The sequence below is a fragment of the Streptomyces sp. S063 genome (genome assembly GCF_002832675.1).
Lineage (GTDB): Bacteria > Actinomycetota > Actinomycetes > Streptomycetales > Streptomycetaceae > Streptomyces > Streptomyces sindenensis.
Genome location: NZ_CP021707.1, coordinates 4,540,856 through 4,597,246 on the forward strand (window position 1 = coordinate 4,540,856; position 56,391 = coordinate 4,597,246).

Below are 56,391 nucleotides of genomic sequence, written 5' to 3' on the forward strand. Positions count from 1 at the left end.
CGACGGCGCGGTCGGCCAGGTCGTCGACGCGGGCATCTTCTTCGTGCTCGCCGTCATGGGCATCGGCGTCCTCGGCTCGCTCATGGCGGGCTGGGCGTCCGCCAACAAGTTCTCGCTGCTCGGCGGCCTCCGTACCGCCGCGCAGCTCCTCTCCTACGAGCTGCCGATGCTGTTGGCCGCCGCCTCCGTGGCCATGGCGGCCGGCACGGTCTCGCTCACCGGCATCCTGGACGCCTTCGCGTGGTGGTGGCTGCCCTGGCAGATCGTCGGCGCCCTGGTCTTCTTCGTGGCCGGCCTCGCCGAACTCCAGCGGCCTCCGTTCGACATGCCGGTGGCCGATTCCGAGATCATCTTCGGCGCGTACACCGAGTACACCGGTCTGCGCTTCGCCCTGTTCCTCCTCGCCGAGTACGCGGGCATCGTCATCCTGTGCGCCCTGACCACCGTCCTCTTCCTCGGCGGCTGGCACGGCCCGTTCGGCGCCGACGGACTCGGCTGGCTCTGGACCCTCCTCAAGACCGCCCTTCTCGCGTTCGTCGTCATCTGGCTGCGCGTCAGCTACCCGCGCCTGCGTGAGGACCAGTTGCAGAAGCTCGCCTGGACCACTCTCGTCCCGCTCGCCCTCGCGCAGATCGCGCTCACCGGCATCGTGAAGGTGGCGATCAACTGATGCCCCCGATCCCCGGATCCGGCCTGGCCAAAGGTCTCGCCGTCACCCTGCGCACGATGACGAAGAAGACCGTCACCGCGCAGTACCCGGACACTCAGCCCGAACTCCCACCCCGCTCCCGCGGCGTCATCGGGCTGTTCGAGGAGAACTGCACGGTCTGCATGCTCTGCGCCCGTGAGTGCCCCGACTGGTGCATCTACATCGACTCCCACAAGGAGACGTCACCCCCCGCCACCCCCGGCGGCCGTGAGCGCAGCCGGAACGTCCTCGACCGCTTCGCCATCGACTTCTCCCTCTGCATGTACTGCGGTATCTGCATCGAGGTGTGCCCCTTCGACGCGCTGTTCTGGTCACCCGAGTTCGAGTACGCGGAGACGGACATCCACGAACTCACCCACGAGCGCGACAAGCTCCGCGAGTGGATGTGGACCGTGCCGGAGCCGCCCGCTCTCGACCCCGCCGCCGAGGAGCCGAAGGAGATCGCCGCAGCCCGCAAGGCCGCGGACAAGCTCGCCGCCCAGCGCGCCAAGGAGCAGCAGGAACAGCAGGACGAGAAGGGGGGAAACCCGTGATGCTGCACACCGCCCCGCCTCTGGTCGCCTCCGCCGCAGGCGACCACCCCGGCTTCCTCTCCCCGTCCGGCGTCGAGATCGCGTTTCTCCTCGTCGGCCTCGCCACCCTCGGCGCCGCCGTCATCACCGTCACCACCAGGCAACTGGTGCACGCCGCACTCTGGCTCGTCGTCGCGCTCGGCGGGCTGGCCGTCGAGTACCTCCTGCTCACCGCCGAGTTCATCGCCTGGGTCCAGGTACTGATCTACGTCGGTTCCATCGTCGTCCTCCTTCTCTTCGGCCTGATGCTCACGCGGGCCCCCATCGGCCGCTCCCCGGACGCCGACTCGGGCAACCGGTGGGTGGCCCTCGGTGTGGCCCTCGCCTCGGCCGCCGCCCTCGTCTGGGTCGTCGTGGACGCCTTCCGTACGACCTGGATCAACCTCGACGGGCCGGCCCAGGGGTCCACGCGAGTCACCGGCGCCTTCCTGTTCCGGAACTGGGTCCTCCCCTTCGAGGCGCTCTCCGTCCTCCTGCTCGCCGCGCTCGTCGGCGCGATCGTCCTCTCCCGCAAACGCGACACGGGAACGGGAACGGGCACGGAGTCGGGCACGGGGGCGGTTACGGACACCACGCCCCGCCCCGGCCCGTCCGGCACGCCGGGCACCACCGCCCGCCCCGGCAAGGGGGAGAAGCGCTGATGCACCTCGCCTATCCCGCCGTGCTCGCCGCCCTCCTCTTCTGCGTCGGCCTCTACGGCGTCCTCGCCCGGCGCAACGCGATCCTGGTCCTGATGTCCGTCGAGCTGATGCTCAACGCCGTCAACCTCAACCTCGTCGCCTTCGACGTCTGGCTCCGCGACACCCTCCACTCCGGACAGGCCCTCACGCTCTTCACCATCGCCATCGCCGCTGCCGAGATCGGCATCGGCCTCGCGATCGTCCTGGCCGTCCACCGCAACCGGGGCACCTCCGACATCGACCGGCTCCGCGACACCGCCGAGACCGACGAGGCCGAAACGCTCCCCGACACGGCGGAGACCGACACGGCGGAGATCAGCGACGCGGAGACGGCTCCCGGCCGGACGGGCGGCACAACAGGAAAGTCCAAGAAGGCAGAGGCCACCACGTGACCACCACGACCCTCGCCGCCCTCGTCCCCCTCCTCCCGTTCCTCGGCGCTCTCGGCGGGCTCGCCGTCGGCCGCACCGCCCCCGGCTTCGTCCGCCCGCTGGCGATCCTCCCGACCCTCACCGCGGCCGTCCTCGCCGTGCTCGTCGCCGTCCGCCAGGGCGGCGGCCGGGCCATCGACGCCGCGACCCAGCTGACGCCCACCGGCTCCGTCCCGATCGACCTGGCCCTGCACCTCGACGGCTTCGCCGTGCTGGTCGCCGTCCTCGTCACCGTCGTCGCCACGTGCGTACAGCTCTACTCCACGGCCTACCTCCGCGACGACGCCCGCTACCCCTCCTACGCGGCCCTCGTCTCCCTCTTCACCTCCGCGATGCTCCTCGTCGTCTACTCCGGCGACCTGATGGTGCTCCTGGTCGGCTGGGAGATCATGGGCATCTGCTCGTACTTCCTCGTCGGCCACTACTGGGAGACGCCCGAGGCCCGGGCCGCCTCCCTCAAGGCCTTCCTGGTCACCAAGCTCGGCGATGTCCCCTTCCTGATCGGCCTGTTCGCGCTCGCCGCCGACACCGGCAGCTTCCGGATCACCAAGATCCTCGCCGCCGTCGCCAACGGCGGGCTGGAGCACCCCACGCTCATCGCCGTGCTGCTCCTCGCGGGCGTCGCCGGCAAGTCGGCGCAGTTCCCCCTGCACACCTGGCTGCCCGACGCCATGGCCGGCCCCACCCCCGTCTCCGCGCTCATCCACGCCGCGACGATGGTCGCCGCCGGCATCTACTTCGTGGCCCGGCTGCTGCCCGTCTTCGCCGCCTCCGGCGCGGCGCTCGTCGTCCTCGCCGTGATGGCCGCCGTCACGATGATCGGGTCCGGGCTCGCCGCCCTCGCCCAGGACGACATCAAACGCGTCCTCGCCTACTCGACGATCGGTCAGCTCGGCTACATGTCGGGCGCCCTCGCCGTCGGCGACCGGGGCGCGGCCGTCTTCCACCTCATCTCGCACGGTGCGTTCAAAGCCGTCCTCTTCCTCGCCGCGGGCGTCGTCATCCACGCCGCGGGCACCAACTCGCTCGCCGCCATGTCCCGGATGAGCGGCCTCGCCCGCCGTATCCCGGACGCCTACTGGACGATGACCGTCGCACTCCTCGCACTGGCCGCCATCCCACCGTTCGCCGGCTTCTTCTCCAAGGAAGCCGTCCTCGTCGCCGCCGAGCACACCGCGCTGGGGGACCGGACCGTCGCCCCGGCCGCCGCGGGCTGGACGATCCTGATCGCCGGGCTCCTCGCCGCCGTCCTGACCGCCTCCTACGCCGTACGCCTCTGGCTCCTCGCCTTCCGCGGCCGCGGGGCCGAAGTCCCCGACCACGGCAAGCAGCCGCTCGCCATGACCTCCGTCCTGTGGATCCTGGCCGTCCCCACCATCGGCTTCGGTCTCACCGCAGGCATGCTCGGCGACTGGTTCGACGGGCACGCCCTCACGCCGTCCCTCACCACCGCCGTCCTCTCCACCGGCGTCACGCTCGTCGGCGGCCTCGTCACCTACGGAGCCTGGCGGCACACCACCGCCCTCGCCGCCCGCACTCCCATCGGGGCCGTGGCCGCCCATCCGGGTGCCGAACCCGCTCTCGTCGAAGCCGAGGCCATGACGTCCCACACCGCCGTCTACGGCACCATCGCGGACGCCCCCGACCCGGCCGACCCCGGCAGGCTCCTCCTGGGCCCGCTGCACCGCCACGCGGTCACCGGCTTCCACCTCGACGCCCTGTACACGGCGCTGTTCGTCCGGCCCGTCCGGGCGGCCGCCCGCCTCGTCCGCTTCCTGGACCGCGAGGTCGTCGACACCTACGTCAACGGAACGGGCGCCGTCACCCGTCTCCTCGGCACCGCCGTCCGCCGGGCCCAGACCGGCAACGTGCAGACCTACGTCAGCGCCCTGCTCGCCGGGTCTCTCGTCCTGGCGATCGCCGCCGTCGTCTTCGCCAACGTCAACGCGGGGTCGTGACCGTGATCGATATCAGCCCGTCCGTGATGCAGTTCCTTCTGGCGTTCATCGTCGTCGCCCCGCTCCTCGGCGCCCTCGCGGCCCTGCTTCCCGCCCCGCCCGGGCTCAGGGGGAAGAACCCCGACCAGGCAGTGCTCCGCCACGGCGTGACCGTCACCGGCGCCGTCCTCGTCGCCGCGATCGTCCTGGCCGTCGGCTTCGACCACGACCACCCCGCCACGATGCAGGCGACCACCGACATCAGCTGGATCCCGGCGCTCGACGTCCGCATCCACCTCGGCATCGACGGCATCTCGCTCCCCCTCCTGGTCCTGACCGCGCTGCTGACCTTCCTCTGCGCGCTGTACAGCTACTTCAAGCTGCCCGCGGGCCCCTCACCGAAGGCGTTCGTCGCCCTCGTCCTCGTCCTGGAGTCCGGCACCCTCGCCACCTTCGCCGTCCTCGACCTGCTGCTCTTCTTCCTCGCCTTCGAGATGGTCCTCATCCCGATGTACTTCCTCATCGCTCGCTGGGGCGGCGACCAACGGCAGGCGGCCGCCTGGAAGTTCATCCTCTACACGCTGCTCGGCTCGGTCGTCATGCTGCTCGGCCTCCTCCTCATCGGGCTGAAGAGCGGTACCTTCGACATGGTGGCACTCGCCACTGACAACGGCCGCGGCCTCACCACATCCGTGCAGGTCATCGCCGTACTCGCGATCGGTCTCGGGCTCGCCGTGAAGACCCCGATGTGGCCCCTGCACAGCTGGCTGCCCGACGCCCACACCGCCGCCCCGACCGTCGGATCCGTCCTCCTCGCGGGCGTCCTGCTGAAGATGGGAACGTACGGGTTCGTCCGGATCCTGCTCCCCGTCGCCCCGGACGGCATGCGTACCTTCGCGCCCTACCTCGCCGCGTTCGCCGTCGTCGGCATCGTCTACGGATCCCTCGCCTGCCTGGCCCTGGCCCGTACCGGCGCCAAGGGCGACCTCAAGCGGCTCATCGCGTACTCGTCCGTCGGCCACATGGGCTTCGTCCTGCTCGGCATCGCCACCATGACCCCCACCGGAGTCAACGGCGCGCTCTTCGCCAACATCGCCCACGGCCTCATCACCGGCCTGCTGTTCTTCCTGGTCGGCGCCGTCAAGGACCGCTACGGCACCGCCGACCTCGACACTCTCGCCGGAGCGACCGGAGCCGCCCTCTACGGCCGGGCCCCCCGCCTCGGCGCACTGCTCGCCTTCGCCGCCATCGCCTCGCTCGGCCTGCCCGGACTCGCCGGATTCTGGGGCGAGATGCTCACCCTGTTCGGCGCGTACAGCCCCGCCGAAGGCCTCAGCCGCCCCGCGTTCCGCACCTTCATGGCCATCGGGGCGTTCGGCACCCTGCTCACCGCCGCGTACATGCTCATCGTCGTCCGCCGCGTCTGCATGGGCGAGCACGCGCCCCACTCCCGGCTGTCGCCTGACGACCGGGCCCCGCAGCCGCCCGCCGGCCCGGAGCCGTCCGGAACCGCCGGCCCCCGAACGGCGACCACTACGCAGCTCGCCGACATCCACCCGTACGAAGCCGCCGCCTGGACCCCGCTCGCCGCGCTCACCGTCCTCGCCGGCCTCTGGCCCGCCGTCCTCCTCGGCCTCACCGACCCCGCCGTGCAGCAGCTTCTCGCAGGAGGCAAGTCGTGACCGCGGACCTCAGCACCACCGCCGCAAGCCTCGTCGCGCAGGCCCCGGAGACGGCGGCCCCCGGCGTCGGCACCCCCGCCGGAAGCCTCCTCGCGGCCGACGTCCCCAGCGTCGTCCAGTCCGTCGACTGGCTCGCCATCGCACCCCCCACCCTCACCGCGCTCGCCGCCCTGATCGTCCTCGTGGCCGACCTGTTCCTGCCGGCCCACCGCAAACGGCTCCTCGGATACGCCACCCTCACCGCGCTCGCCGCCGCCCTGGCGTTCCTGATCCCCCTGCGTTCCGGTGACCGGTCCACCTTCTGCGTCACCACCGGCGCCCAGGCGTGCAGTTACACCGCCGACCACTTCACCGTCGTCATCCAGGCCCTCGTCCTCGGCGGCGCGTTCCTCACCGTCCTGCTCTCGCTCGACGACACCCGCAAGCTGCCTGCCGGGGAGTACTGGTTCCTGCTCCTGTCCTCCGCCTCGGGAGCGGCCCTGCTGCCCGCCTCCCGAGATCTCGCCACCCTCGTCGTCGCCCTCGAAGTCGCCTCGCTGCCCGCTTTCGCGCTCGTCGGCATCAAGCGCGGAGACCGGCGCTCCTCCGAGGCCGCGCTGAAGTTCTTCCTCTCGTCCGTCGTCGCCACCGCCGTCATGCTGCTCGGCGTCAGCTTCGTGTACGCGACCACCGGCACCCTGCACCTCACCGAGATCGCCGCCCGTCTCGACGACGTGACCCCCGTCCTCGACACCCTCGCCAAGACCGGGGTGGCCCTCACGCTCGTCGGCTTCGCCTTCAAGACGGCCGCCGCGCCCTTCCACTTCTGGGTCCCCGACACCTACGTCGGCGCGCCCCTCCCGATCGCCGCCTATCTCTCCGTGGTGGGGAAGGCCGTAGGGTTTTCGGGCCTCATTCTGGTGACCGTCATCGCGTTCCCCTCCTACGCGGACGTCTGGGGGCCCGCTCTCGCCGTCCTGGCCGCGCTCACCATGACCGTCGGCAACATCGCGGCCCTCCGCCAGAACGCCACCCGCGCCCGCAGTGCCGTCCGCCTCCTCGCCTGGTCCTCCGTCGCCCAGGCCGGCTACCTCCTGGTCCCGATCGCCGCCGCCGCGTACTCCAGCGACGAACAGATCGGCTCCACCGTGGCGTACGCCCTCATGTACGCCGTGGTGAACCTCGGCGCGTTCGCGGTCGCCGCCCTCGTCGCCCGTACGCACCCCGGCAACCGGCTCTCCGACTACCGGGGCCTGTACGCCACCCGGCCCCTCGCGGCCCTGGCCCTCGGGTTCTTCCTGCTCTGCCTGGCCGGACTGCCGCCCGGCATCATCGGGCTCTTCGCGAAGGTCACCGTCTTCTCGGCGGCGGTCGACGCGGGTCTCGGCTGGCTCGCCGTCGTCATGGCCGTCAACGTCGTGATCGCCCTGTACTACTACCTTCAGTGGACCGCGATCCTCTTCCGCGGGCCGGACGGGGCCCCGGAAAAGACCGGGCCGGACACCGCGTCCCCCGCCCCCGCCGCAGCCCGCCGATTCCGCGCGCCCACCCCGCTCACCACGGCGATCGTCCTCACATCCACTGCCGGAATCCTGCTTTCCGGGGCCCCGCAGACCGTCCTGCGCTTCGCCGCCGTCAGCCTCTTCTGAAGGCTCCCGACCCCGCAGGACCGGTTTGCCCACGGTGTCCGCCGCAGGGCATGGTCTTGGCTGCATACGTCACGTATTCGGCGTGGACACGCCGGGGAAAACGAGGAGAGAGCAGTGCTGAACGGGTTCAAGGACTTCATCCTGCGCGGGAACGTCATCTCGATGGCGATCGGTCTGGCCGTCGGCGCCGCCTTCACCGCCGTCGTCACCGGGTTCAGCAATGCCTTCATCACTCCGCTGATCGGCCTCGCCACCCGCGGCACCGGTGACTTCAGCAAGGCCCACTACACGGTCGACGGAGTCGACTTCCCCTACGGCCTCTTCGTCAGCGCCGCCATCGCCTTCCTGATCACCGCCGCGGTCCTCTACTTCTGCGTCGTGGTCCCCATGGCCAAGGTGCAGGACCGCTTCGCGAAGCAGGAGGCCGTGGACATCAAGGCAGCCCTCCGCGACTGCCCGCGCTGCTTCAGCGCGATTCCCGCCGTCGCCTCCCGCTGCGGCCACTGCACCAGCGAGGTCGAGCCCGACCCCGAGGCCCTCTCCCTCGCCAAGCTCCCCGCACAGCAGCACTGACCCATCACGGCAGTACCGCCCCCCACCGGGGCCCCGCACCATCAGGACGGCCCGCCCCACCCGTACGGCCCAGCGTCACTCCGTACGGGGCCGGGGGCCCGACCGGCGCGAACACGCGGCACAGCCCCGCCCTCCGGCCGCACGCACAAGGGAACTAGCTCCTCTCGCCTGGCGTTGACCAGTACAGGAGGCTCCACTGGGGAGTGGAGCACCACCATGCAAAGGGTTCCCCTGCTGCACCACTTGGAGGGCGTACCGTGCACCGCCGGCACAACGGGCTCAAGACCGCCGTACTCCTCGGGGGACTGTCCGCACTCATCATCGTCATCGGCAGCTTCTTCGGACGTACGGGACTGATCGTCGCGCTCCTGGTAGCCGTCGGCACCAACGCGTACGCGTACTGGAACAGCGACAAGCTGGCCCTGCGGGCCATGCGCGCCCGCCCCGTCAGCGAATTCGAGGCGCCGCAGCTCTACCGCATCGTGCGGGAGCTCTCCACGGCCGCCCGTCAGCCCATGCCGCGTCTCTACATCTCCCCGACCCAGGCGCCCAACGCCTTCGCCACCGGGCGCAACCCGCGCAACGCCGCCGTCTGCTGCACCGAGGGCATCCTCCAGATCCTCGACGAACGCGAACTGCGCGGTGTCCTCGGCCATGAGCTCAGCCACGTCTACAACCGGGACATCCTCATCTCATCGGTCGCCGGAGCCCTCGCCTCCGTTGTGATGTTCCTGGTCAACTTCGCCTGGCTCATCCCGGTGGGCCGCTCCAACGACGACGAGGGGCCCGGCCTCCTCGGCATGCTCCTGATCATGATCCTGGGGCCGCTCGCCGCCTCCGTCATCCAGCTCGCCGTGAGCCGCTCCCGGGAGTACGAGGCCGATGCCTCCGGAGCCCAGCTCACCGGGGACCCGCTGGCGCTCGCCAGCGCCCTGCGCAAGCTCGACGCCGGAACGAAACAGCTCCCGCTGCCGCCCGAGCCCAGGATCGAGACGGCGAGTCACATGATGATCGCGAACCCCTTCCGGCCCGGTCAGGGGATGGCGAAAATGTTCTCGACGCACCCGCCGATGGCGGAGCGCATCGTCCGACTCGAACAGATGGCAGGTCATCGCCCGTGAAAACCATCCTGAACATCATCTGGCTGATCCTCTGCGGATTCTGGATGTTCCTCGGCTACCTGCTCGCGGGCGTCCTGCTCTGCATCACCATCATCGGCATCCCCTTCGGCGTGGCCGCCTTCCGGATCGGCGTCTACGCGCTCTGGCCGTTCGGCCACACCGTCGTCGACCGCCGGGACGCCGGCTCCCCCTCCTGCGTGGGCAACGTCCTCTGGCTGGTCCTCGCCGGCTGGTGGCTCGCCCTCGGCCACATCACCACCGGCATCGCGCTGTGCATCACCATCATCGGGATCCCCCTGGGCATCGCCAACTTCAAGCTGATCCCGGTCTCCCTCATGCCCTTCGGCAAGGAGATCGTCCCCACGGACCAGCCCTTCGCCACCCGCTAGGTGTATTGATCACGAGCGTTGTTAACGCTCGGGGGGCTTGATCACGGCGAAGGCCCCCGTGTGTGGTGGAGGTGTCGAATCTTCACCGCACGGAGGCCTTCCGGCGAAACCTCCGAGCAACCGAACACCTGCCCGGCGCGTCCTGGATTCCAAGACGACACAAGGGGTAGGTCAGCGACATGGGCATCATCAGTTGGATCATTCTCGGCCTGCTCGCCGGACTCATAGCCAAGATCCTTCTCCCGGGACGCGACCCGGGCGGCATCATCGGCACCACCCTCATCGGCATCGCCGGGGCCTTCGTCGGCGGCTGGCTCTCCAGCCAGTTCCTCGACCGCCCCATCAGCAACGACTTCTACGACACCGCGACCTGGATCGCCGCCATCGCCGGCTCCCTGGTCCTGCTGATCGCCTACCGGCTGCTGTTCGGCCACTCCCGCGACCGCCGCTGACCCCCGGCGCCCGGGCCGCTCTCCTACGCGTCCCCCGACGCCATCCCGGTCTCCCGCAACGTCAGGTTCAACCGGCCGGCCCGCAGCCCCGCTGCCGGGTCGGCCGTTCCCGCGTACACCTTCGGCACCCCGTGATACGCGAACCGCGACGGCCCGCCGAAGACGAACAGATCCCCGGACGTCAACTCCACATCCGTGTACGGACGTCCGCGTCCCTCCGTGTTCCCGAAGCGGAACACACACCTCGCGCCGATGCTCAACGACACCACAGGAGCGCCCGAGCGCTCCTCCTTGTCCTGATGCATCCCCATCCGCGCGGTGTCGTCGTAGAAATTGATCAGCGCGGTGTCCGGTGTGAACGCCCGGGCCGCGTCCTCGTCCCCGTACGCCTCCGCCACCGCCGACCGCCCCAGGTCGCCCAGCCAGTCCGGGAACGCGGCCACCCGGGCTCCGTTCACGTCGTCAGCCGTACGCGCGTACCGGTACGGCTGCCAGTGCCACCCCAGGCACACCGTCCGCACCGACATCACCCCGCCGCTCGGCAGCACCGTGTGCCGGAACGGGACCGGCCCCCGAGCCCATTGACGGCACGCCACCACCAATTCCGCCCGCTGCTCCACCGAAAGCCACTCCGGCACATGAACGGCCCCCGGCGCCACGACCGTACGCGGCCGCCGGAACAGACCGTCGGAGGAAGAACCGCCCGAGGAAGGGCCGTCCGGGGACGGCGGAGGAACGGGTGGCCGGGGAACAGGCGGCGGGGGCGTCACGGCTCCGACCGCCCCGCCCCGCCTTCGAGCCCCAGCAGCAGCTTCTTCCGCTCCAGCCCGCCCGCGTATCCCCGCAGGGCCCCGTCCGCCCCGATCACCCGGTGGCACGGCCGCACGACCAGCAGCGGATTGCGCCCGATCGCCGTGCCCACCGCCCGCACCCCCGCGCCCGAGGCGCCGACCTGGGCCGCGACCTCCCCGTACGACACCGTGCTCCCGTACGGGATCGACTCCAGCACCGCCCAGACCCGCCGCTGGAACTCCGTTCCCAGGCCCTCGGCCACCGGCACGTCGAACCGCGTCGAACGCCCCGCGAAGTACGCCTCCAGTTGCCGGGCGACCTCTGTGAACGCCGCGGGGGCGTTCCGCCAGCCGTCCTGGACGACCGCGCCACCCTTCTGGCCGGGCACGGACAACGAACGCAGCCGGACGCCCCCGCCGACTCGGGCTGCTCCGCCGGCCCCGCCGACTCCAACTGCTCCGCCGGCCCCGCCCGTATCCGGTCCGTCCGCCACCGCCGTCTCCTCGCCGACCAGCAGCAACTCGCCCAACGGGCTCTCCACCCGCGCGTACACCGTCGTCGTCATGCCTTCTCACTTCCCCGGTCCGTACGGCCAGTCTGCGCCCGTCCGCCCACCACCACCGGCGGTATTCGGACATCGCGTCCGCACGCCCGGCACGGGCCGAACGGGCCGCACGCCCCGCACGACCGCACGGGCCGGAAACGCGGAGAGGCACGCCGTCGAGGTCGGCCTCGGCGGTGTGCCCCGTCGCGTGCGGCAGTCGGCTGCCGTGACTACCGGTAGTTCACGAACTGGATCGCGAACTCGAAGTCCTTGCCCTTCAGCAGCGCCTGAACGGCCTGGAGGTCGTCCCGGCTCTTCGAGCTGACGCGCAGCTCGTCACCCTGGACCTGCGCCTTGACGCCCTTCGGGCCCTCGTCGCGGATCGTCTTCGCCACCTTCTTGGCGTTCTCCTGGGAGATGCCTTCCTCGATCGTGGCGAAGATCTTGTACTCCTTGCCGGAGAGCTGCGGCTCACCGGCGTCCAGCGACTTCAGCGAGATACCGCGCTTGATCAGCTTGGACTGGAAGATGTCGAGGATGGCCTTGACACGCTCCTCGCCGTTCGCCTCCATCAGGATCTTCTCGCCCGACCACGAGATCGAGGCGCCCGTGCCCTTGAAGTCGTAACGCTGGGAGATCTCCTTGGCGGCCTGGTTGAGGGCGTTGTCGACCTCCTGCCGCTCGACCTTCGAGACGATGTCGAAACTGGAGTCGGCCATGACGTGTGGCTCCTTGCGTCGAATGTGCGTGGGGATACAGGCCAAAGCCTAGCCACCGCCGCACCCTCCGGGCGCTGATCAATGAGGTGGCGGAGCACCCCTGGTCATCGGGTATTGTTTACGTCGTCGCCAAGGAGCTCACCACGAGATCCAACGCGTCGTTCGAGGCGGTGTGCCCGAGTGGCCAAAGGGAGCAGACTGTAAATCTGCCGGCTCAGCCTACCCAGGTTCGAACCCTGGCGCCGCCACGCGAACGAAGCCCCCTCCTGAACTGCGGAAACGCAGTCTGGGAGGGGGCTTTTTCGTGTTCGATCCTGCGGCGTCGAGCGAGGTCGAAATGTGCGAGTTGTCTCACCCTGTGCCGGGTGTAGACCAACCCTGATCAGCGCGTGTCCCCCAGGCGTCCCCCGGGGGACGGGGTCTCTCCGTCCCATGCGCGCAGGCCAGCCTCGATCTTCTGATTCGCTCGCTCCTGCGACCGCGCGAGGACCTTGGCATAGACGCGCAGAAGCACCGCGACTGAGTGGCCGGCCCGGCGCGCGACCTCCATCGGATCGACCCCGAGGAAAACCAGGAACGAGACCCCGGCAGCCCTCCAGTCGTACGCACGTCGAGCCAGAGGCGACTCGAACTCGTGCGGAGTCAGGGCTTCCGCGCGAGCGGCGGCCAGGACCTCGCCGTATCCCGTGTCTTGAATCACACCTCCTCGGCTGGTCCGGAACAGGCGGCCGTCGGGCGCGGTGCCGAAGCGCTCGATGTGCGACCTGAGCATGGCCACGAAGATGGGGGGAATCGGCACCACCCGGGAGTCCCGTTCGGCACGCGCTTTGAGGTGGCGGGCTTGGTGGGCCCGATCGTCATCGGTCCAGGCGTGGCCTGCGTGGACAATGCCGCCACGGAGGGTGATGTCGCCCCACCCCTCCTCGGGCAGGTAGCACTGCGCCTCGGTGAGCCCCGTCGCCTCTGCGGGGCGCATAAGTGCGTAGTAGAGGCACCCGAAGAAGGCTTCGAGGCGAGCGCCCCGCTCGCCCTGCTTCCGAACGGCAGCCAGGAGCTCCCGGATCTGCCGGGGATTGGCGACGCTCGCCGGATCGACTTCTTCAACGGACTTCGGAGCCGTCCACTTCACAGTGGACAGCGGGTTGACGGGGACACTGAAATGCCGCCGCTCGACTGCGAGCCCCAGAACGTCACTCAGGCAGGCTCGCTTCCGGCGTGCGGTGCTCCCGGCTGCGGGGGAGCCGTTCTGGAGCGTCGATAGTGCGTCGAGCGCTAGGCGGAGCGTGGCGGGGTCTTCGAGCGCGGCGATAGGCAGGGAGTTCTTCTCCACCCAGCGCAGCACGCTAGCAACCTCGGCAGGCGGCTCCTGGCCCCAGCGGCTCTTGTTGTACGCCCACCCGTACAGAGCGGCACGGACGGCACCGGGCGACGGGCGACCGGCGACGCTCTTCATGAGCGCTGGCGTGATCGTGGCGAGAGAATCGGCGTCATTGCGGCGAGACTTGGCGGGGAGACGATCCCACCTGCGGTCCACGTACGCTCGCGTGTGCTCGTACCAGGTCACGCGGCTGCCCTGAATGCGTAGCTCGGCGGTCGGGAGACCGGTCTCCACGTCGAACTGGTCACCCCTGCGGAGAGCGGACATCAGTTCCGACCGTCGACCGTCGGCTTGAGCTTTGACGGTGTAGCTCTTCGAATGCTTCTGGGGTCCGACGATCCAGCGGACTCGGTAGGGCTTCGGGCGGTCGCGTCGTGTCTCGATGCTGTAGATGCGGACGTCATAGGTGAGGGGCATGGCGCTCCGGGCTCGGAAGGGGAGGGCCGCCTCCGACGGAGGCGGCCCTCGAATCGGTAGTTGTGGTTAGGCGGCGCGCTCTTCGCAGGTCCCCCACCAGGCGTCCAGGTCCGCGCGGCTGACGCGGACGTGTCCGTTCGGCAGCTTCTGAAGACGGGGTGCCTGGCCTCGGGCGCGCATGCGGTAGAAGGCGGCGCGGCTGATGTCGATCTCTTCGAGGACTTCGCGGAGCTTGAGCATCTTGGGGCGGGCCACGGTGCGACTCCTTCGGGGGCTTGGTGGGTTGCGAGCGCGTGGTTGTCCGAGGTGTGGATTTCTGCGTCACCGCGTCACCTGCGTCATTTGAGGCTGTGAGCTGGGGTTTTGGGTGACGCAGCCGGTCCGGTGTGCGTCACCCGTGCGTCACCGGATGACGTAGGAGATGACGCGGGTGACGCAGGGGTGACGCAGGATTCGGCGTCTGCGTCACCCCTTCCGGTGCAGGTCAGGGGCCGTTTCCCGTCCCTGGTGACGCAGGTGACGCAGACCTTCCCTACTTAGGAAAGGAGAGGGGGTGTCTGTAGTAGTCGCGGTGGTCCTTCAGACGAAGTGAGGGGCCCTTCGGGCGCGCCTCTGGGGCGGCCTTCCGCCGAACAGCAAGAGGAGCACCCGCCGGCGTGGCGCGGGGTGCTCCTCTTGCTTGTCACCCGGGGTGGCCGGTGGGGTCAGAACGCTGCCGACTGTTCCGGGGGCTGCGGGGGCGGGGGTGCGGCCGGGCGGGTCATTTCGAGGTAGCGGCCTGCTTTGGTGCGACCGGTGTCGATGAGGACGCCCCGGGCGGCGAGGGTGGGTTGAAGGCGCTTGAGTCGGTCGGAGAGCACCTTGCCGGTGGTCGGCCACCCTTTCGGCAGAGGGCGTAGCTCCTCGCCGCTGTAGAGGTGGCTCAGGGCGTGCAGCCACTCCGTGGACGTCATGCGCTGCTCGCCCCCGGGGTCGAGGGTCTCGGCGTGCTGGAGGACGGTCTGCGCGAGCAGGTCGCCTTCGATGACGTCGTCGTTCAGGTCGTCCAGGCTCGCCCGGTACGCGGGGAGAGCTCCCAGCCCGGTGGCGACGTCGAGTTGGGCGCAGAGGTGGGCGAAGTCCGCCATCCGCAGATCGGTCGGTGTCTCCGCTTCGGCGGCCCGGACCTTGACCGTGAGGTCGAGGAGCGACCCGAGGACCACGGGCAGAACCTCTTCGTACTCCGCCCACAGCTCCGCCTCGGTCCGCCGGACCGTGGGCCGCTCCAACCGCAACGGCAGCAGCCGTTCCGCGAGGTCCGGCCGGATGACTCCCACGTCGATCCCGGTCAGGAGGAGCGGTCGGCGGTAGCGGGCCCGGTGCACGTCCCCGTCCGTGAACAGCGCCCGCTTCACGCTCTCGGCTCCTGTGACGATGCAGCACATGGCGTCGGACAGGTCCGGCGTCATGTGGGAGAGGTTGTCCAGGGCGGTGACCCATCCGGCGGCGACGGCCGCGATCAGGTTCTCCTCGTCCTTCGGGGCCCGGCGCAGGTCCCCGCTCATGCCCTCCACGATCCGCACCAGCATCCGGCCCCCGGTCGACTTCCCCGCACCCTGCGGACCGGTGAGGAACGGGGCCGGGACGGGCACACCCGGCCCCAGGCACCCGATCAGCCAGGCGATGGCCAGGCATTCGGTTTCGGCGTTGGCGAAGTTGCACAGCCGCATCAGCAGGTCGATGCCCTTGCCCTCGGTGTCCTTGGCCGGCAGGGGCAGTTCCCCGGTGAGCTGGGTGCGCCGCCAGCACACCTCGCGCGGGTCGGGAACGGTGATCTCCCACCCGGTGGGGTGGATACGGACCGACTGCCCGTCTGCCCGCCCGAGATCCAGCCAGGTGGCTCCGTTGAAGCCGGGGGCGACGCGGATGTGCACGGCCTGGGTGGTCTCGGTCATCGCCAACGCCTCGATCAAATCCAACGCCTCCTTCAAAGCCGTGCCGTTGAAGACGCCGACACCGTCCTTGAACATGCCGACCATGAGTTCCTGCCGGTGGCTGCCCGTCGTGCCCTGCGATCGGATCGGCCGGGCGACCGGGTGGCCGTTCTTCTGGGCGTAGACGGTGCCGTCGGCGGTTCGGAAGTACCGGAAGTGGGACTGCGCGTAGTCGCTGATGACCTCACGCGCCGGGTTCTTCTCGTCCTCGGACATGACTCACATCCCCAGTGCGGTACGGGCGTTGGACCAGGCATCGACGCAGTGCCGGGGGCTTTCGCCCTTGGTCTGCGCGGCGGCGAACAGCCGGGCGGCGTGGGCGTCGGTGAGGCACCCGCACCGGCCATGGGCAGACAGCACGGCGAGGAACGTCCGGTACACCGTGGCGTGCACACCGCTCGTCGCGGCCGTGATCCGCTGCTCCGCCATCGCGATGCCACGTTCCAGGTAGGCAGGGGTGCGGTGGCGGCACTCCCCGCCCCCGGCCGGCACATGCGCCGTGACGGGCCGGACCGGCGACGGTTGCTTGACGATCAGGGCCCGCACTGTGTCCGGGAGGGTGGTCATGGTGCCGGTGCCGGGGCCGAGCCACCGGGCGTAGACCATGGTCGACTTGATGTCGACACCGTCCCGTACCGCGTTCACGGACGGCATCGCCCCCTGGAAGATCCAGTGTTCGCCCCGCGTCGTGGGAACGGTCCGCGTGGCGGGTAGCGTCCGGCGGGCCCAGGCGACCGCGTCGGCGTGGTCGAGGTCGACGACGGTGAGCCCGATGCCGCCGGGGTGGTAGGCGACGGCCGCGGCCTGCTTCCACACCGGCGCCCACGCGGGCCCGGTGAGGGTATCGGGGTCGGTGGTGGCGGCGGCCCACGCGTGGCACGGCTGCGTGCAGTCGCAAGGGCCGGGGGTCTTCATGTTCGGCCGCCCGCCGCACGCGTTGTCCCGGCAGGCGGGGCAGTTGCCGAACGGGACCTTCCCGGCCCGTAACGGCATGGCGGGCACGCCCCGGGCGGCCAGGGCAAGGGCGGCGCGCAGGTGGACGTTCACGCGGCCCCCTCGGTCTCGGTGGGCTCGGTGTGGGCGGTGACGATGTCCATGAGCAGGGTCTCGGCGGCCATGAGGTGACCGACGAGCACGTTCGGGTTGGTGAGGTCGATGGGGCGGATGTTTGCGACGTAGGCGCGGGTGGCCTCGATCGCGACGACGCGTGCGGCCTCCCGCACGACGGTGGGGTGCGTCATGATGGATGTCTCCAGTTCTGAGTGCTGGCAGACGAGAGCGGCCCCGGTTCACTGGCGTGAGAGGGGGCCGCTTTCGTCTTGCCGGTTTCGGTTGCTGTGTGTGACAGGGAGGGAGGCGGCGAGGGGCGCGGAGACCCAGGATTCTGGGGTTTCCGCTGGTCGTCGGGGGCTGCCTCCCTGACTCCCTAACGGGGTGTTACAGCTGGTCAGGTGGGGGAGTCGGGGTGAGGGAGGCGGGTAGGGAGTTCTCCCTGCCTCCCTGGCCGCCTCCCTTCACGCTGTGTGACTGTCGGGGGTGGTGTCGGTGCGGTCCTCGGATGCTTCGAGAAGCCGGGCGCGGCTGACGACCATGACCCCGCCGGACTTGTAGGCCGGTGCCCCGACCGCGTCCAGGGCGTTGGCGAGGTCGCCGGCGGTCCACCCGTGGTACTCGCCCGGGTTGTGGGCGGCGAGGCGCTGGCGGACCTCATCGGTCCGCATCCGCTTGGCCTCGCCCAGCACCGTCAGGAAGTCGGCCAGGTGGTCGGCGGGCTCATCGCCCGGCGCGTCCGGGGCGGTCGTGACGCCTTCGCGCAGGGCGAGGGCGCGTTGGACGACGGGGGTGATCTGGTCGGTGGTGGAGTCCTTGCGGACGTAGTGGGAGCGGACCAGTTCGAACGGGTTCTTGGTGAAGCCGACCGTCAACGCGGTGCCGACGTTCTCAGCGGGGTTGAGGTTGGTGGCGGTGATCCCGGCCTTGTGCTTGCCCGTCCCGAGGAGGCCGTCGTTGGCGACGTGGTCGCCCACGGCGAACGCGACCCGGTGGGAGGTGTTGCGGGTGACGTCCTTCGGGATGCTGTCCGCCGTCGGGGACACGGTGACGAAGATGAGGGTGATGCCGACCTTGCGGGCCTTCTTCATCACCTTCACCGCCAGCTCGGCGGCCTCGGCCCCGTACTTCTTGTGCATGAACAGCTCGTGGCACTCGTCGAACACCACGACCTTCGGCCGCATCCTCGGATCCCGCTGGGCCAGAGCGCGGGTGAGGCGGACCTCGTCGCCTCCGAGCTGTTCGAGGAGCTTGCCGCGCTCGGTGACCTCGTTACGCAGGTTCCGCAGGGCCTTGACGGCTGCCTCGATCTGCTCGTCCTCGTCGCCCTTGACCAGCACCCGGAGGCGATCGCGCATCGGGTCGTAGTCGACGTTGTAGGCCATGACGTACGCCTCGATGTCCACCAGCGGATCGAGCATCGCCCCCAGCAGCAGGGCCACGACCAGAGACGACTTACCCGATCCCATGATCCCGCCGACCATGTAGTTGGCGGCCATGAGCTTGCCGAACACCTGGTCCCCACGCTGGGACACCCCGACCGGCACACCCTTGAAGTAGTCGGCCTCACCGCCAGTCAGCAGCGGCCAGTCGGGCACCTTGCCGGACAGGGAACCGGCGTCGGCCACCCAGAGGTCGAGGACGCTGGCTTCTGCTTCGGTGGGCCAGACCTCGACCGGCTTGCGCATCAGGTTGTGGGCCAGGACGGTCTTCTTTTCGCTGACCATCTCGACCGTCACCCCCATCGGGAGTTGGAGCCGCGAGTGCCAGCCGTTGCCCAGGCGGGTCGTGGGGGCGACCCATCGGGGCTGCCAGCCGTCCTTGAACGCCTGGTTGAGCTTCGAGATGCCCAGGTGCCGCAGCGCGTCCAGGATCGCGCCCTCGTCGGGGACCGTGTCGCGGTTCTCGGTGTCGGCGGTGGTGGGCATCGCCCAGGCGGGGGCGGCCTGCTGGTTGCGGCCCACCGCCCAGATCGCGGCGAGAGCGAGCCACGGGCCCACGGCGAGGAGCGGGCCCCAGACCACGGTGACGATGACGACCAGCAGTCGGATCAGGTCGACCAGGGCCATGAGCGGGGTGACGACGTCGGCGGGGTCCTTGGTGGCGATGGCGAGAGCGATCCCGACCGCCAGCAGTAACCCGAGTCCGCCGGCCGCCCCGTATCCGGCGGCCTTGACCGCCCGTTCCGGGGCGGTCAGCAGGTCCATCCGCCGCTTGTGCCGCTCGGCACGGAAGCGGTGCAGGCGCTCTTCCCACTCCTCGGCCAGCTCGGTGTTCCCCGCGGCTTCCGCCGCCCGCAGCATCTTCAGATACCGGGACGCGGTCCGCCCGTCCCACGCCCGGCGGGCCACGATCCGACCGCCCCCGACCACGTACATGCCGTGCCGGACGGTGAAACGGGCCGTGCTCCGGGTGCGGTCGTGCGTCGCAACCGTCCGGACCATGCGGGCGGTACGGACCACCCGTGACGGGCGGGGAGCGGTCGGCGGCGTGTCGGGGGTGGTGGGGTCCTTGGTCAGGCTCACCACCGGCTCGGTGTCGTGGGTGGTGGGGCGGTGGTCGTCGAGGTGGTGCACGGTCCCCATGACGGGGGCCGTGCCGGCGGGTTCGGTCATGATGAACGTGCCTCTCCTGCTCAGTGCAACGGGATGGGTGTGAAGGGGGCGGCCGGTTTCCTTGGCCGGGTCCGGCCGCCCCCGCTCAGCTCTGCTCAGCCTTGTGGACGGCCCGCTCAGCGAGGCGTACGCGCTCCTCGGCGGCCTTGCGGGCCTGCCGGGCGGCGGCCTTGTCGGCGCGCGGTGCGGTGCGTTCGGCGGCCTTGGCGGCGGCGAGGTCGTGGCGGGCCTCGGCCTGCACTCGGTGCAGCGCGGCCAGCTCCAGAGCACCGCGCTCGGCGGCGGACTGGTCGATGCGCTCGATCTTTCGCTTGATGTCCGGGTCGACGCAGTCCGCGAGGGCCTGACGGAACCCCTTGCGGAAGAGCTTGGCGCGCTCGCGGGACTCGGCTCGGGTATAGCTGTAGACGGTGGGGTTGCTCGGCACGGGGACCTCCCAGACGGGTGGGGCCGGACTGTCCGGCTCCCCTTGCCGCCCCGGGAGCCGGGGCGGCGCGGGCAACCGTCAGGCGGGCCGCAACTCGTGGGTGTGGCACAGCACGGGGCCGATCAGCAGCCCGATACGGTGCACGGTCCAGCGGCCTCCGGTGAGGGGCCCGGGCGGGGTCTCGTCGACGATCCGACCGGTACGACCGGCCGCACGCGGGTCGTCCTCACAACCGACGATCCGCACTTCCTGGCCTGCCTGGAACACGGTGTGGCTCCCTTCGGTCAGCGGCGCTTACGGGCGGCCTTGCCGTCACTCACGGACTTCACGACCGTCACCACGCCCCAGGCGCACACGGTGGCGACCAGGGCCAGCAGGGCGAGGTTCGCGGCGATGGCCGTCAGGACGCCGACCAGCAGGGGCCCGAAGTAGACGCCGACGGCGACGGCCCCGGCGCCTACGCCGGAGCCGAGCGCGAGGCGCTGCACCGTGCGGTCCGGGGGTGCCTGGTGGACGTGGATGACCTGCGGTGTTGTGTTGGCGGGTTGGTAGGTGGCGGGGAGATGGTCGGTGTAGGCGGGGGTACCGTCCGGGAGGTGCACGACGGACGGCCGGCGGGGTTCGGGCAGGTGGTCCATGACGGTCCTTCCAGGTCAGGCAGCGGTGGACAGGGTGTGGGCGTTGTACCGGTCGAGGAGGACCCGCAGGGCGGCGGTCGCCTGTTGGGGGACGACGCCGTTGCCGAGGGCGTGGAGCATCTGGTTGCGGGTGAGCCCGGGGACCTGGGTGACGTGGCCGGCGGGCAGGCCCATGAGCCACTCGACGAACTCGGGGTTCAGCCGATTTCGAGCGTCAGTTGCCCATGGGGCTCGTCGTCCGGTGGCGTGCTCCCAGCGGCGGATGGCGGGGGCGAAACGGCCCCACGCAGCGTCGGGTTGCCCCGCCCGTACGTCGGGCTGGTCCGGTCTCCGTCGGCTGCGGTCGGTGTGGGGAGCAGGTGCCGTGTCGCGTCGAGGAGCGTCGGCCCGTACCCCTGCCCGTACGGTGTCCCGTCTGGCCGGAAGTTCGCCGTGTTCGCCGAGTCCGACGCGGCCGGGGTCGGGAACAGCGGTATGACGACCTGAGACAGCGGGGGCCTGAATCCCTCCGACGCCCGGCGCCCGGGTGTACCCGTGTCCGAGGCCCGTGGGGTGGGCAGCAGGTGTTCCACCTCGTCGGCCAATGTCGGCCCATGCCCCCCGGCCTTCCGCTTGTCCGGGTGCTGCGACCCGCCGTTGACCGCCAAGTTCGCAGTGGGCGTCTTGAGCAGTGGCGAGGATGATGAGTCGGCGGCGCTGGTGGGGAGCGCCGACCTCCGACGCGCGTACAACGTCCCACTCAACATCGAACCCGAGGGCGGCAAGGTCGGCGAGGACGACGTCGAATCCGAGTCGAAGGTGACCGCCGACGTTCTCAAAGACTGCGATGCGGGGTCGTAGAACGCGAAGGGCACGGGCAATCCACGGCCAGATGTGGCGTTCATCGCCGGTTCCTTTCCGTTGGCCGGCGCTGCTGAAGGGCTGGCAGGGGTAGCCCCCGCAGAAGACATCCACCGGCTCGACGGCCGACCAGTCCACGGCGGTCAGGTCACCCAGGTTCGGCACGGTCGGCCAACGGTGCGCCAGGACCGCATTCGCCCCGGGGTCGATGTCCGACACCCACGTGGTGGTCCCGCCGAACACCGCTTCCACGGCGATGTCCAGGCCCCGGTAGCCGGAGCACACCGAACCGATGCGCAGGCCGGGGGCGGGAGCGGCGAGCTGTCCGGCGAGAACCGGAGTCGGCGGACGGTCCAGGAGACGGCGAGCTTGATGCAGCCGGTCCATCAGGCCACCCGCTTCCACGCGGCCCGCAGCCGGACCTCGGACGCGGAGTGGCCGGCGGCCCGGAACCGGGAGGACATCTCGCGATACGACAGGGCCGGGGTCTCGCTGTGCCGGATCTCGTCCACCAGCCGGTCCAGCTCCGTGTCCGTGAGCGCGGGTGCGGGGTCGAGTGCGGGCAGGGGGTTGGTGGGGCCCCAGACGGGGAGTTCCCAGGTGGGTGTGACGCAGGGTGTGACGCGGGTCGTCACGCTGGTCAGGGCCCTGCCGGTGTCCTTCCCGGACCGGGTGTTCTCCAGCATCGACCAGGCTCGGGCGAGGGTGGTGGCGGTCTGTGCCTGGACGCGTGCGACGCGCGCACCGGCCTGCGTCACAGCCGCCAGCCGCGTCTCTTCCGTGCCGGCCTCGGCCCGCAGCCGAGCACGAGCCACGGCGGCTTCGTCGCGGGCTTCCTGCTGGATGCCCTGGATCGCCTCCAGCGCGGAACCGGTCAGCGCGGTTCGCTCCCACAACCCGTGAACCAACCACAAAGCCTTCGCCGCCAGCGGCAGCCAGGCGACCGCCAACCAGGCTCCGGCGTTGGTGTCGGCGGTGACGGCGTGAGCGACCAGCACGCCGGTGGCGACCAGGCCGAAGAACCAGCCCACGGACGCGACGGGGGTGGAGTGGTCGCCCTGGGCTGCGAGGCGGCGTTCGTAGGCGAGGGTGGCGAGCCACCCTCCGTCGATCCCCAGCCCGACTACGAGGGCGACCGGCCACGGCATCGCGGTGCCGAGCCACATCACGACCACGGCCAGGGTGAGGACCATGGAAACAGCCGTCATCCCGACGGCCGGCAGAACCGTCTTCGTCGCCGTGGCGCTCATGCCGCACCGCCGGAGACCGCGACGGTGGTGGCGCGGTTGGCGAGGTCCCGGCGGGCGGCCAGCACCCGGCGGTGGGCCCGGCGGATGCGCTGCTGGTCCAGCTCGGTCGGGGTGCGGTCGAGGGTGACGATCTGCGCGTCGAGCAGGTCGACGTCCGCGAGGATCACGGGCATCTCGATGTTGATGGCGTCCAGCTCCGCGTTCAAGGGCTCCATGGAGTCGAAGCACTCGGCGGCGGTAACAGCTTCCTGAACAGTGACGATGTAGCTCATGGGTCGTGTTCTCCCTAGCAGGTGGCAACGGCCCGAACAGCGGCCCCGGGTCTAGCCACCCGGGGTCGCACGCCGTTGAAGTCGGTCGATCCGGCTCCCCTCAGCGCTGCTCGTACGAGACGAGCAGCGGAGGCAACCGCCGCAGCCGATGAGCTGCGAGAAGGTCGTGATGCGCTGTACCGCGCACGGGGCAGAGCCGTGCGCACCCGCCCGCTTATTGCGAGGTGGGGCGGGATTCCCTCGACACGCTCTTCAGTTCTCAAAGGGCGACCAACTCGGGGCCCCTCACAAGGCGAGCTATCCCGAACCGGTGTGGCCTGAGGCAGCCCAAAGAAGAACCACCTCTCTCGCTGTCCTAGGACTGCGAGCGACCTGAGAAGAAGATGGCATGCAGTCCTAGGACTGTCAACAGTCCTAGGACTGTGTTTCACTGGCTCTGTCGAGAGGAGTTCTGCGTGGCACCCAAGTGGCGAGACCTGGCGGACAGGCTCGCGGAACAGATCAAGAACGGCGAGTACGCTCCGGGCGCTCAGTTGCCCCAGATCAGAGAGCTGGTCGAAGCAGGAGAGGGCTCGAAGGCAACGGTTCATCAGGCCTACAAGGCCCTTGAGGCCGAGGGGCTCGTCACGTCCACGCGTGGCCACGGAACGGTGGTGCGGCAGCGTGCTCCGCTTAAGCGGCTCGGCATCTACCGGTACGACAAGGCCAAGTGGCGCGACGGCGACGAAGTTGCGTTCATCGCCGACCGAGTGGCTACTGGGCGTGCATACAAGCGCGACGAGCAGACTCAGACCGTCAGTCGAGTGCACGCGAGCGATCTTGTGGCGGAGGCGCTAGGCGTGCTGACTGGTTCTGAGGTGTACGCGCGCGCCCGACTTGTCCGGGAAGGAGCTCAGCCCACCCATACTCTGACTAGTTACTACAGGCCGGAGCATGTTGAGGGGACACGTCTTGTTGACCCCACGCCCGGCCCTGCCGGCAGAGGCGGCGGCTATCGAGTCCTCTACGACGCCGGGTACGAGATCGACCACATGAGGGAGTCGTTGTTCGCGCGCGTTCCGACGGCAGATGAAACGCAGCTCCTGCAACTTCCCGCTGGTGAGCCAGTGGTTGAGCTTCACCGGACTACGCGCACGGCGGATGGCACTGTGGTCGAGTTCGCAGTCGGCATCCACTCGGCCTCTCGCTTTGCGTGGGAGTACGACTTCAAAGTTCCGGACTCAGCAGGGGAGAGGGAGGAACTGGAATGATCTCAGCGGAGGCGTATGAGGACGCCAGGCTGCTCTGGGACTACCACCGTATGCACCATGCTCTCCGAGTTAGTTCGGTCGTCATCGGCTTGGGCAGCCACGATCTCGGAGTGGCAGACGTCGCGGCCCATCTGTACCACCAGGGCCTGGCTCCGGTGCTTGTGTTTACCGGTGCTACCAGTCCGACGACAAGGATGCGTATGCCTCGGGGTGAGGCCGTTCACTACCGTGAGCGGGCCCTGGAGCTCGGGGTACCGGATGAGGCCATCCTGGTAGAGCCTCGTGCGACCAACACTGGGGAGAACATTGAGTTCAGCAGGCAGGTGCTGGCGGATGCTGGCGTTGCAGTGTCCTCCGTCCTGCTCGTCAGCAAGCCGTATGAGGAGCGGCGCTCTTACGCCATGATGCGAAAGCTGTGGCCGACAGTGGATGTCATTAGTGCGTCCACGCATATGAAGCTGCACGAGTACGTCGAAACGATCGGCGACGCTTCGATGGTGATCGACATGATCGTGGGCGCGCTCCAACGAGTACTGGTCTTCCCTGGGCGGAACTTGGCGATCCCGCAAGATGTTCCGCAGGAGGTAGTTGAGGCCTACGAGCGGCTGGCGCGCCAAGGCTTCACTAGTCGTCTGATGCCTGTTGCAGAAAAGACCTGAGCGACCCCGCCGGGTGCACGCCCGCTCAAGACCCCTCCGATCCGTCTAGCTGGGCTTGAGCGGGCGTTTCTAATGCTCCTGAGGTTGTATGGGGGATAGGGGCGACGCGAGGAGGGCACGGCAATGGAAGGCTTCTTCAACGGACTTGAGCAGTCAGTGAAGGGCCGTAACTGGCATGCCTCGCTGGTGATGGCATTGACCCTGCCGGACATTTGTGTGAAGGCCAGCGATCCGGAGCGTAAGACCTCGAGGTCTCGCTACGCTGCATGGTTCGAGGCTTATGTCGCGCCGACGTACACCCGCTATGTGGGGGCGTCAAAAGACAGGGAAGAGGTCAAGTTCCTATCTGGCAAGGACTGTTATGCCCTCCGCTGCGCGTTGCTGCACGAAGGCAGTGACAAAACTACCGCCCACGAGGTACGCGAAGCGCTCGACGAGTTTCACTTCTGTGCACCGGGACGGCTTGGTAACAGCGTGCATATGAACAAGTCTGGCAGGGCGCTGAATCTCATGGTCGATACGTTCGCGCTGGATATGTTGGCCGGCGCCCGCACATGGTGGGCCACACTGCCCTCGGAGGAGCAGGATGCTGCCAGGGCGCGGCAGATCACCGTGCACAGCACGGATAGCGACATCCAGTTCGGTTAAGGCTCAGTACGTCCGGTGCCGCCACTGCGCGCGCTTTCTGAAGCGATACTTCTCAGTGTGAGGCACCCGCCTGAACGCTCTAGATGGCAATTGAGGCTATGTCCAACCCTTAGATCGTTTGCGGTCGCTAGGTGGTACGGGTAGAGGTTCGATCATCTCTATAAGGCGACATCGAATGTTCTGTCCGCCTACACGAATCCGCTTCCATCCTAGGGTGAACTCTTGACCTTCTTGGGGGTAGGGGAAGTGCTTTATTTTATGCAGCAGTTCTCGCGTTGTGCTCACCGGTAGAAGTTGTTCCACCAGTCGTAGGCTTGTGGAGGCTATTTCGCTGTCCGTGATACGGGGGTCAAGGTACCTCGCCGTTCCTACAATCCACTGCCAGTTAACCTGGTCGAAAGGTGGCCAGTTTGGTGGCAGCTTAACAGTTGCCCCCTCTCTGATCTCCTTCTGTAGGCGTAATACCTGAGATCGACCCTTATCTATGGCATCTTCCTGCTTCCATGCTTCGGAGAGATTGCGAGCGTCGATCGGCCATTTTACTTCGACGATCAGACCGCTTTTGCGGTCTGCATCCAGAACTACTACGTCCAAATCGCCGATCTTTCTGCGGTTGGGGGCTAGTACCTTCACTTCATTCGCGACACGGGCACCCGGTATGGACTCTGTGAGTCGATCTCCCCATCTCCTGCCGACTTTGCCCAGGGCACCGCCTAGAGCCCCTGAGGTTGCCGGATTGGATGCTGCGGCGCGAAGGATCATCCGCTCCTCAAGGCCTTCTGATAGCAGAGGGAATGGAATTATTACCTTGTCGCCCCAGGGCACCACTGGCGCCGAGAATGGCGTCTTGCCTCCGGGGCCTGTATAGGTGACCATTTCAATGAATCTGTCAATCGCATCATTTCCTGGGTTGTAGCGATTCAGGTATCTCCTCAGCGTCTCCGGTGACATCGAGAGATATGCTGTATTCGGGAGCGGCTCACCTCTAAATGGTGTGAGCTGGAGTAGTGACATGCCTTTGATTGTTCCTATCAGAGGGACGGCATCTCGGACCTTCAAGCCGCCGAGATCGGCGTCCCCTGGTATCTCCCAAAGGTGCTGCGCTGAATAGTTCTTCATATGTTGCACATAAAGTCCGCCGATCCATGGTGGAAGCCGCTTGTGCACGTGCAATACACCCTGTTGGGAGGCGAAGAATGAGTGAGCGGGCTCCAGGCTCGGCCCTATGCGACTTTCTTCGGGGTTGAGAGTGTCGATCTGCTCTAAAACCATGTCTAGAACTTCAATGCTGGCGTGAGATGCAGGTTCAATATAAAGACCCTCCTTGTCTTCATCTACCTGTACCCGGCCGGCGCGTCCGCCTTGAGTGCCTATCTCTACAACCTCCCAGTCAAGCGCTAGATTCACTGCTTCTTCCACAGACTTTATGTCGGGGGTGCCGCTGGAAGATTGGTCGCCATATTGATAGCTCCATTCGATCAGCCGTGCGGTAGCATTGGCGTACTGACGCCCAGATGGATCAAATTCTGTTTCTCCACCTTTCTGAGACTGGAGAAGTTCTTTCATGTATCGGACGGCAATAGATAGAAGCAAGGCGTGCAGGCTAGATTGTCCGAACTTCCAAATAGCTAAGTCTCTTGGAAGCTTCTGTGCCAAATTCTGCAGCTTGCGGTAGGCGTCCATTGACTGTTCCCCTAATCTCTTGGTGTCACCAAGGCTCAATGATCGCTCACGGCTTGCCGGGCGACTAGCCCCGCAAGCGGCGCGACGGGCAAGCGATGGGACGACACGACTCGCGTCACGCGTCGGCGGTGCGGAGACGTCCGCCGCACATCTGTTGTGCTGTGACGGTGGCGCATTGCAGGGTGGGGTGGGCCGATCTGTCCTCGGATGCGGCGGATTGGAAACGTCCAGACCCAGTGGGAGCTGCTGCGTGATCCCGAGTGCCGACATCGACGTCGTCCCCGCCTTCCCCGTGCACCTGGCGATGGGCTTGCCCGCCCCGGACGAGGTGGACGAAGAGGGGTACGGCTACTTCCGTGATGTTTGGGCCATAGGTGAGGTGGGGCGCGAGGAGGCGCGCGCCATGATCGAAGAAGAAAGACGCCTGGTCAGCCTCGTCGATCAAGCAAGCCGCAACGAGGTTGAGTTCGACTGCCTGGCCCAGGCGATAGAGAAGAGGGAACTTGAATACCTCCCAGTTGGCTACGCCGAGCAATACCCGGACAGCGAACTGGTTCGGGAAGCGAGCCTAGACTCCGACGAAGGGGTGCCCTTGGAAGCCCTGGAACTTGGGGTGGCAGGTCTTTCGTACGCCCTCACATCGATTGGGTGCTTCACGGCTGCGAGTTGCCGCAGCCACTCCGGCGAACATCCGTGGGCGGATCGGCCAGTGATCTTCTTTGCTGCTGAGCGCGATACGGTCCGCTGGCTCACGCCTCTGGTGGCTGAGAGCGGATGCGGTCTTGGAGACGGTAGCGAGCGTGCGCCCAAGCTCTTGGTTCTGGAAGCCCCATCGATCACGAACTTCATGAACCTGGCCAGATGTATCGTCCAGCGAGTCGAACGATAGTCACTCGTCGCCTGCTGTCGGTGCCTGAGGCTAGCGGCTCTGGGATCTGAGGGGCGCAAGCCAATCCCCCAGATGTCCCCCAGTAACCGTGGTCGCAGGCAAAGGTGCAGGCCGCACGTGGGGAACGCGGCCCGCTGTAAATCTGCCGGCTCAGCCTACCCAGGTTCGAACCCTGGCGCCGCCACGCGAACGAAGCCCCCGACCGGTTCTCCGGTCGGGGGCTTCCTCGTTGTCCGGAACAGTCGTACGGGGGCCGCTGCCCTAGGCCCGGTTCGGCCGTTCGCGAGGCCTCAGTTGCCCGCGACGTCCTTCACGGCCACCGTCACGGGCACGTTCCCGGAGATCGCCTCCAGGGTGAGGCCCGCCGTCGCCGGGGTGTCCAGCAGCTCCAGCAGCGTGGCCGCCACGTCGTCGCGGGGGATCGGGCCACGGCCCGTCGAGGCGGCCAGCAGGACCTGGCCGGTGCCCGCGTCGTCGGTCAGCATGCCGGGGCGCAGGATCGTCCAGTCCAGCGCGGTGCGGGAGCGTACGGCCGCGTCGGCGGCGCCCTTGGCCCGCAGATACACGTCGAAGACCTCGTCGCCGGGGTGGCCGGGGTCGGCGCCCATCGAGGAGACGACGAGATAGCGGCGGACGCCCGCCGCCTCGGCCGCGTCGGCGAACAGCACGGCGGCGTCGCGGTCCACGGTGTCCTTGCGGGCGGTGCCGCTGTTCGGCCCGGCGCCCGCCGCGAAGACGGCCGCGTCCGCCCCGCGCAGCACCTCCGCGGTCTGCTCCACGGTGGCCGATTCGAGGTCCAGCACGACGGGTTCGGCGCCGGCGTCGGTCAGGTCCTGACTCTGTTGGGGGTTGCGGATGATCCCTACGGCTTCATCCCCGCGTGCGGCGAGCAGCCGCTCCAGCCGCAGTGCGATCTGTCCGTGTCCACCTGCGATGACAATGCGCATACCCCGACCGTACGCCGGGGGGCGGGGTCGCGCTCAGTTCCTCGGCCCGGCACCGGGGTCGGGCCGGCCCTGGCGCGGAAGCCCGCCGAGGCCCGCGACGGCGTCGGCGTCCGAGTCGCAGTACTCGCGTACGGCGCTGGTACGGGCCACGACCCGGCCGCGGTGGATGACGATGCGGCTGTACGCGAGGGAGAGCGCCGCGGAGAGCCGTTCGCCGCGTACGGCGAGGAGTTCGGCCGGGAAGCCCGCCTCGACGCGCACATCGGGCAGGCCGAGGGCCGCGCGGGCGCTCGTGGAGACCAGGGCGTACGCCTGCTCGGCGCGCAGTCCCGTCTGCGAGGCGAGGAGGTAGGCGGCTTCGAGCGGATCGCCGCGGCCGACCGGATTGGCCGTGTCCCGCAGCGCGCCGCTGCCCGCGGTGACGTGCACGCCCGCGGAGCGCAGAAGGCGTACGGGGGCGGTCGTGCGGCGCTCGGAACCGGCGCAGCCGCCCTGGGGCAGGCAGACCACGGTGATCCCGGCGGCGGCGAGCCGGTCGGCGGCGCGGGCCGCGGCGTCCAGGGGCAGATGGGCCAGACCGGCGCAGGGGCCGAGGGCGACACCCGGACGCAGGCCCGCGGCCATCGTGGCCAGCCGGGCGAGCCGGGCGGGGTCGTCGGCGTCGGTGTGCAGGTCCACGGGGCAGCCGTGCTCGGCGGCGATCTCCAGGACGGCTTCGGTGTAGCCCGTGGGGTCGGGGTCGAGGTCGGGGCAGCCGCCGACGACGGCCGCGCCCATCTTCACCGCGTCCCTGAGCATCGCGAGGCTGTCCGCCCCGGCGATGCCCGTGAGGAGCCGGGGGACCGCGACCGGCATCACGTCGGCGAGGCCGCGCAGGGCCCGCCGGGCCTGGAGGACGGCTTCGAGCGGGGCGAGGCCCTGGACGTCTCCGACGCGGACGTGGGTGCGCAGGGCGGTGGCGCCGTGGCCGAGTTGGAGGAGCGCCGCCTCCGTGGCGCGGCGCTGGATGTCCTCGGCGCGGTGGGACGCGGGGCCCGGACTGTCGGGGCCCAGGCTGTCCGCCGTGAGGGCGGTGTCGCCGTGGGCGTGGGGTTCGGCCGGGGCGGGGAGCAGCAGATAGCCGCGGAGGTCGATCCGGGGGCCGCGGGCGGTGAGGCTGCCCGCGGTGCCGACGGCCTCGATCCGGCTGCCGCTCAGGCGTACGTCCACGGCCCGGCCGTCGGCGAGGCGGGCGCCGCCGAGGACGAGGGCGGGGGTGTCGGCGGTGGTGGCTGCGTCGGCGCTGTCGGGCGCGTTGTCGTCGGGCCGCCGTGGCTGGCTGTCAGGCATCGCGCTCCTGGGAGGGGTGCAAGATCACACGGAGTGACCACACCCTAGGGGCGTGCGGAGGCGGCTTCCGGGAGGAGCGGAATAGTCGTACCGGTGCGCCTGCCCCGGCTGCCGGCCGGGCCCGGACCGCATGCGGACGCGTCCTGGATCAAGGCCTGATCAGGGGGTGTGGGAGGCCCCGGACGAGGGGCCGGGGGAGGCGGCACAAACGGATTTGGGCAACCGGCCGGGGACCGTGTAATGTCTTCATCGCTCGCCCCAATAGCTCAGTCGGTAGAGCGTCTCCATGGTAAGGAGAAGGTCTGCGGTTCGATTCCGCATTGGGGCTCTGGTGATCGGGAACCCCCGCTTCGGCGGGGGGACTCATCATCAAAGCGGTGTAGCTCAGTCGGTAGAGCAAGCGGCTCATAATCGCTGTGTCACCGGTTCAAGTCCGGTCACCGCTACTAACGGTAGCCGATGGTTGGGTCGGTCCTTCGATCGGCTACCCTTTTATGCGTTCATCCGTCCAACGTCCGTCCAAGGAGCACTCACGTGGCTGCCACCGACGTCCGCCCGAAGATCACGCTGGCCTGCGTGGAGTGCAAGGAGCGGAACTACATCACCAAGAAGAACCGGCGTAACAACCCGGACCGTCTTGAGATGAAGAAGCACTGCCCGCGCTGCAACTCGCACACCGCGCACCGCGAAACGCGCTGAATCAGGCTCGTACACGAGGCCGTCCCCTCTGGGGGCGGCCTCGTGTCGTTGTATGGGGTTCGTCGTACGGGGTCGCTCCCCGCACGGGGAGCGTGCCCTCATTCGTCTTTCACCAGTTTCACCAGGTTTCTCAGGAGGTAGCGAGCTCATGGCGCTCGACCAGTCCTTCGTGGGGCGGACCTATCCGCCCACTCCGGCGTACGAGGTCGGCCGGGAGAAGATCCGCGAGTTCGCCGAGGCGGTGGGTGACACCCATCCGGCGTACGTCGACCCGGAGGCCGCCCGTGCGCTCGGTCACGCCGATGTGATCGCGCCGCCCACGTTCGTCTTCTCGATCACCTACCGGGCCGCCGGGGTGGTGGTGCAGGACCCGCAGCTGGGCCTGGACTACAGCCGTGTGGTGCACGGGGACCAGAAGTTCAGTTACGTGCGTCCGGTGCGGGCGGGGGACCGGCTGACGGTCACGTCCACGATCGAGAGCATCAAGTCCCTGGCGGGCAACGACGTTCTCGACATTCGCGGGGATGTCCACGACGAGGCCGGCGAGCTGGTGGTCACGGCGGTCACGAAGCTGGTGGCGCGCGCCGCCGAGGAGGCGTGATGACGGCGAAGATCTCTTACGGATCGGTCGAGGTCGGCACCGAGCTGCCGGCGCAGTCGTTCCCGGTGACGCGGGCCACACTCGTGCAGTACGCGGGCGCCTCGGGCGACTTCAACCCGATCCACTGGAACGAGAAGTTCGCGCGCGAGGTCGGGCTGCCGGACGTGATCGCGCACGGCATGTTCACGATGGCCGAGGCGATCCGGGTCGTCACGGACTGGGCCGGCGACCCGGGCGCGGTCGTCGACTACGGGGTGCGGTTCACCAAGCCGGTCGTCGTGCCCAACGACGACAAGGGTGCGCTCATCGAGGTCAGCGGCAAGGTCGCGGCGATGCTGGACGAGAACCTGGTCCGGGTGGACCTGGTCGCCATGTGCGACGGCAAGAAGGTGCTGGGGATGTCCCGGGCCGTGGTCCGGCTCGCCTGAGAGGTGAGCGCGGCGGCCTGAGGGGCGCTTCTCCCGCGGATCCGTCGGCGGATCCGTGCATGGGGTCCCCGACTGGATCCGATGAGGAGGGGCGCCCCTCGCCGCGTGCCCCTCCGACCGCTTCGGGGGCCGCCGGACCGTGGCCACCGGGCTCGCGCTCCAGCCGTCGGGCTTGCCCCTCGCCGACGGCGAGGGAGCCCCGGCCGGAGGCCGTGTGAGCCGCCCCGCCCAGGCATACGGTCCGTGGCCCCGCACGAGCGGCGGGGCAACGGACCGTACCCTTGTCCCCGTGCAGGAACTCCACGACGCCCCCCTCGCCCCCCTGACCACCTTCCGGCTCGGCGGCCCCGCCGCCCGGCTGCTGACCGCCACGACCGACGCCGAGGTGATCGCCGCTGTCCGCGAGGCCGACGCGAGCGGTACCCCACTGCTGGTCATCGGCGGCGGCTCCAACCTGGTCATCGGGGACAAGGGCTTCGACGGCACCGCGCTGCGCATCGCCACGAAGGGCTTCGAGCTCTCCGGTACGTCCCTGGAGCTGGCGGCCGGAGAGGTGTGGACCGATGCCGTCGCCCGGACCGTCGAGGCGGGCCTCGCGGGCATCGAGTGCCTGGCGGGCATCCCCGGATCCGCGGGCGCGACACCCATCCAGAACGTCGGCGCGTACGGACAGGAGGTCTCCTCCACGATCACGGAGGTCGTCGCCTACGACCGGCGCACCGGGGAGACCGTGACCATTCCGAACACGGAGTGCGCGTTCTCGTACCGCCACAGCCGCTTCAAGGCCGAACCCGACCGGTTCGTGGTGCTGCGTGTCCGATTCGAGCTGGAAGAGGCGAACGGGCTTTCCGCGCCCCTCAAGTACCCCGAAACGGCCAGGGCCATGGGCGTCGAGCAGGGCGACCGCGTGCCGCTGTCCGCCGCCCGCGAGACCGTCCTGCGGCTGCGCGCGGGCAAGGGCATGGTGCTGGACCCGGAGGACCACGACACCTGGTCCGCGGGGTCCTTCTTCACCAACCCGATCCTCGGACCGGCCGCCTTCCAGGACTTCCTCGGCCGGGTCCACGAACGCCTCGGGCCGGACGTGACGCCCCCGGCGTTCCCCGCCGAGGACGGCCGGACCAAGACCTCGGCGGCCTGGCTGATCGACCGGGCCGGATTCACCAAGGGGTACGGCAGCGGCCCCGCCCGGATCTCCACCAAGCACACCCTCGCCCTCACCAACCGGGGCGCGGCCACCACCGAGGACCTCCTCGCCCTGGCCCGCGAGGTCGTCGCCGGGGTGCACGCGGCCTTCGGCGTCACGCTGGTCAACGAGCCGGTGACGGTGGGCGTCAGCCTGTAGGGGGTGACGCGAGGGGCGTACGCGCTCGGTACGCGACGCCCACGCCCTGCCTCACGGCCGCCGGGCCGTCTGTCGCCCGCACGCTGCTGGGCGGAATCAGTCGGCCAGCCAGTCGTCGATCCCGGACAGCAGCTTCTCGCGTACGTCCACGGGGGCCGCCGAACCGCGCACCGACTGGCGGGCCAGCTCGGCCAGCTCCTCGTCGGTGAAGCCGTGGTGGCGGCGCACCAGGTCGTACTGGGCGGCCAGCCGCGAACCGAACAGCAGCGGATCGTCCGCTCCCAGCGCCATCGGCACGCCCGCGTCGAACAGGGTGCGCAGGGGGACATCGGCGGGCTTCTCGTAGACACCGAGCGCCACATTGGACGACGGACACACCTCGCAGGTGACCTGCCGCTCGGCGAGCCTGCGCAGCAGCCGGGGGTCCTCGGCCGCCCGGACGCCGTGGCCGATCCGCGAGGCGTCCAGGTCGTCGAGGCAGTCGCGCACGCTGGAGGGCCCCGACAGCTCCCCGCCGTGCGGAGCCGCCAGCAGACCGCCGTCCCGGGCGATGGCGAAGGCCCGGTCGAAGTCGCGGGCCATCCCGCGCCGCTCGTCGTTGGAGAGCCCGAAGCCGACGACGCCCCGGTCGGCGTACCGCACGGCGAGCCGGGCCAGGGTGCGGGCGTCCAGCGGGTGCTTCATCCGGTTGGCGGCGATCACCACGCGCATGTCCAGGCCGGTGTCCCGGGAAGCGCTGTCCACGGCGTCCAGGATGATCTCGATGGCCGGGATCAGCCCGCCGAGCAGCGGGGCGTACGAGGTGGGGTCGACCTGGATCTCCAGCCAGCCGGAGCCGTCCGCGACATCCTCCCGGGCGCTCTCCAGCACCAGACGCTGGATGTCCTCGGGGGACCGGAGGCAGGACCGGGCGATGTCGTAGAGCCGCTGGAAACGGAACCAGCCGCGCTCGTCGGTCGCCCGCAGTTTGGGCGGCTCGCCGCCGGTCAGGGCATCGGGGAGATGGACCCCGTACTTGTCGGCGAGTTCGAGCAGGGTGGTGGGCCGCATCGACCCGGTGAAGTGCAGGTGCAGGTGGGCCTTGGGCAACAGACGTACATCACGCTCCATCGGAAGATCCTGCCGCACGGGCGGGCCGGAGCGGTAGCCGCTTTCCCCTTCCGGGGGCCGCTCGAACAAAAAAAGTGCCCCGGCCGGAGGGGGTTCCGGCGGCCGGGGGGCACTCTTCGTCAGCGGTTGGCGCGGGCCTCTCAGGCCTTGGCCTCGCCCAGCAGCTTCTGGATCCGCGAGACGCCCTCGACCAGGTCGTTGTCGCCCAGCGCGTAGGAAAGCCGCAGGTAGCCGGGGGTACCGAAGGCCTCTCCGGGCACCACGGCGACCTCCGCCTCGTCCAGGATCAGGGCGGCCAGCTCGACCGTGGTGGCCGGGCGCTTGCCGCGGATCTCCTTGCCCAGCAGGTCCTTCACCGCCGGGTAGGCGTAGAACGCGCCCTCGGGCTCCGGGCAGAAGACGCCGTCGATCTCGTTGAGCATCCGCACGATGAGGTTGCGGCGGCGGTCGAAGGCGGTGCGCATCTCGGCGACGGCGTCCAGCGGACCGGAGACGGCCGCGAGCGCGGCGACCTGGGCGACGTTGGAGACGTTGGAGGTGGCGTGCGACTGGAGGTTGGTCGCGGCCTTGACGACGTCCTTGGGGCCGATGATCCACCCCACCCGCCAGCCGGTCATCGCGTACGTCTTGGCGACGCCGTTGACGACGATGCACTTGTCGCGCAGCTCGGGGACGATCGCCGGGAGCGAGGTGAAGGTCGCGTCGCCGTAGACGAGGTGCTCGTAGATCTCGTCGGTCAGGACCCACAGGCCGTGCTCGACGGCCCAGCGGCCGATCGCCTCGGCGTCGGCCTCGCTGTAGACCGCGCCGGTCGGGTTGGACGGGGAGACGAACAGGACGACCTTGGTCTTCTCGGTGCGCGCGGCCTCCAGCTGCTCGACGGAGACCCGGTAGCCGGTGGTCTCGTCGGCGACGACCTCGACCGGGACACCGCCGGCGAGCCGGATCGACTCGGGGTAGGTGGTCCAGTACGGGGCGGGGACGATGACCTCGTCGCCCGGGTCGAGGATCGCGGCGAAGGCCTCGTAGATGGCCTGCTTGCCGCCGTTGGTCACCAGGATCTGACTGGCGTCGACCTCGTAGCCGGAGTCACGCAGGGTCTTCTCCGCGATGGCGGCCTTCAGCTCGGGGAGCCCGCCTGCGGGGGTGTAGCGGTGGTACTTCGGGTTGCGGCAGGCCTCGACCGCGGCGTCGACGATGTAGTCGGGCGTCGGGAAGTCGGGCTCGCCGGCCCCGAAGCCGATCACCGGACGCCCGGCGGCCTTCAGGGCCTTGGCCTTGGCGTCGACGGCGAGGGTCGCGGACTCGGAGATCGCGCCGATGCGGGCGGAAACCCGGCGCTCGGACGGTGAAGTTGCAGCGCTCATGGCCCCCATGCTTGCAGACCGCCAAAGCCGTCGGTGCAGGGGTTTCATGGACCGGACAGGACCCGGACAGCATCCGGACAGGACCGGTCGGTAGTTGTCTGTTCGACGCAGCGGCCCTGAGCACGTACACTCACCTGTCGTTGGCCTTCACCAGCCGCACCGACATCCACACCCGTTCACCGGGGAAGATGCGGTAGGTTGGTGGAAACCACCAAGGGTCGTAGCTCAATTGGTAGAGCACTGGTCTCCAAAACCAGCGGTTGGGGGTTCAAGTCCCTCCGGCCCTGCTACACACTCCTTCGCCAGGATGTGTGCGCATGTACGTACTTCATTGCACAGCCGTGCGGCTCCACCGGGCGCGGCACGGCCACGACCCGGAATCAGGTGAGTAGCGTGACGGACGCCGTGGGCTCCATCGACATGCCTGATGCCGATGATGAAACTCCCGAGTCGAAGAAGAAGACTCGGAAGGGCGGAAAGCGCGGCAAGAAGGGCCCTCTGGGTCGGCTCGCGCTGTTCTACCGCCAGATCGTCGCAGAACTCCGTAAGGTTGTCTGGCCGACGCGTAGCCAGCTGACGACGTACACCTCCGTGGTGATCGTGTTCGTCGTCGTCATGATCGGTCTTGTTACCGTTCTCGACATGGGCTTCGCCCGGGTCGTCAAGTACGTCTTCGGCTGATCACGCGGAAGGCGTCGGACCCGGTGCCCCTTTCGCACGTTCCACCCTTTGTATCCAGGAAGAAGCAGCCATCGTGTCTGACCCGAACCTGAACGACGCCGTCGAGCCCGAGGCCGGCGCCTCAGAGTCCGCCAAGGACGAGCTCGACATCGTTGAGGCTGCTGACTCCGTGGAGCCGGACCAGGCCGAGGCCGCCGAGGGCGAGGACGCGGCAGCCGATGAGGCCGCCGAGACCGTCGAGGAAGAGGCCGTCGAGGTCGCCGACGAGGAGGAGGCCGAGCCGGCCGCCCCCGTCGACCCCATCGCCGCCCTGCGCGACGAACTCCGCACCCTCCCCGGCGAGTGGTACGTCATCCACACGTACGCCGGTTACGAGAAGCGCGTGAAGGCCAACCTGGAGCAGCGTGCCGTCTCGCTGAACGTGGAGGAGTTCATCTATCAGGCCGAGGTGCCTGAAGAGGAAATCGTCCAGATCAAGAACGGCGAGCGCAAGAACGTCCGGCAGAACAAGCTCCCCGGCTACGTGCTGGTGCGCATGGACCTGACGAACGAGTCCTGGGGCGTCGTGCGGAACACGCCGGGCGTCACCGGCTTCGTCGGCAACGCCTACGACCCGTACCCGCTGACCCTGGACGAGATCGTCAAGATGCTCGCCCCGGAGGCCGAGGAGAAGGCCGCCCGCGAGGCCGCCGAGGCCGAGGGCAAGCCGGCTCCGGCCCGCAAGGTCGAGGTCCAGGTGCTCGACTTCGAGGTCGGCGACTCGGTCACCGTCACCGACGGCCCGTTCGCCACGCTGCAGGCCACGATCAACGAGATCAACGCCGACTCGAAGAAGGTCAAGGGCCTCGTCGAGATCTTCGGCCGCGAGACCCCGGTCGAGCTGAGCTTCGACCAGATCCAGAAGAACTAGGCGCTTCCCGCCGCTTTCTGGACACATGCCTACCCAGCAGGTCAGAGGGGCTTCGCAGCCGCTCTGACCTGCTGGGTTTTTGGTCGCACAGCTATACCCGTTATCGTTGTGCGGTATGCCTCCATCCGGATGACCGGATCGGCGGCGAAACACTCTCACTAGGACCCGGAGAGAGCAATGCCTCCCAAGAAGAAGAAGGTCACGGGGCTTATCAAGCTCCAGATCAACGCCGGTGCGGCGAACCCGGCCCCGCCGGTCGGCCCCGCGCTCGGTCAGCACGGCGTCAACATCATGGAGTTCTGCAAGGCCTACAACGCCGCGACCGAGTCGCAGCGTGGCATGGTCGTGCCGGTGGAGATCACGGTCTACGAGGACCGCTCCTTCACCTTCGTCACGAAGACTCCGCCGGCCGCCAAGCTGATCCTCAAGGCCGCGGGTGTGGAGAAGGGCTCCGGCGAGCCGCACAAGACCAAGGTCGCCAAGCTGACGGCTGCCCAGGTCCGCGAGATCGCCACGACGAAGCTCCCCGACCTGAACGCCAATGACCTCGACGCCGCGTCGAAGATCATCGCCGGCACCGCCCGTTCCATGGGCATCACGGTCGAAGGCTGAGCCAGCCCCGTAACCCCCAGTGGTAGGGCCAAGCGCTGGTCCGCACCACGACTCCACACGCTGAAACCACAGGAGCAGAAGTGAAGCGCAGCAAGAACCTCCGCGCTGCGGACGCCAAGATCGACCGGGAGCGCGTGTACGCCCCGCTCGAGGCCGTCCGTCTCGCCAAGGACACCGCCACCACGAAGTTCGACGGCACCGTCGAGGTCGCCTTCCGCCTGGGTGTTGACCCGCGCAAGGCCGACCAGATGGTCCGCGGCACCGTGAACCTCCCGCACGGCACCGGCAAGACCGCCCGGGTCCTGGTCTTCGCGACCGGTGACCGTGCTGCGGCCGCGGAAGCCGCCGGAGCCGACATCGTCGGCGCCGACGAGCTGATCGACGAGGTGGCCAAGGGTCGTCTGGACTTCGACGCCGTCGTCGCCACCCCGGACCTCATGGGCAAGGTCGGCCGCCTGGGCCGCGTGCTCGGTCCGCGTGGTCTGATGCCGAACCCGAAGACCGGCACCGTCACCCCCGATGTCGTCAAGGCTGTCAACGACATCAAGGGCGGAAAGATCGAGTTCCGCGTCGACAAGCACTCCAACCTGCACTTCATCATCGGCAAGGTCTCGTTCGACGAGACCAAGCTGGTGGAGAACTACGCAGCGGCGCTGGAGGAAGTCCTCCGTCTGAAGCCGTCCGCCGCCAAGGGCCGCTACATCAAGAAGGCCGCTCTGACGACCACGATGGGCCCCGGCATCCCGCTGGACGCCAACCGCACCCGCAACCTCCTCGTCGAGGAGGACCCGGCCGCCGTCTGAGCCCTCGTGCTCACCCGGTAGCCGCGTCCACGCGTGCACTGTGTGAACGGGCCCCGCAACCTTTCGAGGTGCGGGGCCCGTCCTCGTATCCGTAAGGCCCCATGCCTGTCAGTGCCCTGTGCCACTGTTGTGCTGGGGACGACGGACGACACGAGGGGTGGACCGACAGCATGAGGACGAGCACGGCACGACGCATGGGTACGGCTCTCGCCGCCGCGGCGGCACTGACGTCGATGGCGGCCTGCAGTGGCTCCGACGGCGCCGGCGGCTCCGCGAAGGGCAAGGCGGACGCCGTCGCCAAGGCGAGCCCTGTGGCCGCCCTGAAGCAGGTCCAGCAGAAGACCGGCGGCGCCCGGTCCGCGAAGGTCGAGGGCACCACCGAGATGGGCAGCACGATGTCCATGAAGCAGTCCGGGGTCATCGGCTGGGCCGACGGTCTCTCCGGCGCGCTCACCGTCACCTACACCGGCGGCACCATGGGTGAGGCCCTGAAGAAGGCCGGCGGCGACGGATCGGTCGAGGCGCGCTACTTCAAGGACGAGTACTACGCCAACGTGGGCGGCGGCATGACGGCCAACACCGGCGGCAAGAACTGGATCCGGTACTCCTACAAGGACCTCGCCGAGCTGGGCGGCGCCTCCGGCGACGTCATGAAGGACCAGATCCAGAACAGCACGCCCGAGGAGGGCGTGAAGGCGCTCCTGGCCTCCGGCGACGTGAAGAAGGTCGGCCAGGAGGACGTCCGCGGGGTCCCCGCGACGCACTACTCCGGCACGGTCGACGTGGCCGAGCTGACCGCGAAGAACAGCAACCTGGACGCGGAGCAGCTGGCCGCGTTCAAGGAGCAGCTGGCGCTGGCCGGGGTGACCACCCAGATCGTCGACATCTGGGTCGACGAGAACGACCTGCTGGTGAAGAAGACCGAGCGCGGCGAGATGAAGACCGGCACGTTCAACTCGACGCTCTTCTACAGCGACTACGGCACGGAGGTCCCCTCGCAGAGGCCGGAGGCCTCGGACACCGTGGACTTCAAGGAGCTGCTGAAGCAGGGCGCTACCCCGGGCGGCGCCTCCTGACACCTCCCGCAAGGGACGAACAGGGACGGATTTGCTCCTCCCGCATCCGGTCGCGTACTCTCACCAAGAAGCCAAAGACCGCTGGTCGTCGCTGTGCCTCGTCAGAGGGACGGTGACCGAAGGTTCCGCTAGATCGGACGACCTGCGCAGGTGACTGTGGAACGCTCCCGGACTCTGTTCGGTCGAGCTGCGCCCTGGCACTTGTGCTGGGGCGTTTCGTCTTTCCCGGCCCCTTCTGAGCGGTCCTCATCACCCGGAAGGAGGCCGACGCTCATGGCAAGGCCCGACAAGGCTGCCGCGGTAGCCGAGCTGACGGACCAGTTCCGCAGCTCGAACGCCGCCGTGCTGACCGAGTACCGGGGTCTCACCGTGGCACAGCTCAAGGAGCTGCGCCGTTCGCTCGGTGAGAACGCCCAGTACGCCGTGGTGAAGAACACGCTGACCAAGATTGCGGCCAACGAGGCCGGGATCAACGCGCTGGACGACCTGTTCTCGGGTCCGACGGCGGTTGCCTTCGTCACCGGTGACCCGGTGGAGTCGGCGAAGGGTCTTCGTGACTTCGCCAAGGACAACCCCAACCTCATCATCAAGGGCGGTGTCCTTGACGGTAAGGCGCTGTCCGCCGATGAGATCAAGAAGCTCGCGGACCTCGAGTCCCGCGAGGTTCTGCTCTCCAAGCTGGCCGGTGCTTTCAAGGGCAAGCAGACGCAGGCGGCGCAGGTCTTCCAGGCCCTGCCCTCCAAGTTCGTCCGCACCGCGGAAGCTCTTCGCGCCAAGAAGGAAGAGCAGGGCGGTGCCGGTACTCCGGCTCCCGCCGAGGCCGCCGAGTAATCACGCTCAGCGGTCCAGCGGGCTCCACGTACGCCCGCCGACATATACATCCGGCACCTGCCGAATAGTGGAAGGACGCCTGTCATGGCGAAGCTGTCCCAGGACGACCTGCTCGCGCAGTTCGAAGAGATGACCCTCATCGAGCTCTCCGAGTTCGTGAAGGCCTTCGAGGAGAAGTTCGACGTCACCGCCGCCGCGGCCGTCGCCGTCGCCGGTCCCGCCCAGGGCGGCGCCCCGGCCGAGGCCGCTGTCGAGCAGGACGAGTTCGACGTCATCCTCACCGGCGCCGGCGAGAAGAAGATCCAGGTCATCAAGGTCGTGCGTGAGCTGACCTCGCTGGGTCTGAAGGAGGCCAAGGACCTCGTCGACGGCACCCCGAAGCCGGTCCTCGAGAAGGTCGCCAAGGAGGCCGCCGACAAGGCTGCCGAGTCCCTCAAGGCCGCCGGCGCTTCCGTCGAGGTCAAGTAACACCTCGGGAGTCCTCGGGACTCCCTGGGCACGTCAGGTGCCCGCGCCAAGGGCGATCACCCATCCGGGTGGTCGCCCTTCGGCGTGCCCGGGGCGGGTGCCTTGCTCTTCCGCCGACGACGAGTAGGGTGATCTTCGCCGTGCGCCTCCCGCGGACCCCTCCTGGGCGTCCCGCGGGGATCCCGGGGGTGGCCGGTGAAGGCTCCTGGCGGGTCCGATCGGACCGGCGGGCCTTGACGAACCGGACGCGGCGCGCAATTCTCAGGACGCGTCATCACTTCGATCCGTATCCGAGGCATGGATCGAGAGTGAAGCGGGAAGTAAAGAAGCGCGCACCCAGCGCGAGGGCTAGACATAGGTGTTGAGAACAGCTGTTGAGAGCAACGTGGGTCTCTGAGAACCCCGACTGGACATCAGTGTGCCGCTTGGCTACACTGACCCTTTGCGCTGCCTGTTAGCTGCCTCCTGCCCGTCACCAGGGGCATGCCCACGCTGAAGCACCGATGACCGACCCCCTCCGACCTGGTCGTTTGCGACCGATTCGGAACGGCCTGTCTTTGTGTCCAGAGTGGGACCGGTACGCGCGTAGTGAGTCCGAGCCCTCGGAAGGACCCCCTCTTGGCCGCCTCGCGCAACGCCTCGACCGCGAATACGAACAACGGTGCCAGCACCGCCCCGCTGCGCATCTCTTTTGCAAAGATCAAGGAGCCCCTCGAGGTTCCGAACCTCCTCGCGCTGCAGACCGAGAGCTTTGACTGGCTCCTCGGCAACGCCGCCTGGAAGGCTCGCGTCGAGGCTGCTCTGGACAGTGGACAAGACGTCCCCACCAAGTCCGGCCTGGAGGAGATCTTCGAGGAGATCTCTCCGATCGAGGACTTCTCCGGGTCGATGTCGCTTACGTTCCGCGACCACCGCTTCGAGCCCCCGAAGAACTCGATCGACGAGTGCAAGGAGCGCGACTTCACGTTCGCCGCGCCGCTCTTCGTCACGGCCGAGTTCACCAACAACGAGACCGGCGAGATCAAGTCCCAGACGGTCTTCATGGGCGACTTCCCGCTCATGACCAACAAGGGCACCTTCGTCATCAACGGCACCGAGCGTGTCGTCGTGTCGCAGCTGGTCCGCTCGCCGGGTGTCTACTTCGACTCCTCCATCGACAAGACGTCCGACAAGGACATCTTCTCCGCCAAGATCATCCCCTCCCGGGGTGCCTGGCTGGAGATGGAGATCGACAAGCGCGACATGGTCGGTGTCCGCATCGACCGCAAGCGCAAGCAGTCCGTCACCGTCCTCCTGAAGGCTCTCGGCTGGACCACCGAGCAGATCCTCGAGGAGTTCGGCGAGTACGAGTCCATGCGCGCCACCCTGGAGAAGGACCACACCCAGGGCCAGGACGACGCACTGCTCGACATCTACCGCAAGCTGCGTCCGGGCGAGCCGCCGACCCGCGAGGCCGCTCAGACGCTGCTCGAGAACCTCTACTTCAACCCGAAGCGCTACGACCTCGCGAAGGTCGGCCGCTACAAGGTGAACAAGAAGCTCGGCGCCGATGAGCCGCTGGACGCCGGGGTGCTCACCACCGACGACGTCATCGCGACCATCAAGTACCTGGTCAAGCTGCACGCCGGCGAGACCGAGACGATCGGCGAGTCCGGCCGGGAGATCGTCGTCGAGACCGACGACATCGACCACTTCGGCAACCGTCGTCTGCGCAACGTCGGCGAGCTCATCCAGAACCAGGTCCGTACGGGCCTGGCGCGGATGGAGCGCGTCGTGCGCGAGCGCATGACCACCCAGGACGTCGAGGCGATCACGCCGCAGACCCTGATCAACATCCGGCCGGTCGTCGCCTCCATCAAGGAGTTCTTCGGCACCAGCCAGCTGTCGCAGTTCATGGACCAGAACAACCCGCTGTCGGGTCTCACCCACAAGCGCCGTCTGTCGGCTCTTGGCCCGGGTGGTCTCTCCCGTGAGCGGGCCGGCTTCGAGGTCCGAGACGTGCACCCGTCCCACTACGGACGCATGTGCCCGATCGAGACCCCCGAAGGCCCGAACATCGGTCTGATCGGTTCGCTCGCCTCGTACGGCCGCGTCAACGCGTTCGGCTTCATCGAGACGCCGTACCGCAAGGTCGTCGACGGCCAGGTCACCGACGACGTCGACTACATCACCGCCGACGAGGAGGACCGCTTCGTCATCGCCCAGGCGAACGCGACCCTCAACGACGAGCTGCGCTTCACCGAGCCGCGCGTCCTGGTCCGCCGCCGTGGGGGAGAGGTCGACTACGTCCCCGCGTCCGAGGTCGACTACATGGACGTCTCGCCGCGCCAGATGGTGTCCGTCGCCACCGCGATGATCCCCTTCCTGGAGCACGACGACGCCAACCGTGCCCTCATGGGCGCGAACATGATGCGTCAGGCGGTGCCGCTGATTAAGTCGGAGGCCCCGCTCGTCGGCACCGGCATGGAGTACCGCTGCGCCACCGACGCCGGCGACGTCCTCAAGGCCGAGAAGGACGGTGTGGTCCAGGAGGTCTCCGCGGACTACATCACCGTCACGAACGACGACGGCACGTACACCACGTACCGCATCGCCAAGTTCATGCGCTCCAACCAGGGCACCTCGGTCAACCAGAAGGTCGTCGTCTCCGAGGGCGACCGGATCGTGACCGACCAGGTGCTCGCCGACGGACCGGCCACCGAGAACGGTGAGATGGCCCTCGGCAAGAACCTGCTCGTGGCGTTCATGCCGTGGGAGGGTCACAACTACGAGGACGCGATCATCCTGTCGCAGCGCCTCGTGCAGGACGACGTCCTCTCCTCGATCCACATCGAGGAGCACGAGGTCGACGCCCGTGACACCAAGCTCGGCCCCGAGGAGATCACCCGGGACATCCCGAACGTCTCCGAGGAGGTCCTCGCCGACCTCGACGAGCGCGGCATCATCCGCATCGGTGCCGAGGTCGTCGCCGGTGACATCCTCGTCGGCAAGGTCACGCCCAAGGGTGAGACCGAGCTGACCCCCGAGGAGCGCCTGCTCCGCGCGATCTTCGGTGAGAAGGCGCGCGAGGTGCGCGACACCTCGCTGAAGGTGCCGCACGGTGAGATCGGCAAGGTCATCGGCGTCCGCGTCTTCGACCGCGAAGAGGGCGACGAGCTGCCGCCGGGCGTGAACCAGCTGGTCCGCGTCTACGTCGCGCAGAAGCGCAAGATCACCGACGGTGACAAGCTCGCCGGCCGTCACGGCAACAAGGGCGTCATCTCCAAGATCCTGCCGATCGAGGACATGCCGTTCCTGGAGGACGGCACCCCGGTCGACATCATCCTCAACCCGCTGGGTGTCCCGTCCCGAATGAACCCGGGACAGGTCCTGGAGATCCACCTCGGCTGGCTCGCCAGCCGCGGCTGGGACGTCTCCGGCCTCGGTGACGAGTGGGCCCAGCGCCTGCAGGCCATCGGCGCCGACCAGGTCGCCCCCGGCACCAACGTCGCCACGCCCGTCTTCGACGGTGCGCGCGAGGACGAGATCTCCGGTCTCTTCGAGGCCACGATCCCCAACCGCGACGGCGACCGCCTGGTCCAGCCCTCCGGCAAGGCCCAGCTGTTCGACGGCCGCTCCGGCGAGCCGTTCCCGGACCCGGTCTCGGTCGGGTTCATGTACATCCTCAAGCTGCACCACCTGGTCGACGACAAGCTCCACGCGCGTTCGACCGGCCCGTACTCCATGATCACGCAGCAGCCGCTGGGTGGTAAGGCGCAGTTCGGTGGTCAGCGCTTCGGTGAGATGGAGGTGTGGGCCCTTGAGGCTTACGGCGCCGCGTACGCCCTCCAGGAGCTCCTGACGATCAAGTCCGACGACGTGACCGGCCGCGTGAAGGTCTACGAGGCCATCGTCAAGGGCGAGAACATCCCCGAGCCCGGCATTCCCGAGTCCTTCAAGGTGCTCATCAAGGAAATGCAGTCGCTCTGCCTCAACGTGGAGGTGCTGTCCTCGGACGGCATGTCCATCGAGATGCGCGACACGGACGAGGACGTCTTCCGCGCGGCGGAGGAGCTCGGTATCGACCTGTCCCGGCGCGAGCCGAGCAGCGTCGAAGAGGTCTGACGGGCCGGCCGGCCGCCTCGTCCCGAGGCGGCCGGCCCTCCCCGGACCCGTTCAGACCATTGATTGAGACGAGACCCCGAAAGAGGGATTGACGACAAGTGCTCGACGTCAACTTCTTCGACGAGCTGCGGATCGGCCTTGCCACCGCGGACGACATCCGGACCTGGTCGCACGGCGAAGTCAAGAAGCCGGAGACCATCAACTACCGCACGCTCAAGCCCGAAAAGGACGGACTCTTCTGCGAGAAGATCTTCGGTCCGACCCGGGACTGGGAGTGCTACTGCGGCAAGTACAAGCGTGTCCGCTTCAAGGGCATCATCTGTGAGCGCTGCGGCGTCGAGGTCACTCGCGCCAAGGTGCGTCGTGAGCGGATGGGCCACATCGAGCTTGCCGCTCCCGTCACCCACATCTGGTACTTCAAGGGCGTTCCCTCGCGCCTGGGCTACCTGCTGGACCTCGCGCCGAAGGACCTGGAAAAGGTCATCTACTTCGCCGCGTACATGATCACGTTCGTGGACGAGGAGCGTCGTACCCGCGACCTGCCGTCTCTGGAGGCCCACGTCTCCGTCGAGCGCCAGCAGACCGAGAACCGCCGCGACGCCGACCTGGAGGCCCGGGCCAAGAAGCTCGAGACCGACCTGGCCGAGCTGGAGGCCGAGGGCGCCAAGGCCGACGTGCGCCGCAAGGTGCGCGAGGGCGCCGAGCGTGAGATGAAGCAGCTGCGCGACCGTGCGCAGCGCGAGATCGACCGCCTCGACGAGGTGTGGAGCCGCTTCAAGAACCTCAAGGTCCAGGACCTGGAGGGCGACGAGCTGCTCTACCGCGAGCTGCGTGACCGCTTCGGCACGTACTTCGACGGCTGCATGGGCGCCGCCGCGCTGCAGAAGCGCCTGGAGTCCTTCGACCTCGACGAGGAGGCCGAGCGCCTCCGCGAGATCATCCGTACCGGCAAGGGCCAGAAGAAGACCCGTGCGCTCAAGCGCCTCAAGGTCGTCTCCGCGTTCCTGCAGACCAGCAACAAGCCCAAGGGCATGGTGCTCGACTGCGTGCCGGTCATCCCGCCGGACCTGCGTCCGATGGTGCAGCTGGACGGTGGCCGCTTCGCGACCTCCGACCTGAACGACCTGTACCGCCGTGTGATCAACCGCAACAACCGCCTCAAGCGTCTCCTCGACCTCGGTGCCCCCGAGATCATCGTGAACAACGAGAAGCGGATGCTGCAGGAGGCCGTCGACGCGCTGTTCGACAACGGCCGCCGCGGTCGCCCGGTCACCGGTCCCGGCAACCGCCCGCTGAAGTCCCTGAGCGACATGCTCAAGGGCAAGCAGGGTCGTTTCCGTCAGAACCTCCTCGGCAAGCGTGTGGACTACTCCGCGCGTTCCGTGATCGTCGTCGGTCCGCAGCTCAAGCTGCACCAGTGCGGTCTGCCGAAGGCGATGGCGCTGGAGCTCTTCAAGCCGTTCGTGATGAAGCGCCTGGTGGACCTGAACCACGCGCAGAACATCAAGTCGGCCAAGCGCATGGTCGAGCGTGGCCGCACCGTCGTGTACGACGTCCTCGAAGAGGTCATCGCCGAGCACCCGGTGCTGCTGAACCGTGCGCCCACCCTGCACCGCCTCGGCATCCAGGCCTTCGAGCCGCAGCTGGTCGAGGGCAAGGCCATCCAGATCCACCCGCTCGTCTGCACCGCGTTCAACGCGGACTTCGACGGTGACCAGATGGCCGTGCACCTGCCGCTCTCCGCGGAGGCGCAGGCCGAGGCCCGCATCCTGATGCTGTCCTCGAACAACATCCTGAAGCCGGCCGACGGCCGTCCCGTCACCATGCCGACCCAGGACATGGTGCTGGGCCTCTTCTTCCTCACCACGGACGACGAGGGCCGCAACGTCAAGGGCGCGGACCGCGCGTTCGGCTCCACGGCCGAGGCCACCATGGCCTTCGACGCCCGCGAGCTGTCGCTCCAGGCGAAGGTCGACATCCGCTTCCCGGTCGGCACCATGCCGCCGCGTGGCTGGGTGCCGCCGGTCGCCGAGGAGGGCGAGCCGGAGTACCAGCCCGGTGACACCTTCCGGCTGCGGACCACCCTGGGCCGTGCGCTCTTCAACGAGCTGCTGCCCGAGGACTACCCGTTCGTCGACTACTCGGTGGGCAAGAAGCAGCTCTCCGAGATCGTCAACGACCTGGCCGAGCGCTACCCCAAGGTCATCGTGGCGGCGACGCTCGACAACCTGAAGGCGGCGGGCTTCCACTGGGCGACCCGTTCGGGCGTCACGGTGGCCATCTCCGACGTCGTCGTGCCCGAGGCCAAGAAGGCCATCGTCAAGGGCTACGAGGAGCAGGACGAGAAGGTCCAGAAGCAGTACGAGCGCGGTCTGATCACCAAGGACGAGCGCACGCAGGAGCTCATCGCGATCTGGACCAAGGCGACCAACGAGGTCGCCGAGGCGATGAACGCGAACTTCCCGAAGACGAACCCCATCTTCATGATGGTCGACTCGGGTGCCCGAGGAAACATGATGCAGATGCGTCAGATCGCGGGTATGCGTGGTCTGGTGTCGAACGCCAAGAACGAGACGATTCCCCGTCCCATCAAGGCGTCCTTCCGCGAGGGCCTCACCGTTCTGGAGTACTTCATCTCCACGCACGGTGCCCGTAAGGGTCTGGCGGACACCGCCCTGCGTACCGCCGACTCGGGTTACCTGACCCGTCGTCTGGTGGACGTCTCGCAGGACGTGATCATCCGCGAGGAGGACTGCGGCACCGACCGCGGCCTGAAGCTGAAGATCGCGGTCAAGGGCGCCGACGGCGTGCTCCGCAAGACGGACGACGTCGAGACCTCGGTCTACGCCCGCATGCTCGCCGAGGACGTCGTGGTGGACGGCAAGGTCATCGCGCCTGCCAACGTCGACCTCGGTGACGTCCTGATCGACGCCCTGGTGGGCGCCGGCGTCGAGGAGGTCAAGACCCGCTCGGTCCTGACCTGTGAGTCCGCGGTCGGCACCTGTGCCTTCTGCTACGGACGTTCGCTCGCCACCGGCAAGCTGGTCGACATCGGTGAGGCGGTCGGCATCATCGCCGCCCAGTCCATCGGTGAGCCCGGTACCCAGCTGACGATGCGTACCTTCCACACCGGTGGTGTGGCCGGTGACGACATCACCCAGGGTCTGCCCCGTGTCGTCGAGCTCTTCGAGGCCCGTACGCCGAAGGGTGTCGCCCCGATCTCCGAGGCCAAGGGCCGCGTGCGGATCGAGGAGACCGAGAAGACCAAGAAGCTCGTCGTCACCCCGGACGACGGCAGCGACGAGACGGCGTTCCCGATCTCGAAGCGTGCCCGTCTCCTGGTGGGCGAGGGCGACGCGGTCGAGGTGGGCCAGAAGCTCACCGTCGGTGCGACCAACCCGCACGACGTGCTGCGCATCCTCGGCCAGCGTGCGGTCCAGGTCCACCTGGTCGGCGAAGTCCAGAAGGTCTACAACTCGCAGGGCGTGTCGATCCACGACAAGCACATCGAGATCATCATCCGGCAGATGCTCCGCCGCGTGACGATCATCGAGTCCGGCGACGCGGAGCTGCTTCCGGGCGAGCTGGTCGAGCGGTCGAAGTTCGAGACCGAGAACCGTCGTGTGGTCACCGAGGGCGGTCACCCCGCCTCCGGCCGTCCGCAGCTGATGGGTATCACCAAGGCCTCGCTCGCCACCGAGTCGTGGCTGTCGGCGGCGTCCTTCCAGGAGACGACCAGGGTCCTCACCGACGCGGCGATCAACGCCAAGTCGGACTCCCTGATCGGCCTCAAGGAGAACGTCATCATCGGTAAGCTCATCCCGGCCGGTACGGGCCTGTCCCGCTACCGCAACATCCGGGTCGAGCCGACCGAGGAGGCCAAGGCCGCGATGTACTCGGCCGTCGGCTACGACGACATCGACTACTCGCCGTTCGGCACCGGCTCCGGCCAGGCCGTTCCGCTGGAGGACTACGACTACGGTCCGTACAACCAGTAAGCGAGCGACTGTCGCTTGAACGCCTGAGGGCGGCCACCCCGGAACGTTCCGGGGTGGCCGCCCTCAGGCGTTGTGCCGCCCCGGGGCCCCGGGGCGGCCTCTACCGGCCCAGCAGGGCGTGGTGGACCCGGAGCAGGGCCCGGGTGCCCACGGCCAGCAGAGGGGGCACGTCGGGCAGCGGGACCCGGCGGGCCAGGGCCAGGACGTCCACGACGATCGCGTAGTCGTCGACGACGGACTGCGGCAGGCCGGGAGTGGTCATGGCCGGGGCGTAGGCGGAAGCGGCGTCACCGTATTCGATGACGGCCAGACTGACGTCGGTGTCGAGTGCGCTCGGTGCCGGGGTTACGGGGTCACGGTGGTCGGCTGTCACGTGGGACCTCCTGGGGCCGGGCCGGTCGCGGGGACCGGCCGGTCTGGTCGGCTGACCGCATTGTCCGGCAGCGTGGGGCAGGGCGGTCAGGCGGTAAAGACGCTGCGTTCGCGACGCCCGGTTGCCGGGATCCGGCAATCGCCCGGACCACGGACGGCCAGGCGTTCCGGCCCGTCGCCGGTGGTCGGCGGCCCCGCCCCGCGGGCGTGGACAGCATTTGTTTTGACCCAGCTCCGTGAGGTAGGTACGCTCAAGCCTTGTGCCTGGGGTGTGCCTGGGCTCGTGTGCGTGTCCTCAACCGCAGCGCGAGTCCGTCAGTGGCCACCGCAATCTGCGCCCCTTCTGCCCCATGGGCGGGAGTCCGCAGTATTCGACACACCCGACCGCGTGGGTCGGCGATGTTCCAGGTTAGTTTCACGAACGGCACACAGAAACCGGAGAAGTAGTGCCTACGATCCAGCAGCTGGTCCGGAAGGGCCGGCAGGACAAGGTCGAGAAGAACAAGACGCCCGCGCTCGAGGGTTCGCCCCAGCGTCGCGGTGTCTGCACGCGTGTGTTCACGACCACCCCGAAGAAGCCGAACTCGGCACTCCGTAAGGTCGCGCGTGTGCGTCTGACCTCCGGCATCGAGGTCACGGCCTACATCCCGGGTGAGGGACACAACCTGCAGGAGCACTCCATCGTGCTCGTGCGTGGTGGCCGTGTGAAGGACCTGCCGGGTGTTCGTTACAAGATCATCCGCGGTTCGCTCGACACCCAGGGTGTCAAGAACCGCAAGCAGGCCCGCAGCCGCTACGGCGCCAAGAAGGAGAAGTAAGAATGCCTCGTAAGGGCCCCGCCCCGAAGCGCCCGGTCATCATCGACCCGGTCTACAGCTCTCCTCTTGTCACCTCGCTGATCAACAAGATCCTCCTCGACGGCAAGCGTTCCACCGCCGAGCGGATCGTGTACGGCGCCATGGAAGGCCTCCGCGAGAAGACCGGCAACGACCCGGTCATCACGCTGAAGCGCGCGCTTGAGAACGTCAAGCCCTCGCTCGAGGTCAAGTCCCGCCGTGTCGGTGGCGCCACCTACCAGGTGCCGATCGAGGTCAAGCCCGGTCGCGCCTCCACCCTCGCTCTGCGCTGGCTCGTCGGTTACTCCCGCGCCCGCCGCGAGAAGACCATGACCGAGCGCCTCATGAACGAACTGCTCGACGCCTCCAACGGCCTCGGCGCTTCGGTCAAGAAGCGTGAGGACACCCACAAGATGGCCGAGTCCAACAAGGCCTTCGCGCACTACCGCTGGTAGTCGCTACCCCCATCGAGACCGAGAGAAGACTGAGCCTTATGGCCACCACTTCGCTTGACCTGGCCAAGGTCCGCAACATTGGGATCATGGCCCACATCGACGCGGGCAAGACGACCACCACTGAGCGGATCCTCTTCTACACCGGTGTGAGCTACAAGATCGGTGAAGTCCACGACGGCGCTGCCACGATGGACTGGATGGAGCAGGAGCAGGAGCGCGGCATCACGATCACGTCCGCCGCGACGACCTGCCACTGGCCGCTCAACAATGTTGACCACACCATCAACATCATCGACACCCCGGGTCACGTCGACTTCACCGTCGAGGTGGAGCGTTCGCTCCGCGTTCTCGACGGCGCCGTCACCGTGTTCGACGGTGTCGCGGGCGTCGAGCCGCAGTCCGAGACCGTTTGGCGTCAGGCGGACCGCTACGGCGTGCCGCGTATCTGCTTCGTCAACAAGCTCGACCGCACCGGTGCGGACTTCTTCCGCTGCGTCGAGATGATCGTGGACCGCCTCGGCGCGACCCCGATCGTCATGCAGCTCCCCATCGGCGCCGAAGCGGACTTCACGGGCGTCGTCGACCTCGTGTCGATGAAGGCCTTCGTGTACCCCGAAGAGGCCGCCAAGGGCGAGATGTACAACATCGTCGACATCCCGGACAACCTGAAGGAGTCCGCCGCCGAGTGGCGCGGCAAGCTCCTGGAGGCCGTGGCCGAGAACGACGACGCGATGATGGAGCTGTACCTGGAGGGCAACGAGCCCACCCAGGAGCAGCTGCACGAGGCGATCCGCCGCATCACCCTGGCGTCGAAGGGTGGCGCCGACTCCGTCACCGTCACCCCGGTGTTCTGTGGCACCGCGTTCAAGAACAAGGGCGTCCAGCCCCTGCTCGACGCGGTCGTCCGCTACCTGCCTTCCCCCCTGGACGTCGAGGCCATCGAGGGCCACGACGTCAAGGACCCCGAGGCCGTCATCAAGCGCAAGCCCTCGGACGACGAGCCGTTCTCCGGCCTGGCGTTCAAGATCGCGAGCGACCCGCACCTCGGCAAGCTCACCTTCGTCCGGATCTACTCCGGTCGCCTGGAGGCCGGCACCGCGGTGCTGAACTCCGTCAAGGGCAAGAAGGAGCGCATCGGCAAGATCTACCGTATGCACGCGAACAAGCGTGAGGAGATCCAGTCGGTGGGCGCGGGCGACATCATCGCCGTCATGGGCCTGAAGCAGACCACCACCGGTGAGACGCTGTGTGACGACAAGAACCCGGTCATCCTGGAGTCCATGGACTTCCCGGCGCCGGTCATTCAGGTCGCCATCGAGCCCAAGTCCAAGGGTGACCAGGAGAAGCTGGGTGTCGCCATCCAGCGCCTCTCGGAGGAGGACCCCTCCTTCCAGGTGCACTCCGACGAGGAGACCGGCCAGACCATCATCGGTGGTATGGGCGAGCTTCACCTCGAGGTGCTCGTCGACCGCATGAAGCGCGAGTTCCGCGTCGAGGCGAACGTCGGCAAGCCCCAGGTCGCCTACCGCGAGACGATCCGCAAGGCCGTCGAGCGGATCGACTTCACGCACAAGAAGCAGACTGGTGGTACCGGCCAGTTCGCGAAGGTGCAGATCGCCATCGAGCCGATCGAGGGCGGCGACGCCTCGTACGAGTTCGTCAACAAGGTCACCGGTGGCCGCATCCCCCGTGAGTACATTCCCTCGGTGGACGCGGGTGCTCAGGAAGCCATGCAGTTCGGCATCCTGGCCGGTTACGAGATGGTCGGCGTCCGCGTCACCCTTCTCGACGGTGGTTACCACGAGGTCGACTCCTCGGAGCTCGCCTTCAAGATCGCCGGTTCGCAGGCGTTCAAGGAGGGTGCCCGCAAGGCCTCTCCCGTGCTCCTCGAGCCGATGATGGCCGTCGAGGTGACCACGCCCGAGGATTACATGGGCGATGTCATCGGCGACCTCAACTCCCGCCGTGGCCAGATCCAGGCCATGGAGGAGCGCAGCGGCGCTCGCGTCGTGAAGGGCCTCGTGCCCCTCTCGGAGATGTTCGGCTACGTCGGAGACCTCCGCAGCAAGACCTCGGGTCGCGCAAGCTACTCGATGCAGTTCGACTCCTACGCCGAGGTTCCGCGGAACGTCGCCGAGGAGATCATCGCGAAGGCCAAGGGCGAGTAACTCTCCCGAGCTCACGCTTTAGGCTTGTCACCGGAGCCTGGTGGGCATCGGGCACAGCGCGCGAGCACTGTGCCCGGTGCCCCCGGCGCCGGCACCCCAGCAAAGATCACCTGGCGCCGATGAAGCAAGGCGTACAGAACCACTCAGGAGGACCCCAGTGGCGAAGGCAAAGTTCGAGCGGACTAAGCCCCACGTCAACATCGGCACCATCGGTCACATCGACCACGGTAAGACGACCCTCACGGCCGCCATTACCAAGGTGCTGCACGACGCGTACCCGGACCTGAACGAGGCCTCGGCCTTCGACCAGATCGACAAGGCTCCCGAAGAGCGCCAGCGCGGTATCACCATCTCCATCGCGCACGTCGAGTACCAGACGGAGTCGCGTCACTACGCGCACGTCGACTGCCCCGGTCACGCGGACTACATCAAGAACATGATCACGGGTGCCGCGCAGATGGACGGCGCCATCCTCGTGGTCGCCGCCACCGACGGCCCGATGCCGCAGACCAAGGAGCACGTGCTCCTGGCCCGCCAGGTCGGCGTCCCCTACATCGTCGTCGCCCTGAACAAGGCCGACATGGTGGACGACGAGGAGATCCTGGAGCTCGTCGAGCTCGAGGTCCGTGAGCTTCTCTCCGAGTACGAGTTCCCGGGCGACGACGTTCCGGTCGTCAAGGTCTCGGCGCTCAAGGCGCTCGAGGGCGACAAGGAGTGGGGCGAGTCCGTCCTCAACCTGATGAAGGCTGTCGACGAGGCCATCCCGCAGCCCGAGCGTGACGTCGAGAAGCCGTTCCTCATGCCGATCGAGGACGTCTTCACGATCACCGGTCGCGGTACGGTCGTCACCGGCCGCATCGAGCGTGGTGTCCTGAAGGTCAACGAGACCGTCGACATCGTCGGTATCAAGACCGAGAAGACCACCACCACGGTCACCGGCATCGAGATGTTCCGCAAGCTGCTCGACGAGGGCCAGGCCGGTGAGAACGTCGGTCTGCTCCTCCGTGGCATCAAGCGCGAGGACGTCGAGCGCGGCCAGGTCATCATCAAGCCCGGCTCGGTCACCCCGCACACCGAGTTCCAGGCGCAGTCCTACATCCTGTCGAAGGACGAGGGTGGCCGTCACACCCCGTTCTTCAACAACTACCGCCCGCAGTTCTACTTCCGTACCACGGACGTGACGGGCGTTGTGACCCTTCCCGAGGGCACCGAGATGGTCATGCCGGGTGACAACACCCTCATGGACGTCGCGCTGATCCAGCCGGTCGCCATGGAAGAGGGCCTGAAGTTCGCCATCCGTGAGGGTGGCCGGACCGTGGGCGCCGGCCAGGTCACCAAGATCATCAAGTAGTTTCTGCTTGGTCCTTGGACCTGGTGGCTCACTGAGTCGCAAGAAGGGCCCCGCACCTCGGAAGAGGCGCGGGGCCCTTCGCCATGTCTGCCGGACCCTGCTGACGCGCCGCCACGGCCTCTGCCCGCGGGACGGCCACCGTCAGGTGAAGAGCCGGCGTGTCCCGGGCGGCGACGCCCGACCCGCGACCCGCACCGCGCAGGCGGAGCAGGAAGGAAGACCCTTGAGCGGCCGAACTGGGCATCGAGGTGGTCGGAGGCGGATCGGGGGCGGGGGCGGGGGCGGAACCCGTCATCGACGACCGGATGCGCGGGGAGGAGCGGGCCGGCCCGTGCCCGCTCACCGACAAGGAGGCCGGGGCCCTGCGGCCGGCCGCAGGCGGGGCGCACTCCCGGGAGATCGCCGCCGAACTCTTCCTCAGTGTGGGGACCGTCCGCAACCGGCTCTCTTCCGCGGTCGGAGGCTTCACGCCCGTATGCTCGTCGCTGCCGTCCGGATCGCCACGCACCAGGGCCGGCTGTAGACCGCGGTCCCACCGTCGTACCCATGGCCCTCTTTGATCGTGAGGTGACCCGCATGCACCGCCTGCTCCGAGCCACCCTCGCGACCGTGGCGCTCGCGGGCCTCTTCCTCCTGCTCCTCTCTGTCCCGCGGGCGGACAACCTGCTCGTCGCTCTCGTCCTGGCCGGGCTCGGCGGCGGGACGGCCATGGCCTGGTTCCGGTTCCTCTGGGGCCTGTACCTGGCCCCCGACCGCAAGACCGGAGGCCGCGGGTGAGGGCACTGGGCGGGCCGGGCGGCGCCGGGATTCCTCGGGATCGGGGGCGGTGCCTCCGTCGGCACGTGGATCCGGGAGCGGGGCAAGCGACGACGTGGGCCCCTGCATGGCTGTAGGGCCCCGGTACCTCGGGCGGTGAGGTACGGGGGCCCTACGGTTCAGGGGGACGGCGGACCGGTCAGGTGCCCGCCGTCCCGGGTGGGCGTCCGGTCAGACGCCCGCGATCGACTGGATCCAGGAGCGGTACGCGGTGACGTTGGTGTACGCCGTCGTGGTCTGCCGGTCGCTGGTGGAGGCGACGCCGACCTGGACGCCGTTCAGCGTCATCGGGCCGCCGGAGTCCCCGCCGGCGGTGATGCCGTTGCCGCGGCGGGCACAGATCGCCGAGCCGCCGTACGCGTCACCGCAGCCGCCGGTGACCGTCACGTTGGCCACCTTCAGGTAGCGCGACTGGCAGTTCGCCTCCGAGCCGCACTGCGAGGTCGCGCCCCAGCCCCAGACCTGCACGTTCTGCCCGACACGGACCGTGCCGGGCTGGCCGAGGCGGGAGTAGGTCGTCTGCACGGAGCGGTCCAGGCGAACCAGGGAGATGTCCGCGCTGTGGTTGTACGTCTGGACGCCGTTGGCCACCACGCCGCCGCTGTGCTGGTCGAGGCTGCCGATCCGGAACGACAGGCCGCCGCCGGTGACACAGTGCCTGGCGGTGAGGATCCAGGTCGGGGCGATGATCGTCGCCGAACAGGTCTCTCTGCCGTTCGAGAAGAGCCGGGCGGCCCAGGGTGCGTTCTGGGCATAGCCGCCGCCGATGATCTGGGTGGTGGGCGGCGGGGCGTCCTGGAGCGGCGGCGCGGGTGCGGCCGTCGCGGACGGTGCGAAGAGCGAGAGGACGCAGGCCGCTGCTGCGG

General features: G+C 68.4%; 55 protein-coding genes, 4 tRNA genes and 1 pseudogene (2 of these 60 only partly in view). 37 read left to right on the plus strand and 23 right to left on the minus strand.

What is annotated here, in order from left to right:
- The 11 genes from CCZ36_RS21075 to CCZ36_RS21125 all read left to right on the plus strand — a co-directional run.
- Positions 1-670, plus strand: the 3' portion of a protein-coding gene (locus tag CCZ36_RS21075) for a complex I subunit 1/NuoH family protein (RefSeq protein ID WP_069736428.1). Its footprint begins 299 nt before the window's first position; the window shows 670 of its 969 coding nt (coding positions 300-969); the start codon falls outside the window, past its left edge; the stop codon is at positions 668-670.
- Positions 670-1,242, plus strand: a complete 573-nt coding sequence (locus CCZ36_RS21080) for a NuoI/complex I 23 kDa subunit family protein (RefSeq protein WP_069743433.1) — start codon at positions 670-672, stop codon at positions 1,240-1,242. The genes CCZ36_RS21075 and CCZ36_RS21080 overlap by 1 nt, the downstream gene beginning before the upstream one ends.
- Positions 1,242-1,922, plus strand: coding sequence for an NADH-quinone oxidoreductase subunit J family protein (locus CCZ36_RS21085; protein WP_128819657.1), 681 nt, complete (start codon positions 1,242-1,244; stop codon positions 1,920-1,922). The genes CCZ36_RS21080 and CCZ36_RS21085 overlap by 1 nt, the downstream gene beginning before the upstream one ends.
- A complete protein-coding gene (nuoK, locus tag CCZ36_RS21090) occupies positions 1,922-2,353 on the plus strand; it encodes an NADH-quinone oxidoreductase subunit NuoK (protein WP_069743435.1) in 432 nt (143 codons plus the stop codon). The genes CCZ36_RS21085 and nuoK overlap by 1 nt, the downstream gene beginning before the upstream one ends.
- Positions 2,350-4,350, plus strand: a complete 2,001-nt coding sequence (locus tag CCZ36_RS21095) for an NADH-quinone oxidoreductase subunit 5 family protein (protein ID WP_069736432.1) — start codon at positions 2,350-2,352, stop codon at positions 4,348-4,350. Before nuoK ends, CCZ36_RS21095 begins: the two co-directional genes overlap by 4 nt.
- Complete coding sequence (locus tag CCZ36_RS21100; RefSeq protein ID WP_206515760.1) at positions 4,347-6,011, plus strand: NADH-quinone oxidoreductase subunit M; 1,665 nt, start codon at positions 4,347-4,349, stop codon at positions 6,009-6,011. Before CCZ36_RS21095 ends, CCZ36_RS21100 begins: the two co-directional genes overlap by 4 nt.
- Entirely contained in the window at positions 6,008-7,639 is a 1,632-nt protein-coding gene (locus CCZ36_RS21105) for an NADH-quinone oxidoreductase subunit N (RefSeq protein ID WP_128818348.1), read from the plus strand. Before CCZ36_RS21100 ends, CCZ36_RS21105 begins: the two co-directional genes overlap by 4 nt.
- A 114-nt stretch (positions 7,640-7,753) precedes the next feature.
- Positions 7,754-8,212: an MscL family protein gene (locus CCZ36_RS21110; protein ID WP_069736434.1), complete on the plus strand. Its 459-nt coding sequence runs from the start codon at positions 7,754-7,756 to the stop codon at positions 8,210-8,212.
- Positions 8,213-8,469: 257 nt separating this feature from the next.
- Positions 8,470-9,333 (plus strand): zinc metalloprotease HtpX, encoded by an 864-nt coding sequence (gene htpX, locus CCZ36_RS21115; protein WP_069736435.1) that lies wholly within the window; start codon positions 8,470-8,472, stop codon positions 9,331-9,333.
- Entirely contained in the window at positions 9,330-9,722 is a 393-nt protein-coding gene (locus CCZ36_RS21120) for a YccF domain-containing protein (RefSeq protein WP_069736436.1), read from the plus strand. Before htpX ends, CCZ36_RS21120 begins: the two co-directional genes overlap by 4 nt.
- Positions 9,723-9,901: 179 nt before the next feature.
- On the plus strand, positions 9,902-10,174 hold the full coding sequence (locus CCZ36_RS21125) for a GlsB/YeaQ/YmgE family stress response membrane protein (protein WP_006126852.1): 273 nt from the start codon (positions 9,902-9,904) through the stop codon (positions 10,172-10,174).
- Between the two features lie 23 nt (positions 10,175-10,197).
- On the opposite strand, the gene CCZ36_RS21130 is transcribed toward CCZ36_RS21125, so the two are convergent.
- The 3 genes from CCZ36_RS21130 to CCZ36_RS21140 all read right to left on the minus strand — a co-directional run bounded on the left by CCZ36_RS21130 (position 10,198) and on the right by CCZ36_RS21140 (position 12,229).
- Positions 10,198-10,857 (minus strand): alpha-ketoglutarate-dependent dioxygenase AlkB family protein, encoded by a 660-nt coding sequence (locus CCZ36_RS21130; protein WP_069736507.1) that lies wholly within the window; start codon positions 10,855-10,857, stop codon positions 10,198-10,200.
- 83 nt (positions 10,858-10,940) lie between these two features.
- Positions 10,941-11,531: a methylated-DNA--[protein]-cysteine S-methyltransferase gene (locus CCZ36_RS21135; protein ID WP_128818349.1), complete on the minus strand. Its 591-nt coding sequence runs from the start codon at positions 11,529-11,531 to the stop codon at positions 10,941-10,943.
- Positions 11,532-11,740: 209 nt separating this feature from the next.
- Positions 11,741-12,229, minus strand: coding sequence for a YajQ family cyclic di-GMP-binding protein (locus tag CCZ36_RS21140; protein ID WP_010056669.1), 489 nt, complete (start codon positions 12,227-12,229; stop codon positions 11,741-11,743).
- A 166-nt stretch (positions 12,230-12,395) separates the two neighbouring features.
- Between CCZ36_RS21140 and CCZ36_RS21145 the strand changes: the two genes are divergently transcribed.
- Positions 12,396-12,477 (plus strand) — tRNA-Tyr (locus tag CCZ36_RS21145).
- 134 nt (positions 12,478-12,611) lie between these two features.
- On the opposite strand, the gene CCZ36_RS21150 is transcribed toward CCZ36_RS21145, so the two are convergent.
- The 13 genes and pseudogenes from CCZ36_RS21150 to CCZ36_RS21205 form a co-directional block, all read right to left on the minus strand.
- Positions 12,612-14,024 (minus strand): tyrosine-type recombinase/integrase, encoded by a 1,413-nt coding sequence (locus tag CCZ36_RS21150; RefSeq protein WP_128818350.1) that lies wholly within the window; start codon positions 14,022-14,024, stop codon positions 12,612-12,614.
- Between the two features lie 66 nt (positions 14,025-14,090).
- On the minus strand, positions 14,091-14,279 hold the full coding sequence (locus CCZ36_RS21155; RefSeq protein WP_010056813.1) for a helix-turn-helix transcriptional regulator: 189 nt from the start codon (positions 14,277-14,279) through the stop codon (positions 14,091-14,093).
- A gap of 449 nt (positions 14,280-14,728) precedes the next feature.
- A complete protein-coding gene (locus CCZ36_RS21160; protein ID WP_128818351.1) occupies positions 14,729-16,213 on the minus strand; it encodes an ATP-binding protein in 1,485 nt (494 codons plus the stop codon).
- 3 nt (positions 16,214-16,216) lie between these two features.
- Positions 16,217-16,990, minus strand: coding sequence for a DNA primase (locus tag CCZ36_RS21165; protein ID WP_391736862.1), 774 nt, complete (start codon positions 16,988-16,990; stop codon positions 16,217-16,219).
- Positions 16,991-17,040: 50 nt separating this feature from the next.
- A complete protein-coding gene (locus tag CCZ36_RS21170) occupies positions 17,041-17,238 on the minus strand; it encodes a hypothetical protein (RefSeq protein ID WP_237302715.1) in 198 nt (65 codons plus the stop codon).
- Between the two features lie 273 nt (positions 17,239-17,511).
- On the minus strand, positions 17,512-19,662 hold the full coding sequence (locus CCZ36_RS21175; protein ID WP_237302716.1) for an FtsK/SpoIIIE domain-containing protein: 2,151 nt from the start codon (positions 19,660-19,662) through the stop codon (positions 17,512-17,514).
- A gap of 85 nt (positions 19,663-19,747) precedes the next feature.
- Complete coding sequence (locus tag CCZ36_RS21180) at positions 19,748-20,089, minus strand: hypothetical protein (protein WP_128818353.1); 342 nt, start codon at positions 20,087-20,089, stop codon at positions 19,748-19,750.
- A gap of 78 nt (positions 20,090-20,167) precedes the next feature.
- Positions 20,168-20,356, minus strand: a complete 189-nt coding sequence (locus tag CCZ36_RS21185; protein WP_128818354.1) for a hypothetical protein — start codon at positions 20,354-20,356, stop codon at positions 20,168-20,170.
- A 17-nt stretch (positions 20,357-20,373) separates the two neighbouring features.
- Positions 20,374-20,727, minus strand: a complete 354-nt coding sequence (locus tag CCZ36_RS21190) for a DUF6251 family protein (protein ID WP_128818355.1) — start codon at positions 20,725-20,727, stop codon at positions 20,374-20,376.
- A gap of 15 nt (positions 20,728-20,742) precedes the next feature.
- The gene (locus CCZ36_RS35880; protein ID WP_237302879.1) at positions 20,743-20,901 is read right to left on the minus strand and encodes a hypothetical protein; all 159 of its coding nucleotides are present in this window, start codon (positions 20,899-20,901) and stop codon (positions 20,743-20,745) included.
- 537 nt (positions 20,902-21,438) lie between these two features.
- Positions 21,439-21,954 (minus strand): annotated as a pseudogene (locus CCZ36_RS35885) (DNA cytosine methyltransferase); the annotation flags it as partial.
- The gene (locus tag CCZ36_RS21200; protein ID WP_128818357.1) at positions 21,954-22,817 is read right to left on the minus strand and encodes a protein spdB; all 864 of its coding nucleotides are present in this window, start codon (positions 22,815-22,817) and stop codon (positions 21,954-21,956) included. The pseudogene CCZ36_RS35885 and the gene CCZ36_RS21200, both read right to left, overlap by 1 nt.
- Positions 22,814-23,089 carry a DUF6284 family protein gene (locus CCZ36_RS21205; RefSeq protein ID WP_128818358.1) on the minus strand — a complete coding sequence of 92 codons (276 nt, stop codon included), beginning with the start codon at positions 23,087-23,089 and terminating at the stop codon, positions 22,814-22,816. Before CCZ36_RS21205 ends, CCZ36_RS21200 begins: the two co-directional genes overlap by 4 nt.
- Positions 23,090-23,544: 455 nt before the next feature.
- Between CCZ36_RS21205 and CCZ36_RS21210 the strand changes: the two genes are divergently transcribed.
- The 3 genes from CCZ36_RS21210 to CCZ36_RS21220 all read left to right on the plus strand — a co-directional run bounded on the left by CCZ36_RS21210 (position 23,545) and on the right by CCZ36_RS21220 (position 25,646).
- Positions 23,545-24,339 carry a GntR family transcriptional regulator gene (locus CCZ36_RS21210; RefSeq protein ID WP_128818359.1) on the plus strand — a complete coding sequence of 265 codons (795 nt, stop codon included), beginning with the start codon at positions 23,545-23,547 and terminating at the stop codon, positions 24,337-24,339.
- Positions 24,336-24,998, plus strand: coding sequence for a YdcF family protein (locus tag CCZ36_RS21215; RefSeq protein ID WP_128818360.1), 663 nt, complete (start codon positions 24,336-24,338; stop codon positions 24,996-24,998). Before CCZ36_RS21210 ends, CCZ36_RS21215 begins: the two co-directional genes overlap by 4 nt.
- Before the next feature lie 123 nt (positions 24,999-25,121).
- Positions 25,122-25,646 carry a hypothetical protein gene (locus tag CCZ36_RS21220; protein ID WP_128818361.1) on the plus strand — a complete coding sequence of 175 codons (525 nt, stop codon included), beginning with the start codon at positions 25,122-25,124 and terminating at the stop codon, positions 25,644-25,646.
- A 96-nt stretch (positions 25,647-25,742) separates the two neighbouring features.
- On the opposite strand, the gene CCZ36_RS21225 is transcribed toward CCZ36_RS21220, so the two are convergent.
- Positions 25,743-27,329, minus strand: a complete 1,587-nt coding sequence (locus CCZ36_RS21225) for a hypothetical protein (protein WP_128818362.1) — start codon at positions 27,327-27,329, stop codon at positions 25,743-25,745.
- Between the two features lie 250 nt (positions 27,330-27,579).
- Between CCZ36_RS21225 and CCZ36_RS21230 the strand changes: the two genes are divergently transcribed.
- Positions 27,580-28,218, plus strand: a complete 639-nt coding sequence (locus tag CCZ36_RS21230) for a hypothetical protein (protein ID WP_128818363.1) — start codon at positions 27,580-27,582, stop codon at positions 28,216-28,218.
- A gap of 290 nt (positions 28,219-28,508) precedes the next feature.
- On the opposite strand, the gene CCZ36_RS21235 is transcribed toward CCZ36_RS21230, so the two are convergent.
- Positions 28,509-29,165, minus strand: coding sequence for an SDR family oxidoreductase (locus CCZ36_RS21235; RefSeq protein WP_128818364.1), 657 nt, complete (start codon positions 29,163-29,165; stop codon positions 28,509-28,511).
- Positions 29,166-29,198: 33 nt separating this feature from the next.
- On the minus strand, positions 29,199-30,494 hold the full coding sequence (locus CCZ36_RS21240; RefSeq protein ID WP_069736440.1) for an amidohydrolase family protein: 1,296 nt from the start codon (positions 30,492-30,494) through the stop codon (positions 29,199-29,201).
- A gap of 255 nt (positions 30,495-30,749) precedes the next feature.
- On the opposite strand from CCZ36_RS21240, the gene CCZ36_RS21245 reads away from it, so the two are divergent.
- The 6 genes from CCZ36_RS21245 (at position 30,750) to CCZ36_RS21270 (ending at position 33,567) form a co-directional block, all read left to right on the plus strand.
- Positions 30,750-30,822, plus strand: a tRNA-Thr gene (locus CCZ36_RS21245).
- A gap of 45 nt (positions 30,823-30,867) precedes the next feature.
- Positions 30,868-30,940 (plus strand) — tRNA-Met (locus tag CCZ36_RS21250).
- A gap of 88 nt (positions 30,941-31,028) precedes the next feature.
- Positions 31,029-31,193 (plus strand): 50S ribosomal protein L33, encoded by a 165-nt coding sequence (gene rpmG / locus CCZ36_RS21255; RefSeq protein ID WP_003956487.1) that lies wholly within the window; start codon positions 31,029-31,031, stop codon positions 31,191-31,193.
- A gap of 148 nt (positions 31,194-31,341) precedes the next feature.
- Positions 31,342-31,794, plus strand: coding sequence for a MaoC family dehydratase N-terminal domain-containing protein (locus CCZ36_RS21260; protein ID WP_069736441.1), 453 nt, complete (start codon positions 31,342-31,344; stop codon positions 31,792-31,794).
- On the plus strand, positions 31,794-32,222 hold the full coding sequence (locus CCZ36_RS21265; RefSeq protein ID WP_069736442.1) for a MaoC family dehydratase: 429 nt from the start codon (positions 31,794-31,796) through the stop codon (positions 32,220-32,222). The genes CCZ36_RS21260 and CCZ36_RS21265 overlap by 1 nt, the downstream gene beginning before the upstream one ends.
- Positions 32,223-32,511: 289 nt before the next feature.
- Positions 32,512-33,567 (plus strand): UDP-N-acetylmuramate dehydrogenase, encoded by a 1,056-nt coding sequence (locus CCZ36_RS21270; protein WP_128818365.1) that lies wholly within the window; start codon positions 32,512-32,514, stop codon positions 33,565-33,567.
- A gap of 96 nt (positions 33,568-33,663) precedes the next feature.
- Here the strand turns inward: CCZ36_RS21270 and CCZ36_RS21275 are convergent, their stop codons facing one another.
- Together CCZ36_RS21275 and CCZ36_RS21280 are read right to left on the minus strand one after the other, a co-directional pair.
- A complete protein-coding gene (locus CCZ36_RS21275) occupies positions 33,664-34,677 on the minus strand; it encodes an adenosine deaminase (protein WP_069736444.1) in 1,014 nt (337 codons plus the stop codon).
- Positions 34,678-34,817: 140 nt separating this feature from the next.
- Positions 34,818-36,044, minus strand: coding sequence for a pyridoxal phosphate-dependent aminotransferase (locus CCZ36_RS21280; protein WP_128818366.1), 1,227 nt, complete (start codon positions 36,042-36,044; stop codon positions 34,818-34,820).
- A gap of 214 nt (positions 36,045-36,258) precedes the next feature.
- On the opposite strand from CCZ36_RS21280, the gene CCZ36_RS21285 reads away from it, so the two are divergent.
- From CCZ36_RS21285 to CCZ36_RS21335, 10 genes are all read left to right on the plus strand, one after another.
- A tRNA-Trp gene (locus tag CCZ36_RS21285) sits at positions 36,259-36,331 on the plus strand.
- Between the two features lie 106 nt (positions 36,332-36,437).
- On the plus strand, positions 36,438-36,725 hold the full coding sequence (gene secE / locus CCZ36_RS21290; RefSeq protein ID WP_069736508.1) for a preprotein translocase subunit SecE: 288 nt from the start codon (positions 36,438-36,440) through the stop codon (positions 36,723-36,725).
- A gap of 73 nt (positions 36,726-36,798) precedes the next feature.
- Positions 36,799-37,635 carry a transcription termination/antitermination protein NusG gene (gene nusG, locus CCZ36_RS21295; protein WP_069736445.1) on the plus strand — a complete coding sequence of 279 codons (837 nt, stop codon included), beginning with the start codon at positions 36,799-36,801 and terminating at the stop codon, positions 37,633-37,635.
- 177 nt (positions 37,636-37,812) lie between these two features.
- Entirely contained in the window at positions 37,813-38,247 is a 435-nt protein-coding gene (rplK, locus tag CCZ36_RS21300; protein ID WP_006126872.1) for a 50S ribosomal protein L11, read from the plus strand.
- Positions 38,248-38,327: 80 nt separating this feature from the next.
- The gene (gene rplA / locus CCZ36_RS21305) at positions 38,328-39,050 is read left to right on the plus strand and encodes a 50S ribosomal protein L1 (RefSeq protein ID WP_065485002.1); all 723 of its coding nucleotides are present in this window, start codon (positions 38,328-38,330) and stop codon (positions 39,048-39,050) included.
- 170 nt (positions 39,051-39,220) lie between these two features.
- Positions 39,221-40,126, plus strand: coding sequence for a hypothetical protein (locus tag CCZ36_RS21310; protein WP_128818367.1), 906 nt, complete (start codon positions 39,221-39,223; stop codon positions 40,124-40,126).
- A 273-nt stretch (positions 40,127-40,399) separates the two neighbouring features.
- Positions 40,400-40,957 (plus strand): 50S ribosomal protein L10, encoded by a 558-nt coding sequence (gene rplJ / locus CCZ36_RS21315; protein WP_069736447.1) that lies wholly within the window; start codon positions 40,400-40,402, stop codon positions 40,955-40,957.
- Positions 40,958-41,041: 84 nt separating this feature from the next.
- A complete protein-coding gene (gene rplL / locus CCZ36_RS21320) occupies positions 41,042-41,425 on the plus strand; it encodes a 50S ribosomal protein L7/L12 (RefSeq protein ID WP_065484998.1) in 384 nt (127 codons plus the stop codon).
- A 618-nt stretch (positions 41,426-42,043) separates the two neighbouring features.
- Positions 42,044-45,529: a DNA-directed RNA polymerase subunit beta gene (gene rpoB / locus CCZ36_RS21330; protein ID WP_069736448.1), complete on the plus strand. Its 3,486-nt coding sequence runs from the start codon at positions 42,044-42,046 to the stop codon at positions 45,527-45,529.
- Between the two features lie 98 nt (positions 45,530-45,627).
- Positions 45,628-49,527, plus strand: a complete 3,900-nt coding sequence (locus tag CCZ36_RS21335) for a DNA-directed RNA polymerase subunit beta' (protein WP_030709186.1) — start codon at positions 45,628-45,630, stop codon at positions 49,525-49,527.
- A gap of 100 nt (positions 49,528-49,627) precedes the next feature.
- On the opposite strand, the gene CCZ36_RS21340 is transcribed toward CCZ36_RS21335, so the two are convergent.
- The gene (locus tag CCZ36_RS21340) at positions 49,628-49,900 is read right to left on the minus strand and encodes a hypothetical protein (RefSeq protein WP_069736449.1); all 273 of its coding nucleotides are present in this window, start codon (positions 49,898-49,900) and stop codon (positions 49,628-49,630) included.
- A 445-nt stretch (positions 49,901-50,345) separates the two neighbouring features.
- On the opposite strand from CCZ36_RS21340, the gene rpsL reads away from it, so the two are divergent.
- From rpsL to CCZ36_RS21370, 5 genes are all read left to right on the plus strand, one after another.
- Positions 50,346-50,717: a 30S ribosomal protein S12 gene (rpsL, locus tag CCZ36_RS21345; RefSeq protein WP_003948652.1), complete on the plus strand. Its 372-nt coding sequence runs from the start codon at positions 50,346-50,348 to the stop codon at positions 50,715-50,717.
- A 2-nt stretch (positions 50,718-50,719) separates the two neighbouring features.
- Entirely contained in the window at positions 50,720-51,190 is a 471-nt protein-coding gene (gene rpsG, locus CCZ36_RS21350) for a 30S ribosomal protein S7 (RefSeq protein WP_003966970.1), read from the plus strand.
- A gap of 38 nt (positions 51,191-51,228) precedes the next feature.
- Positions 51,229-53,358: an elongation factor G gene (gene fusA / locus CCZ36_RS21355; RefSeq protein WP_069736450.1), complete on the plus strand. Its 2,130-nt coding sequence runs from the start codon at positions 51,229-51,231 to the stop codon at positions 53,356-53,358.
- A 157-nt stretch (positions 53,359-53,515) separates the two neighbouring features.
- The gene (tuf, locus tag CCZ36_RS21360) at positions 53,516-54,709 is read left to right on the plus strand and encodes an elongation factor Tu (protein WP_003966968.1); all 1,194 of its coding nucleotides are present in this window, start codon (positions 53,516-53,518) and stop codon (positions 54,707-54,709) included.
- 546 nt (positions 54,710-55,255) lie between these two features.
- Positions 55,256-55,486, plus strand: coding sequence for a hypothetical protein (locus CCZ36_RS21370; protein ID WP_128818368.1), 231 nt, complete (start codon positions 55,256-55,258; stop codon positions 55,484-55,486).
- 210 nt (positions 55,487-55,696) lie between these two features.
- Here the strand turns inward: CCZ36_RS21370 and CCZ36_RS21375 are convergent, their stop codons facing one another.
- A protein-coding gene (locus CCZ36_RS21375) for a S1 family peptidase (protein ID WP_069736453.1) crosses the window boundary here: on the minus strand, positions 55,697-56,391 show its 3' portion. It continues 31 nt past the right edge of the window; the window shows 695 of its 726 coding nt (coding positions 32-726); its start codon lies off the right edge, out of view; its stop codon occupies positions 55,697-55,699.

Bases quoted from the DNA above. Each gene is read 5' to 3' on its own strand.
- CCZ36_RS21080 (WP_069743433.1), top strand. From the start codon at position 670: ATGCCCCCGATCCCCGGATCCGGCCTGGCCAAAGGTCTCGCCGTCACC.
- CCZ36_RS21085 (WP_128819657.1), top strand. From the start codon at position 1,242: ATGCTGCACACCGCCCCGCCTCTGGTCGCCTCCGCCGCAGGCGACCAC.
- nuoK (WP_069743435.1), top strand. From the start codon at position 1,922: ATGCACCTCGCCTATCCCGCCGTGCTCGCCGCCCTCCTCTTCTGCGTC.
- CCZ36_RS21125 (WP_006126852.1), top strand. From the start codon at position 9,902: ATGGGCATCATCAGTTGGATCATTCTCGGCCTGCTCGCCGGACTCATA.
- CCZ36_RS21135 (WP_128818349.1), bottom strand. From the start codon at position 11,531: ATGACGACGACGGTGTACGCGCGGGTGGAGAGCCCGTTGGGCGAGTTG.
- CCZ36_RS21140 (WP_010056669.1), bottom strand. From the start codon at position 12,229: ATGGCCGACTCCAGTTTCGACATCGTCTCGAAGGTCGAGCGGCAGGAG.
- CCZ36_RS21150 (WP_128818350.1), bottom strand. From the start codon at position 14,024: ATGCCCCTCACCTATGACGTCCGCATCTACAGCATCGAGACACGACGC.
- CCZ36_RS21160 (WP_128818351.1), bottom strand. From the start codon at position 16,213: ATGTCCGAGGACGAGAAGAACCCGGCGCGTGAGGTCATCAGCGACTAC.
- CCZ36_RS21165 (WP_391736862.1), bottom strand. From the start codon at position 16,990: ATGCCGTTACGGGCCGGGAAGGTCCCGTTCGGCAACTGCCCCGCCTGC.
- CCZ36_RS21170 (WP_237302715.1), bottom strand. From the start codon at position 17,238: ATGACGCACCCCACCGTCGTGCGGGAGGCCGCACGCGTCGTCGCGATC.
- CCZ36_RS21175 (WP_237302716.1), bottom strand. From the start codon at position 19,662: ATGACCGAACCCGCCGGCACGGCCCCCGTCATGGGGACCGTGCACCAC.
- CCZ36_RS21190 (WP_128818355.1), bottom strand. From the start codon at position 20,727: ATGGACCACCTGCCCGAACCCCGCCGGCCGTCCGTCGTGCACCTCCCG.
- CCZ36_RS35880 (WP_237302879.1), bottom strand. From the start codon at position 20,901: ATGGGCCTGCCCGCCGGCCACGTCACCCAGGTCCCCGGGCTCACCCGC.
- CCZ36_RS21200 (WP_128818357.1), bottom strand. From the start codon at position 22,817: ATGAGCGCCACGGCGACGAAGACGGTTCTGCCGGCCGTCGGGATGACG.
- CCZ36_RS21205 (WP_128818358.1), bottom strand. From the start codon at position 23,089: ATGAGCTACATCGTCACTGTTCAGGAAGCTGTTACCGCCGCCGAGTGC.
- CCZ36_RS21215 (WP_128818360.1), top strand. From the start codon at position 24,336: ATGATCTCAGCGGAGGCGTATGAGGACGCCAGGCTGCTCTGGGACTAC.
- CCZ36_RS21220 (WP_128818361.1), top strand. From the start codon at position 25,122: ATGGAAGGCTTCTTCAACGGACTTGAGCAGTCAGTGAAGGGCCGTAAC.
- CCZ36_RS21225 (WP_128818362.1), bottom strand. From the start codon at position 27,329: ATGGACGCCTACCGCAAGCTGCAGAATTTGGCACAGAAGCTTCCAAGA.
- CCZ36_RS21235 (WP_128818364.1), bottom strand. From the start codon at position 29,165: ATGCGCATTGTCATCGCAGGTGGACACGGACAGATCGCACTGCGGCTG.
- CCZ36_RS21240 (WP_069736440.1), bottom strand. From the start codon at position 30,494: ATGCCTGACAGCCAGCCACGGCGGCCCGACGACAACGCGCCCGACAGC.
- CCZ36_RS21260 (WP_069736441.1), top strand. From the start codon at position 31,342: ATGGCGCTCGACCAGTCCTTCGTGGGGCGGACCTATCCGCCCACTCCG.
- CCZ36_RS21265 (WP_069736442.1), top strand. From the start codon at position 31,794: ATGACGGCGAAGATCTCTTACGGATCGGTCGAGGTCGGCACCGAGCTG.
- CCZ36_RS21275 (WP_069736444.1), bottom strand. From the start codon at position 34,677: ATGGAGCGTGATGTACGTCTGTTGCCCAAGGCCCACCTGCACCTGCAC.
- CCZ36_RS21280 (WP_128818366.1), bottom strand. From the start codon at position 36,044: ATGAGCGCTGCAACTTCACCGTCCGAGCGCCGGGTTTCCGCCCGCATC.
- rplK (WP_006126872.1), top strand. From the start codon at position 37,813: ATGCCTCCCAAGAAGAAGAAGGTCACGGGGCTTATCAAGCTCCAGATC.
- CCZ36_RS21310 (WP_128818367.1), top strand. From the start codon at position 39,221: ATGAGGACGAGCACGGCACGACGCATGGGTACGGCTCTCGCCGCCGCG.
- rplJ (WP_069736447.1), top strand. From the start codon at position 40,400: ATGGCAAGGCCCGACAAGGCTGCCGCGGTAGCCGAGCTGACGGACCAG.
- rplL (WP_065484998.1), top strand. From the start codon at position 41,042: ATGGCGAAGCTGTCCCAGGACGACCTGCTCGCGCAGTTCGAAGAGATG.
- rpsG (WP_003966970.1), top strand. From the start codon at position 50,720: ATGCCTCGTAAGGGCCCCGCCCCGAAGCGCCCGGTCATCATCGACCCG.
- fusA (WP_069736450.1), top strand. From the start codon at position 51,229: ATGGCCACCACTTCGCTTGACCTGGCCAAGGTCCGCAACATTGGGATC.
- CCZ36_RS21370 (WP_128818368.1), top strand. From the start codon at position 55,256: ATGGCCCTCTTTGATCGTGAGGTGACCCGCATGCACCGCCTGCTCCGA.